61 protein-coding genes and 1 tRNA gene (2 of these 62 cut by a window edge) are annotated in these 53,996 nt (G+C 71.9%); 33 read left to right on the top strand and 29 right to left on the bottom strand.

Annotated elements, in window-relative coordinates; all coding sequences use genetic code 11:
• The 17 genes from BJP60_RS10010 to BJP60_RS09930 all read right to left on the bottom strand — a co-directional run.
• A protein-coding gene (locus tag BJP60_RS10010) for a flagellar hook protein FlgE (RefSeq protein ID WP_203135624.1) crosses the window boundary here: on the bottom strand, positions 1-41 show its beginning. It extends 1,120 nt beyond the left edge of the window; only the first 41 of its 1,161 coding nucleotides appear in the window; its start codon is at positions 39-41; the stop codon falls past the left edge of the window.
• Positions 42-81: 40 nt separating this feature from the next.
• Positions 82-510 carry a flagellar hook capping FlgD N-terminal domain-containing protein gene (locus tag BJP60_RS10005; protein WP_203135623.1) on the bottom strand — a complete coding sequence of 143 codons (429 nt, stop codon included), beginning with the start codon at positions 508-510 and terminating at the stop codon, positions 82-84.
• 14 nt (positions 511-524) lie between these two features.
• The gene (locus BJP60_RS10000) at positions 525-1,910 is read right to left on the bottom strand and encodes a flagellar hook-length control protein FliK (RefSeq protein ID WP_203135622.1); all 1,386 of its coding nucleotides are present in this window, start codon (positions 1,908-1,910) and stop codon (positions 525-527) included.
• The gene (locus BJP60_RS09995; RefSeq protein ID WP_203135621.1) at positions 1,907-2,704 is read right to left on the bottom strand and encodes a C40 family peptidase; all 798 of its coding nucleotides are present in this window, start codon (positions 2,702-2,704) and stop codon (positions 1,907-1,909) included. The genes BJP60_RS10000 and BJP60_RS09995 overlap by 4 nt, the downstream gene beginning before the upstream one ends.
• Positions 2,701-3,210, bottom strand: a complete 510-nt coding sequence (locus BJP60_RS09990) for a hypothetical protein (RefSeq protein ID WP_203135620.1) — start codon at positions 3,208-3,210, stop codon at positions 2,701-2,703. The genes BJP60_RS09995 and BJP60_RS09990 overlap by 4 nt, the downstream gene beginning before the upstream one ends.
• Positions 3,207-4,499, bottom strand: coding sequence for a FliI/YscN family ATPase (locus BJP60_RS09985; RefSeq protein WP_203135619.1), 1,293 nt, complete (start codon positions 4,497-4,499; stop codon positions 3,207-3,209). The genes BJP60_RS09990 and BJP60_RS09985 overlap by 4 nt, the downstream gene beginning before the upstream one ends.
• On the bottom strand, positions 4,496-5,077 hold the full coding sequence (locus BJP60_RS09980; RefSeq protein ID WP_238439379.1) for a FliH/SctL family protein: 582 nt from the start codon (positions 5,075-5,077) through the stop codon (positions 4,496-4,498). The genes BJP60_RS09985 and BJP60_RS09980 overlap by 4 nt, the downstream gene beginning before the upstream one ends.
• A 64-nt stretch (positions 5,078-5,141) precedes the next feature.
• The gene (gene fliG / locus BJP60_RS09975) at positions 5,142-6,146 is read right to left on the bottom strand and encodes a flagellar motor switch protein FliG (RefSeq protein WP_203135617.1); all 1,005 of its coding nucleotides are present in this window, start codon (positions 6,144-6,146) and stop codon (positions 5,142-5,144) included.
• The gene (gene fliF / locus BJP60_RS09970) at positions 6,143-7,759 is read right to left on the bottom strand and encodes a flagellar basal-body MS-ring/collar protein FliF (protein ID WP_203135616.1); all 1,617 of its coding nucleotides are present in this window, start codon (positions 7,757-7,759) and stop codon (positions 6,143-6,145) included. The genes fliG and fliF overlap by 4 nt, the downstream gene beginning before the upstream one ends.
• A complete protein-coding gene (gene fliE / locus BJP60_RS09965) occupies positions 7,759-8,064 on the bottom strand; it encodes a flagellar hook-basal body complex protein FliE (RefSeq protein WP_203135615.1) in 306 nt (101 codons plus the stop codon). The genes fliF and fliE overlap by 1 nt, the downstream gene beginning before the upstream one ends.
• Complete coding sequence (locus BJP60_RS09960) at positions 8,064-8,456, bottom strand: flagellar basal body rod protein FlgC (protein WP_203135614.1); 393 nt, start codon at positions 8,454-8,456, stop codon at positions 8,064-8,066. The genes fliE and BJP60_RS09960 overlap by 1 nt, the downstream gene beginning before the upstream one ends.
• Positions 8,456-8,797 carry a flagellar basal body rod protein FlgB gene (locus BJP60_RS09955; RefSeq protein WP_203135613.1) on the bottom strand — a complete coding sequence of 114 codons (342 nt, stop codon included), beginning with the start codon at positions 8,795-8,797 and terminating at the stop codon, positions 8,456-8,458. The genes BJP60_RS09960 and BJP60_RS09955 overlap by 1 nt, the downstream gene beginning before the upstream one ends.
• Before the next feature lie 206 nt (positions 8,798-9,003).
• Positions 9,004-9,330, bottom strand: a complete 327-nt coding sequence (locus tag BJP60_RS09950; RefSeq protein ID WP_203135612.1) for a hypothetical protein — start codon at positions 9,328-9,330, stop codon at positions 9,004-9,006.
• Complete coding sequence (gene fliS, locus BJP60_RS09945; protein ID WP_203135611.1) at positions 9,323-9,826, bottom strand: flagellar export chaperone FliS; 504 nt, start codon at positions 9,824-9,826, stop codon at positions 9,323-9,325. The genes BJP60_RS09950 and fliS overlap by 8 nt, the downstream gene beginning before the upstream one ends.
• Positions 9,826-11,205 carry a flagellar filament capping protein FliD gene (gene fliD, locus BJP60_RS09940; RefSeq protein WP_203135610.1) on the bottom strand — a complete coding sequence of 460 codons (1,380 nt, stop codon included), beginning with the start codon at positions 11,203-11,205 and terminating at the stop codon, positions 9,826-9,828. Before fliD ends, fliS begins: the two co-directional genes overlap by 1 nt.
• Before the next feature lie 136 nt (positions 11,206-11,341).
• Positions 11,342-12,211: a flagellin N-terminal helical domain-containing protein gene (locus tag BJP60_RS09935; protein WP_203135609.1), complete on the bottom strand. Its 870-nt coding sequence runs from the start codon at positions 12,209-12,211 to the stop codon at positions 11,342-11,344.
• A gap of 151 nt (positions 12,212-12,362) precedes the next feature.
• Entirely contained in the window at positions 12,363-13,169 is an 807-nt protein-coding gene (locus BJP60_RS09930) for a sigma-70 family RNA polymerase sigma factor (protein WP_203135608.1), read from the bottom strand.
• 279 nt (positions 13,170-13,448) lie between these two features.
• Between BJP60_RS09930 and BJP60_RS09925 the strand changes: the two genes are divergently transcribed.
• The 8 genes from BJP60_RS09925 to BJP60_RS09890 all read left to right on the top strand — a co-directional run bounded on the left by BJP60_RS09925 (position 13,449) and on the right by BJP60_RS09890 (position 19,351).
• On the top strand, positions 13,449-13,934 hold the full coding sequence (locus BJP60_RS09925) for a flagellar protein FlgN (RefSeq protein ID WP_203135607.1): 486 nt from the start codon (positions 13,449-13,451) through the stop codon (positions 13,932-13,934).
• A 53-nt stretch (positions 13,935-13,987) separates the two neighbouring features.
• Positions 13,988-15,397 (top strand): flagellar hook-associated protein FlgK, encoded by a 1,410-nt coding sequence (flgK, locus tag BJP60_RS09920; RefSeq protein WP_203135606.1) that lies wholly within the window; start codon positions 13,988-13,990, stop codon positions 15,395-15,397.
• A gap of 43 nt (positions 15,398-15,440) precedes the next feature.
• Complete coding sequence (gene flgL / locus BJP60_RS09915) at positions 15,441-16,337, top strand: flagellar hook-associated protein FlgL (RefSeq protein ID WP_203135605.1); 897 nt, start codon at positions 15,441-15,443, stop codon at positions 16,335-16,337.
• Positions 16,334-16,705 carry a flagellar assembly protein FliW gene (locus BJP60_RS09910; RefSeq protein WP_203135604.1) on the top strand — a complete coding sequence of 124 codons (372 nt, stop codon included), beginning with the start codon at positions 16,334-16,336 and terminating at the stop codon, positions 16,703-16,705. Before flgL ends, BJP60_RS09910 begins: the two co-directional genes overlap by 4 nt.
• A gap of 179 nt (positions 16,706-16,884) precedes the next feature.
• The gene (locus BJP60_RS09905) at positions 16,885-17,217 is read left to right on the top strand and encodes an STAS domain-containing protein (RefSeq protein ID WP_203135603.1); all 333 of its coding nucleotides are present in this window, start codon (positions 16,885-16,887) and stop codon (positions 17,215-17,217) included.
• Entirely contained in the window at positions 17,207-17,632 is a 426-nt protein-coding gene (locus BJP60_RS09900; protein WP_203135602.1) for an ATP-binding protein, read from the top strand. Before BJP60_RS09905 ends, BJP60_RS09900 begins: the two co-directional genes overlap by 11 nt.
• A gap of 102 nt (positions 17,633-17,734) precedes the next feature.
• A complete protein-coding gene (locus BJP60_RS09895) occupies positions 17,735-18,082 on the top strand; it encodes a hypothetical protein (protein ID WP_203135601.1) in 348 nt (115 codons plus the stop codon).
• Positions 18,083-18,256: 174 nt separating this feature from the next.
• A complete protein-coding gene (locus BJP60_RS09890) occupies positions 18,257-19,351 on the top strand; it encodes a fatty acid desaturase family protein (protein ID WP_442923423.1) in 1,095 nt (364 codons plus the stop codon).
• Positions 19,352-19,407: 56 nt separating this feature from the next.
• Here BJP60_RS09890 and BJP60_RS09885 read toward each other — a convergent pair whose 3' ends face one another.
• Positions 19,408-19,626, bottom strand: a complete 219-nt coding sequence (locus BJP60_RS09885; RefSeq protein WP_203135600.1) for a KTSC domain-containing protein — start codon at positions 19,624-19,626, stop codon at positions 19,408-19,410.
• 130 nt (positions 19,627-19,756) lie between these two features.
• Between BJP60_RS09885 and BJP60_RS09880 the strand changes: the two genes are divergently transcribed.
• The gene (locus BJP60_RS09880) at positions 19,757-20,269 is read left to right on the top strand and encodes a metallophosphoesterase family protein (protein WP_203135599.1); all 513 of its coding nucleotides are present in this window, start codon (positions 19,757-19,759) and stop codon (positions 20,267-20,269) included.
• 13 nt (positions 20,270-20,282) lie between these two features.
• On the opposite strand, the gene BJP60_RS09875 is transcribed toward BJP60_RS09880, so the two are convergent.
• Complete coding sequence (locus BJP60_RS09875) at positions 20,283-20,732, bottom strand: acyl-CoA thioesterase (RefSeq protein ID WP_238439378.1); 450 nt, start codon at positions 20,730-20,732, stop codon at positions 20,283-20,285.
• Positions 20,733-20,864: 132 nt separating this feature from the next.
• Here BJP60_RS09875 and BJP60_RS09870 point away from each other — a divergent pair, with 132 nt between their 5' ends.
• The 6 genes from BJP60_RS09870 (at position 20,865) to BJP60_RS09845 (ending at position 28,201) form a co-directional block, all read left to right on the top strand.
• Positions 20,865-21,443 (top strand): YdeI/OmpD-associated family protein, encoded by a 579-nt coding sequence (locus BJP60_RS09870; RefSeq protein ID WP_203135597.1) that lies wholly within the window; start codon positions 20,865-20,867, stop codon positions 21,441-21,443.
• A 116-nt stretch (positions 21,444-21,559) separates the two neighbouring features.
• On the top strand, positions 21,560-22,585 hold the full coding sequence (locus tag BJP60_RS09865; RefSeq protein ID WP_238439377.1) for a LacI family DNA-binding transcriptional regulator: 1,026 nt from the start codon (positions 21,560-21,562) through the stop codon (positions 22,583-22,585).
• Positions 22,586-22,710: 125 nt separating this feature from the next.
• Positions 22,711-24,333 (top strand): FGGY-family carbohydrate kinase, encoded by a 1,623-nt coding sequence (locus BJP60_RS09860; RefSeq protein ID WP_203135596.1) that lies wholly within the window; start codon positions 22,711-22,713, stop codon positions 24,331-24,333.
• A gap of 104 nt (positions 24,334-24,437) precedes the next feature.
• Positions 24,438-25,109, top strand: a complete 672-nt coding sequence (locus tag BJP60_RS09855; RefSeq protein WP_203139206.1) for an L-ribulose-5-phosphate 4-epimerase — start codon at positions 24,438-24,440, stop codon at positions 25,107-25,109.
• Positions 25,110-25,136: 27 nt separating this feature from the next.
• Positions 25,137-26,648 (top strand): L-arabinose isomerase, encoded by a 1,512-nt coding sequence (araA, locus tag BJP60_RS09850; protein WP_203135595.1) that lies wholly within the window; start codon positions 25,137-25,139, stop codon positions 26,646-26,648.
• A gap of 368 nt (positions 26,649-27,016) precedes the next feature.
• Positions 27,017-28,201: an acetyl-CoA C-acetyltransferase gene (locus tag BJP60_RS09845; RefSeq protein WP_203135594.1), complete on the top strand. Its 1,185-nt coding sequence runs from the start codon at positions 27,017-27,019 to the stop codon at positions 28,199-28,201.
• A 77-nt stretch (positions 28,202-28,278) separates the two neighbouring features.
• Here BJP60_RS09845 and BJP60_RS09840 read toward each other — a convergent pair whose 3' ends face one another.
• Positions 28,279-29,298 (bottom strand): LacI family DNA-binding transcriptional regulator, encoded by a 1,020-nt coding sequence (locus BJP60_RS09840; protein WP_203135593.1) that lies wholly within the window; start codon positions 29,296-29,298, stop codon positions 28,279-28,281.
• A gap of 362 nt (positions 29,299-29,660) precedes the next feature.
• Between BJP60_RS09840 and BJP60_RS09835 the strand changes: the two genes are divergently transcribed.
• On the top strand, positions 29,661-30,755 hold the full coding sequence (locus BJP60_RS09835) for an ABC transporter substrate-binding protein (RefSeq protein ID WP_238439376.1): 1,095 nt from the start codon (positions 29,661-29,663) through the stop codon (positions 30,753-30,755).
• A 243-nt stretch (positions 30,756-30,998) separates the two neighbouring features.
• Here BJP60_RS09835 and BJP60_RS15410 read toward each other — a convergent pair whose 3' ends face one another.
• On the bottom strand, positions 30,999-31,127 hold the full coding sequence (locus BJP60_RS15410) for a hypothetical protein (RefSeq protein ID WP_257793726.1): 129 nt from the start codon (positions 31,125-31,127) through the stop codon (positions 30,999-31,001).
• A gap of 150 nt (positions 31,128-31,277) precedes the next feature.
• Here BJP60_RS15410 and BJP60_RS15285 point away from each other — a divergent pair, with 150 nt between their 5' ends.
• From BJP60_RS15285 to mmsB, 6 genes are all read left to right on the top strand, one after another.
• Positions 31,278-31,682, top strand: a complete 405-nt coding sequence (locus tag BJP60_RS15285; RefSeq protein WP_238439375.1) for a carbohydrate ABC transporter permease — start codon at positions 31,278-31,280, stop codon at positions 31,680-31,682.
• Positions 31,682-32,572 (top strand): carbohydrate ABC transporter permease, encoded by an 891-nt coding sequence (locus tag BJP60_RS09825; protein ID WP_203135592.1) that lies wholly within the window; start codon positions 31,682-31,684, stop codon positions 32,570-32,572. The genes BJP60_RS15285 and BJP60_RS09825 overlap by 1 nt, the downstream gene beginning before the upstream one ends.
• Positions 32,573-32,574: 2 nt before the next feature.
• Positions 32,575-34,482 carry a glycoside hydrolase family 127 protein gene (locus tag BJP60_RS09820; protein ID WP_203135591.1) on the top strand — a complete coding sequence of 636 codons (1,908 nt, stop codon included), beginning with the start codon at positions 32,575-32,577 and terminating at the stop codon, positions 34,480-34,482.
• A 146-nt stretch (positions 34,483-34,628) separates the two neighbouring features.
• A complete protein-coding gene (gene chvE / locus BJP60_RS09815) occupies positions 34,629-35,783 on the top strand; it encodes a multiple monosaccharide ABC transporter substrate-binding protein (RefSeq protein ID WP_203135590.1) in 1,155 nt (384 codons plus the stop codon).
• A gap of 92 nt (positions 35,784-35,875) precedes the next feature.
• Positions 35,876-37,426, top strand: a complete 1,551-nt coding sequence (gene mmsA / locus BJP60_RS09810) for a multiple monosaccharide ABC transporter ATP-binding protein (protein ID WP_203135589.1) — start codon at positions 35,876-35,878, stop codon at positions 37,424-37,426.
• Positions 37,423-38,646 (top strand): multiple monosaccharide ABC transporter permease, encoded by a 1,224-nt coding sequence (mmsB, locus tag BJP60_RS09805; protein ID WP_203135588.1) that lies wholly within the window; start codon positions 37,423-37,425, stop codon positions 38,644-38,646. The genes mmsA and mmsB overlap by 4 nt, the downstream gene beginning before the upstream one ends.
• Before the next feature lie 401 nt (positions 38,647-39,047).
• Here the strand turns inward: mmsB and BJP60_RS09800 are convergent, their stop codons facing one another.
• From BJP60_RS09800 to BJP60_RS09790, 3 genes are all read right to left on the bottom strand, one after another.
• The gene (locus tag BJP60_RS09800; protein WP_203135587.1) at positions 39,048-39,842 is read right to left on the bottom strand and encodes an SDR family NAD(P)-dependent oxidoreductase; all 795 of its coding nucleotides are present in this window, start codon (positions 39,840-39,842) and stop codon (positions 39,048-39,050) included.
• Between the two features lie 129 nt (positions 39,843-39,971).
• Positions 39,972-41,615: an ABC-F family ATP-binding cassette domain-containing protein gene (locus BJP60_RS09795; protein ID WP_203135586.1), complete on the bottom strand. Its 1,644-nt coding sequence runs from the start codon at positions 41,613-41,615 to the stop codon at positions 39,972-39,974.
• A gap of 113 nt (positions 41,616-41,728) precedes the next feature.
• Complete coding sequence (locus BJP60_RS09790) at positions 41,729-42,190, bottom strand: DUF2000 domain-containing protein (protein ID WP_203135585.1); 462 nt, start codon at positions 42,188-42,190, stop codon at positions 41,729-41,731.
• Between the two features lie 102 nt (positions 42,191-42,292).
• Between BJP60_RS09790 and BJP60_RS09785 the strand changes: the two genes are divergently transcribed.
• A complete protein-coding gene (locus tag BJP60_RS09785; RefSeq protein ID WP_238439374.1) occupies positions 42,293-42,763 on the top strand; it encodes an Lrp/AsnC family transcriptional regulator in 471 nt (156 codons plus the stop codon).
• Between the two features lie 80 nt (positions 42,764-42,843).
• A tRNA-Met gene (locus BJP60_RS09780) sits at positions 42,844-42,916 on the top strand.
• 105 nt (positions 42,917-43,021) lie between these two features.
• Here the strand turns inward: BJP60_RS09780 and phnF are convergent.
• Entirely contained in the window at positions 43,022-43,762 is a 741-nt protein-coding gene (phnF, locus tag BJP60_RS09775) for a phosphonate metabolism transcriptional regulator PhnF (RefSeq protein WP_203135584.1), read from the bottom strand.
• Positions 43,763-43,884: 122 nt separating this feature from the next.
• On the opposite strand from phnF, the gene phnG reads away from it, so the two are divergent.
• Genes phnG through phnN form a run of 9 tightly spaced genes read left to right on the top strand, consistent with a single transcriptional unit; the run spans position 43,885 to position 50,946 of the window.
• Positions 43,885-44,379 carry a phosphonate C-P lyase system protein PhnG gene (gene phnG / locus BJP60_RS09770; RefSeq protein ID WP_203135583.1) on the top strand — a complete coding sequence of 165 codons (495 nt, stop codon included), beginning with the start codon at positions 43,885-43,887 and terminating at the stop codon, positions 44,377-44,379.
• Positions 44,376-45,005, top strand: a complete 630-nt coding sequence (phnH, locus tag BJP60_RS09765) for a phosphonate C-P lyase system protein PhnH (protein ID WP_203135582.1) — start codon at positions 44,376-44,378, stop codon at positions 45,003-45,005. The genes phnG and phnH overlap by 4 nt, the downstream gene beginning before the upstream one ends.
• Positions 45,005-46,117, top strand: coding sequence for a carbon-phosphorus lyase complex subunit PhnI (locus tag BJP60_RS09760; RefSeq protein ID WP_203135581.1), 1,113 nt, complete (start codon positions 45,005-45,007; stop codon positions 46,115-46,117). The genes phnH and BJP60_RS09760 overlap by 1 nt, the downstream gene beginning before the upstream one ends.
• On the top strand, positions 46,110-46,973 hold the full coding sequence (locus BJP60_RS09755) for an alpha-D-ribose 1-methylphosphonate 5-phosphate C-P-lyase PhnJ (RefSeq protein WP_203135580.1): 864 nt from the start codon (positions 46,110-46,112) through the stop codon (positions 46,971-46,973). The genes BJP60_RS09760 and BJP60_RS09755 overlap by 8 nt, the downstream gene beginning before the upstream one ends.
• Positions 46,970-47,746 carry a phosphonate C-P lyase system protein PhnK gene (phnK, locus tag BJP60_RS09750; RefSeq protein WP_203135579.1) on the top strand — a complete coding sequence of 259 codons (777 nt, stop codon included), beginning with the start codon at positions 46,970-46,972 and terminating at the stop codon, positions 47,744-47,746. The genes BJP60_RS09755 and phnK overlap by 4 nt, the downstream gene beginning before the upstream one ends.
• 3 nt (positions 47,747-47,749) lie before the next feature.
• Positions 47,750-48,481 carry a phosphonate C-P lyase system protein PhnL gene (gene phnL, locus BJP60_RS09745; protein WP_238439373.1) on the top strand — a complete coding sequence of 244 codons (732 nt, stop codon included), beginning with the start codon at positions 47,750-47,752 and terminating at the stop codon, positions 48,479-48,481.
• Positions 48,478-49,221 (top strand): DUF1045 domain-containing protein, encoded by a 744-nt coding sequence (locus BJP60_RS09740; RefSeq protein ID WP_203135578.1) that lies wholly within the window; start codon positions 48,478-48,480, stop codon positions 49,219-49,221. The genes phnL and BJP60_RS09740 overlap by 4 nt, the downstream gene beginning before the upstream one ends.
• Positions 49,218-50,390 carry an alpha-D-ribose 1-methylphosphonate 5-triphosphate diphosphatase gene (locus tag BJP60_RS09735; protein ID WP_203135577.1) on the top strand — a complete coding sequence of 391 codons (1,173 nt, stop codon included), beginning with the start codon at positions 49,218-49,220 and terminating at the stop codon, positions 50,388-50,390. The genes BJP60_RS09740 and BJP60_RS09735 overlap by 4 nt, the downstream gene beginning before the upstream one ends.
• Positions 50,380-50,946, top strand: coding sequence for a phosphonate metabolism protein/1,5-bisphosphokinase (PRPP-forming) PhnN (gene phnN / locus BJP60_RS09730; RefSeq protein WP_203135576.1), 567 nt, complete (start codon positions 50,380-50,382; stop codon positions 50,944-50,946). The genes BJP60_RS09735 and phnN overlap by 11 nt, the downstream gene beginning before the upstream one ends.
• Before the next feature lie 116 nt (positions 50,947-51,062).
• Here phnN and BJP60_RS09725 read toward each other — a convergent pair whose 3' ends face one another.
• The 4 genes in view from BJP60_RS09725 to BJP60_RS09710 are tightly spaced (at most 44 nt apart) and all read right to left on the bottom strand, a layout consistent with a single transcriptional unit that may run on beyond the window.
• Positions 51,063-52,184 (bottom strand): NAD(P)-binding domain-containing protein, encoded by a 1,122-nt coding sequence (locus BJP60_RS09725; RefSeq protein WP_203135575.1) that lies wholly within the window; start codon positions 52,182-52,184, stop codon positions 51,063-51,065.
• Between the two features lie 44 nt (positions 52,185-52,228).
• Positions 52,229-52,798: a ribonuclease H family protein gene (locus BJP60_RS09720; protein ID WP_238439372.1), complete on the bottom strand. Its 570-nt coding sequence runs from the start codon at positions 52,796-52,798 to the stop codon at positions 52,229-52,231.
• A 24-nt stretch (positions 52,799-52,822) separates the two neighbouring features.
• On the bottom strand, positions 52,823-53,686 hold the full coding sequence (locus BJP60_RS09715; RefSeq protein WP_203135574.1) for a DUF72 domain-containing protein: 864 nt from the start codon (positions 53,684-53,686) through the stop codon (positions 52,823-52,825).
• Positions 53,683-53,996: the 3' end of a baeRF2 domain-containing protein gene (locus tag BJP60_RS09710; RefSeq protein ID WP_203135573.1), read on the bottom strand. Its footprint extends 826 nt past the window's final position; the window shows 314 of its 1,140 coding nt (coding positions 827-1,140); the start codon falls outside the window, past its right edge — the gene reads right to left on this strand; the stop codon is at positions 53,683-53,685. Before BJP60_RS09710 ends, BJP60_RS09715 begins: the two co-directional genes overlap by 4 nt.

Genomic DNA, 53,996 nt, shown 5'->3' with positions numbered 1-53,996 from the left:
GAGCGGAGACCCGAGATGCCGGAGTAGAGGGCGCGGAGCATGCTGGCTTCTTTCGTGTGAGGCGGAAGGGAAGAGAAGGGGTCAGGCGTTCTTCGTGGCGGCGACGACGCCGGAGATGGCGTCGAGCGGTACGGACACGTCGCCGAAGAGCACCTGCGGCGTGGCGGAGGCGAAGGAGACGGATGTGACGGTGCCCGTGTGCGACTTGCCGTCGGCGTCGAGATAGGTGGCCTGGCGGCCCACGAGGTCGGAGGCGGTCTGCCGCATCGTGAGCGCGAACGTCTCGGTCGACGTCGAGGCCAGGGCCGTGAGCTGCTCCATCGACGCGAGCTGCGTGGTCTGCGAGATCATCTCGTTGGTGTTCATCGGCGAGCTGGGGTCCTGGTTCTTCAGCTGCGCGACGAGCAGCTGGAGGAACACCTCGGAGTCGAGCGTCTGCTTGCGCTCGGGGACGACGACCTCGGTCATCGTGGACGCGCCGATGGTGGCGACGGGTTCGACGGCGGGCATGGGGATCCTTCCGATCAGGCGAGAACGTCGAAGGACGCGGAGGTGAGGGGGAGGGGACCGGGCGCGGCCGGTCCGTGATGCGGCTCGTTCGCGTCGACCCCGAAGGCGCCGCGGTCGCCCGCACCCTTTCGCGCCTGCTCGCGGGCGGGATCGCGCGGTCCGGGCTGTCCGGCGTCCCCCGAGGCGGCGCCGGTCTGCTGGCCGTTCGGCTGCCCGGGCTGGCCGCTCTGCGGCGCGGGGGCGTCGGGCGAGGTGTCGCCGGCGGCGAGGGCCAGGGTGGCGTGCGGCGCGGCGGCGGCCAGATCGCGGCGCAGGTCGGCCAGGATGTGCCGCAGCGCATCGCGCCCGGCGTCGGACGGCGCGGCCATCTCGATGCGCAGGATGTCGCCGGAGATGTGCGCGCGCACGGTGACCGGGCCGAGGTCGTCGGGCGAGACCGTCACCGTGATGTGGTGCTCGCCGTCGCCCGCCTGCGAGAGCGAGAGGATCGGAGCGGTGAGCTGCGGCGCGAGCGGGAGACGCGCCGCCGGCGCGACCGGAGCGGAAGCCGTCGCGACGGGCGCGGCCGAACGCGGCTCGGCGGTCGTGACGGGGACGGGCCCGTCGAGCGCCGCCGGCGCGGCTCGCGGTGCGTCGGCCGGAGCCACCGCGGTCTCGGTGCGCGCGACGCGTACGGACGCCGGCGTGTCGTCGCCCTGCGCGCCGGACTGCGGGTCGTCCTGAGCGGCGGCCGGGGCGGCGTTCGGCGCGGCGGCGCTGCGCGGGGCAGCCTCCGCGGGGACGTCCCCCGCCGCGGGCACTCGGTGACCGGCCGGGGCCGGTGCGACGGGATCGGCGTCTGCAGCCGGCCCGGTGACCTCGGCGGCTGCGGCGGCGCTCGCGTCCGCCCCGCGCAGGGGCGTGACGGTTTGCTGCGGAGCGGGGGAGCGGACGGCGGAGGCGTCGACGATTCCCGCGGAGTCTGCGACGGCGGGCGCGGCGGCCGTGGGCGTCGGCGGGGTGCGGGAAGGGGCGCTCGTCGCGGCGGCTCCGGATGCCGCGCCGATGCCGGCTGTCGCCGGAACGGGGGCGTCGGCGCTCGCCGGGACGATCGCGGGGGCGGGGGTGGAGGAGGCCGCCGAGAGGAACAGCACGGCGTCCATCCCGGTCCCGGGCGACGTGCCGTCGGCCGGGTTCACCGCGGCGTCGGTGTCGGAAGACGCAGCGCCCTCGGACCCGGGCGACGCGGCGCCGTCGGCGCCGGCGTCGCCGCGGCCGGGCATCGTGCCCTCGCCCTGGCCTGACGGCGCAGCGGCGAGCAGCGCTGCGAACGCCGCGGCGGTGTCGGGTGATGAGGCGTCGGCCGCGCCCGCGGAGGCGGGAGGGCTGCCCGTGCCGGTGAACAGCCCGATGAGCGTCACGACAGCACCGCCGAGGACAGTCCTGTCGTCTGCGTGGCGAACAGGCTCTGCATGACCGACAGCAGCTGTGCCGCCTCCGCGCCGCCGCCGACGCCGGGTGCGGATGGGGCGCCGAGAGCCCCGAGCGCGCTCACGGGAAGCGTGATCGTGACGGACGGCTCCGCGCTCGCGGCGGCGGGCACGGTGCCGGCAGGGGCGGTGCCCGCGACGGGCGCCGTGACGGGAGTCGCCTCCGCGGGGACGATGCGTCGGATCGTGGAGATCTCGGACGGCGACAGGTAGTTGTCGACGAGCTGGACGTCCTTGCCGGGACGCGGGGCGTGGATGATCTTGCCGTCGCCGGCGTAGATGACGATGTGTCCCTCGCCCTTGGTCACGAGGAGATCGCCCGGCTGGGCCTGGTCGAGCGACGGCACCTCGGTGCCGACGTCGGCCTGGTCCTGCACGACGCGCGGCACGTCGATGCCGAGATCCGCGAAGACGCGCTGCACCAGGCCCGAGCAGTCCATGCCCGAGGCGTCCTCACCGCCGAAGACGTAGGGCACGCCGAGGTACTTCTCGGCCTGCGCGACCACATCGGCTCCCGTCGCGCCGCCCTCGGCGCCCGCGCTGCGCAGCACGCCGTTCAGCACGGACTGGAAGTCCGCCGCGCTCGCCGCCGCGGTCGGAGTGACGGCGGCGGTGGCGCTCGTCGCGGCGGTGGCGGTGACCGCGGTCGTCGGGGCAGGCGTGCGCAGATCCTGGATCGCGGTCTGGATGGCGCCGATCCGGTCGGCGGCGGTGGCGAAGCTCATGCGGCTCCCTCCTTCGGGGACTCGGATGCGATCCACCGGGCGGTGCCGGGGCGCGCGCGGTCTGACACCGCCGTGCCGGCACGCGCGCCGGGACGGTCCGGCATCGCGCGGGTCTGCGCGATCTCGTCGAGTACGGCCTGCTCGGCCTGCAGCAGGCGGGTGCGCTCGCGCGCCACGTGGGCGGCCTCGAGCTTCTCCAGGCCGCGCGCACGGCGCTTGGCCTCGGCGTGCTCCCGCTGAGCCTCCTCGACGGCTCCCCGCTGCGCCTCGGTCAGCGCTGACAGGTCGGCGAGCCGGCTGCGCGCCGCGGCACGGGCGGCCGCGATCGCGGCGAGGGTGCGCACGTCCACCGCGTCATCGCCCGTGCCGGCGAGCGCCGCGCGCGTGTGGCGCTCGCGCGCCTCGCTCTGCCGCGCGGCGACCTGCGCGCGCGAGAGGCGCTCGGCCGCGGCGCGCTCCTGCACGCCGCGCAGGCGCAGCAGTCCTGCCAGGGAGAAGCTGCTCATGAGATGTCTCCGAACGAGGTGACGAGCTGGGCGAGCCGGCGCCACGCCTCGGGGGCGGGGCATGACTCGTGCAGCGACTGGGTGAGGAAGCCGAAGATCTCCCGCTCGTGGGCGACCGCGGCGTCCACCCGCTGATTCGCGCCGGGCTGGTACGCCCCGATGTCGAGCAGGTCGCTCGCCGCGCGGCGTGCCGCCAGTACGCTCCGCAGCGCGGTGGCAAGGCGGCGCTGATCGTCGGTCGTGATCTTGCCGGCCACGCGCGAGACCGATCCGAGCACGTCGATCGCGGGATGGTGCCCGGTGAGGGCGAGGGCCCGGTCGAGCACGAGGTGGCCGTCGAGGATCGAGCGGGCGGCGTCGGCGATCGGCTCGTTGTGGTCGTCGCCGTCCACCAGCACCGTGTACAGCCCCGTCACCGAGCCGGATGCGCCCGTGCCCGCGCGCTCGAGCAGGCGCGCGAGCACCGAGAACGTCGAGGGCGGGTAGCCGCGGGTCGCGGGCGGCTCGCCGGCCGACAGGCCGATCTCACGCTGCGCCATGGCCACGCGCGTGAGCGAGTCCATCATCAGGATCGCGTGCGCGCCCTCGTCGCGGAACGACTCGGCGATGCGGGTGGCGGTGAAGGCGGCACGCAGGCGCGTCATGGCGGGCTGGTCGGACGTCGAGACCACCACGACGGAGCGGGCGAGGCCCTCCGCGCCGAGGTCGTCCTCGAGGAACTCGCGCACCTCGCGGCCGCGCTCGCCGACCAGGGCGATGACGTTGACCTCGGCGTCCGTGCCTCGGGCGATCATCGACATGAGCGACGACTTGCCCACTCCCGAGCCGGCGAACAGGCCCATGCGCTGGCCGCGGCCCACGGTGTTGAGCGCGTCGATCGCGCGGACGCCGAGCGACAGCGGCACGTCGATGCGGGCGCGCGACATGGCCGACGGCGGCTCGTTGTCCAGCCCGACGCGCGGCCCGAGGACCGGCCCCCTGCCGTCGATGGGGCGGCCGAGCCCGTCGAGCACCCGGCCGAGCAGCCCCCGTCCGGTCGGCACGCGCAGCGGTCCTCCCGCCTCGCGCGCCGGCGCTCCGGCCGTGAGCCCGGCGACGGCGCCGAGGGGCATGCAGCGCAGCCCGTCCGGCGCAGTGGCCACGACCTCGGCGGGCAGCCCGTCGCCGAGGGTCAGCACGTCGCCGACGGCCGCCTCGAGGCCGCGCACCTCCACGCCCAGCCCCAGCACCTGCGTCACGGTGCCGACCCGCTCGGGCCGCGCGGCCTCGAGCACCGCCGCCCACGTCATGACGGATCCTCCAGCGCGGCCCTCGCCCGCGCGAACGCGGCCGCGACGCGCGCGTCGACCGATCCGTCCGGAAGCACCGCGATCGCGTCGCCGGGCGCGAGCTGCGGGTCAGCCGCGAGCAACACGCCGTCGGGGGTCGCGCCGAGCGCGCGCAGCGTCTCGAGGTCGCCGGCGCTGAGCCTCAGCTCGCGCACCTCGGCGGGATCGACGTGCGCGAGCACCCTCCGCACGGTGGCGCGGGCCGAAGCCTCGTCCGAGGCCAGCTCCCGCGCGACGATCGCCTCCGCCAGCTCGATCGCGAGGCGCTCCAGGGAGCGCTGTCCGGCCGCGGCGAGCTCCCGCTCGCGGTCGGCGAGCGACAGCGCCGCGGCCTCCACCGCCACCAGGGCCTGGGCGACACGACGCTCGGCCGCGATGCGCGCGTCCTCGCGCGCCCGCTCGCTCTCCTCGCGCAGCAGTGCGGCGGCCTCGGCGGCGGCGCGCATGCCCTCGGCGTGCCCCGCCGCGTAGCCGCGCACGCGAGCCGCCTCGAACTCGCGCTCGAGCTCGCTGCTGCGCCCCGCGATGCGGGGGAACACGGCCCGCGTGAAGCGCGAGGACGCCCGCTGCCGGGCTGCGGTCCCCGCTGGGAAGGCGGGAGGCTCAGTAGACATACTCGTCCTCGTCGGTGCGGTGCACCGTGATCTCGCCCTCGCTCGCCAGCGCGCGGATCGTGCGCACGATCTCGGCGCGCGCCTCCTCGATCTGGGACATGCGGACGGGCCCCATGATCCGGATCTCGTCGTCCAGCACCTCGCGGTTGCGCTCGGAGACGTTCTTGCGGATGACCTCGGCGATCGCCTGGTTCACGCCCTTGAGGGCCATCGCCAGCGTGCGGATGTCGACGCCGCGCAGCACCCGCTGGGCGTCGCGGTCCTCGAGCTTGACGATGTCGGCGAACGTCACCATGCGAGAGCGGATGTCCTCGGCCAGGGCGGTGTCCCGATCCTCCAGGCTCGCGAGCAGGGCCTTCTCGATGGCGGCATCCGAGCGGTTGATGATCTCGACCAGCGGCTGCACGCCGCCCACCGCCTCGGACGACTCGCGCAGCGCGAACACGCCCGTGCGCGTGCGCAGCGTCTCGGCGACCACGGCGATCGCCTCCTGCGTGGCCGTGCCCATCGTGGCGATCGACTGCGCCACGTCCGTGCGGAGCGGGTCGGGAAGGGCCGCGAGCACCTCGGCGGCGTTGTTCGTGCGCAGGTGCGCGAGCACGAGCGCGATCGTCTGGGGCAGCTCGCCGTCGAGCAGGGTGGCGAGCTGGGCGGGGTCGGCGGCGTTGAGGAAGTCGAGCGACGTGCCGGCCATGGTCGAGCTCACGCGCGTGAGCACGCCCGCGGCCCGCTCGGCCCCGAACGACGCCTCGAGCAGGCCGGCGGCGACATCGCGACCGCCGCGTCCCGGCGCGATGCGTCCGGAGGCGATGCGGTGGAAGTCGCGCAGTGCGCGCGCCGTCGTGGCGGTGTCGAGCCGGCGCATCCGGATGATCTCCGCCGCGATCTCCTCGGCCTCGCCCTCCGTCAGATGCTTCATCACCTCGACCGCACGGGACCGGTCGAGGTTCATGATCACGACGGCCGCCGTCTGCGACCCGCTCAGCGTGCTCACGCGTCGACCCTGTCGGCCATGAGGCTGCGCAGCACCTCGGCGGTCTTCTGCGGATCGCGGCGAGCGAGCGATTCCAGCTCGGCGCGCTGACGCTCGAGCACCAGCTGATCCGGCTCGGGCTCGGGGTCCGGCTCGACCTCGAGCGGCACGGTGGGCGTCGAGTCGATCGGGGTCGGAGCGGGCGCGGCCGGCAGCGGCTCGGGCGGCTGCGGCGTGAGCAGCAGCGTCTCGGCCGTGAGCTCGAGCGGTGCGACCTCGTTCTCGCGGCGCCGGCGGCTGCGGACGGTGAAGATGATCACGGCGGCGAGCAGCGGCACCGCGATCGCGGCGGCGATGAGCGAGGTGCGCAGGATGTCGTTCATGCGCTCGGCCTCCTCCGCCTGCCGCGCGGCCTCGAGCGCCTCCTGCGCCGTCTGGGCGTCGGCGTCGCTGAACGCCATCAGCTCGACCGTCACCTCGTCGCCGCGTGCCGCCTCGACGCCCGCCGCGGTCGCGACCAGGTCCTGCAGCGCGTTCACGTCCATGCCGGCCGCGGCATCCGCGTCGACCGCGACGGACACGGTCTGCCGGCGCACCGCGCCGGGCGGCGTCACGACCGTCTCGGTCGACTTGTTGACGACGTTGTTGCGCGTGGTCTCGGTGGACTCGTAGGTGCCGCCCGCATCGCCGTTCGGCACCGCGATGTTGTCGGGGCCCAGCACGCCCGTGCCGCCGGCGCCTCCCGTGTACGACTCGGTCTTCGTCTGCTCGTTGCTCGGCAGCGCTTCGTCCGGGGTCGTGTAGGTCTCGTCGACGCGCTCGCTGGTCTCGTTCGTCATCTCTGCCGCCACCGTGACGGTGGCGTTGCCCGCGCCCACGACCCGGTCGAGCATCTCCTGGATGCTGCCCGCGACACGCGTCTCGTACTCGCCGGCCTGCTGATCCGTGCTGCCGGTGGCCCCCACGCCGACGGCGGAGAGGGTCTCGCCGGCCTGGTCGATCACGGCCACGTTCTCCGGCTTCATGCCGCTGATCGCCGCGGACGTGAGGTGCACGATCGCCTCGACCTGCTGGGGGGCGAGCGTCGAGGTGCCCTGCGTCTCGACGAACACCGAGGCGGTCGGATCCACGGTCTCCGAGACGAACACGCTCTCCTCGGGGATGGCCAGCTGCACGGACGCGGCCCCCACTCCCTCGAGCGACTCGATCGTGCGGGCGAGCTCGCCCTCGATCGCGCGCTTGTAGGTCACGGACTGCTGGAACTCGCTCGTCGTCACGCCCATGTCGTCGAGCAGCGTGTACCCGTCGCTCGTGTCGCTCGGCAGCCCGGCGGAGGCCGCCGCCAGGCGCTGGTCGTACACGTCCTGCTGGGGCACCATCACGGTCGCGCCGCCGTCGGCGAGCTCGTACGTCACACCGGAGGAGCGCAGCTGCTCGACGACGGCGTTCGCGTCCGCCGGCGTGAGGCCGGTGAACAGGGGAGCGAGCTGGGGGCGGCCGAGCCAGGTGCCGAGCGCGATGGCGCCGAGTGCCAGCACCGCCACGCCGATGATCGCGATGGTGCGCTGGGCCAGCGTGAAGCCGCCCGCCGCCTGGCGCAGGCGCTGGAAGACGTTCGTGACCGCCTGGGGCATCAGGCCTGCATCCTCATGATCTCGTTGAACGCGTCGACGCCCTTGTTGCGCACGGCGGCCACGAGCTCGAGCGTGACGGACGCCCGGCTCGAGGCGATCATCGCGGAGTGGATGTCGGTGAGGTCACCGGTCACCGCGGCGACGGACAGCTCGTTGGACGTCGACTGCAGGCGCTGCAGCTCGTCGACCGCGCCCGTGACGGCGGACGCGAACTCGGTGTCGCCGGTCGGTCGTGTCGGAGCCGTGGGCGCCACCGGTGCGATGCCGGAGCCTGCACCGATCGCGTCGAGGGAGGGGATGGGCATCAGCTGCGTCCGATCTGCAGGGCGGCCTCGTAGGTCGTCTTGGCGCGGTCGACGACGGCGGCGTTCGCCTCGTAACCGCGCTGGGCGAGGATGAGCTGGCTCATCTGATCACCCAGGTCGATGTCGGGGTAGCGCACGTAGCCGTCCTCGTCCGCGAGCGGGTGATCCGGCTCGTGCACCATGCGTCCCTCCGCGTCCCCCAGCTCGATGCCCGCCACATACACGCCGGGGGAGTCGGGTGAGTTCTGCACCGTGACGTAGCGCTCCTGGAAGGCGGCGCCCTCGGTGGGCGTGGCGGTGTTGATGTTGGCGATGTTGTCGCTCAGGGCGTCGAGCCACTTGCGATGCACGGTCAGGCCCGTGCCGGCGATGCCGATCGCGTCGAAGGTCATCAGCTGGTCCTCAGGGCCGTGCGCACCGAGGTGAAGGAGCCGCCGATCGCCTGCGAGGCGAACTGGAAACGCAGCACCGTGTCGATGCTCGAGAGGGTCTCGGTGTCGAGATTGACGTTGTTGCCGTCCAGCCGTGTCGGCTCGAGCGACTCGGCGCTCGTCGCCGTCACGCGGCCCGATCCCTCGGCGACCGACGCCGCGAGGGCATCCTCGAACTGCACGCGCTTGGCGCGGTAGTTCGGCGTGTTGACGTTCGCGATGTTGTCGGCGATCGCCCGCTGACGCAGGGAGAGTCCGTCCAGGGCGCTCGTGAGCGCACTGATGCTGACTGAATCGAACATGGAATCCGTGGCTTCCGATGGTGCGATCCGGCCGATCCGTGGCCTGGGGGGAGAGCGATCCGTGCTCACATGGCTCTATCGGCCGGCGCGCTCCATGCGTTAGCCGTGGTGTCCCGCTGAGTGGTTCGCGCGTGTCGCGCGGGCGTCTCATCCACCCGTTCAGGCGCCCCTCACCGCGTGTGATCGCGTGGGCGGCTGTGCGGCGGTCAGCCGTCGAGATCGATGTACGCGGCGGCGGTCGCGGGCGTCGAGGGGACGCGGCGCACGGCGCTCAGCTGGCCGAGGACCTCGTCCCGCTCGCGAGAGAGGCGCGCGGTCGCCGCGCGCTGAGCCGCGAGAACGGTCTCGGCGCGTCCCGCGAGCTCGACCGGCAGGGGAGCGGACGCCGTCCGCCAGGCGTCGGCCGACGGGTCGTGGATGTCGCGCTCGAAGCGGTCGAGCAGCGCGGTCCACTCCGCGATGGCCGCCTCGTCGGATGCGGGAGACGGCGTCGCGATCATCGCCTGAGGCGTTGCCGCCGCGTCGTCACGCATGCGCCTGCGCCGGGAAGGCCGTCGCGACGGCGGGGGCGGATGCGCTTCCGACCTGCTGCGCCGCCTGGTGCCAGGCGTCGCGCAGCGGCGCGACGAGGTCGAGGCACGCGCGCGTGCGCTGCGGGTCGCGGGAGACGTTCGCGTCGATCAGGGTCGAGGTCAGGAACGCATAGACGCCCCGCAGGCCCGCACTGCCCTCCCACGTGTCGGCGAGCGAGGCGTTGAGCTCGGCGACGATGGCCTGCGCGTGCTGCAGCTGTGTGCGCGCCTCGGCCCAGTCGGCCGCCTGCTGGGCGGCCTCGCCGCGCTCGAGGTCGAGGACGAGGCGGTCGTACAGCATCGTCAGCAGCCGCTCGGGAGAGGCGGACATGACGGCGTCCGCCTGATAGCGGGCCTGCGCCGCGCGGAGCTGTGCGACGTTCTGGCCGCTGCGCACGGCACCGGTTGCAGCCGGGGCGGCGGGGAACGGCGAGGGAGGGAAGGCGTATCCGGTCATCAGCTGTCCTCTCGGCCGGGCAGCGCTGCGAGCTGGGATGTGAGATATGCGGACTGTGACTGCATCTGGGAGAGCATGGTCTCGAGACGTGCGTAGGTGCGCTCCAGCGTGGCGCGGCGCTGGTCGAGACGCACGTCCCACCGCTCCATCTGGTCCTCGAGGGAGCCCACCTCGTCCTGCTGACCCGTGATGCGTGCCGTGAGCAGGCCGTCGTAGCGGTCGGAGTACTGCTTCGTCGTGGCCTCGACGCGGGCCGCGACGCCCGTGAAGACGGCCTCGACGGCCGCAGGATCGTCGGCGAGAGCCTCGGCGAACTTCTCCTTGTCGAGGGTCAGCACGCCGTAGCGGTCGACCGAGATGCCGACCGACGAGGGCGAGACGCCGTCGATCGGATGCTGCACCGCCTCCTGGAGTCCGCGACGCAGCGCGCGCACCGTGCTGTCGCCCGTGAAGACGCCGAGGGTCGTCTGCTCGCCGGCGCCGTCCGCGATCGTCGCCTTGCTGCCCTTGTCGATGCCGCTCAGGATGGCGGCGATGCGGTCGACGAAGTCGCCCGCGATCTTCGTGCGCGCTTCCGTGTCCGCGGCGACCGTGACGGTCACGGGCTGCGTGGACGCCTTCGTCACCGTGACGTCGACGCCGGGCAGCAGGCCCGTGAAGGTGTTGGACGAGGAGGTCACGACCTGCTCGGCGCCGGTCCCGGCCCACAGGCGCACCTGGGCGTCGGCGGCCGCCGTCACGGTCGCGGCGCCCGGCTCGCTCGCCAGGTCGATCGCCGTGCCGGCGTCGACGGCGTCCGCATCGCCGCGGTACACCGTGAAGGCCCCCGCCGTGCCGGTCTCGGCGGCGGTGAGCTGCAGGCGATACAGGGTCTTGCCCTCGGCGTCCTTGCCGGCGGCCACGGCACTGGCGGAGACCCCGGCGCCGGCGTTCCCGATCGCACGGGCGATGTCGGCCATGGACCCGGACGCGGCGGTGACTTCGACGCGCTCGCCCTCCGCGTTCACGATGGTCAGGACGGGTGGCGTGTCGGGCCAGGAGGCGTATGCGGCCGTCACGGTCGTCTGCGCGGTCGCGACGCGGTCGACGACGACGTCGGTCACGGACGGCTGTGCGGTCGGTCCGGCGCTCACGCGCACGGCGTCGCTGGAGGCGGTGGCCGTGAAGGCGCTCAGCGAGCCGGCGGCCTTGGCCTTGCCCGCCTCGGTGAACAGGCCCTGCAACGCCGTGTTGAGGCTCTGCAGCTGCGTGATGACGACGCCCTTGTCGTCGATCTTCGCCTTGAGGAGCGTGCGCGGGATCGCCTGGACCTCCATGAGCGCGTCGATGATCTCGGCCGTCTTCAGGCCGGACGCGAGGCCGTCGAAGGTGATCGCCATGGTGGCCTTCCGGGTCGAGCGGGTGATGCGGGACGGGCGCCCGGGCGGGGAGTGCGAAGCTCCCCGCCCGGGCGACGACGACCGATCCGAGGATCAGCCGATGCCGATCGGCGGGCGCCGATCAGCGGTGCGTCGATCAGCGCAGGAGCTGGAGCACGCCCTGCGTCGACTGGTTCGCCTGCGCGAGCATGGCGGTGCCGGCCTGCGACAGGATGTTCGCCGCCGTGTACTTGACCATCTCCGCCGCCATGTCGGTGTCGCGGATGCGGCTCTCGGCCGCAGCCAGGTTCTCCGACGAGATCTGCAGCGAGTTGATCGTCGACTCGAGGCGGTTCTGCGACGCACCGAGCTCCGAGCGTCCCTCGGACACGGCGGTGATGGCCGTGTCGAGCGCCTCGATCGTCGCCTGCGCGGTGTCGCTGTCGGTGACGTCGAATCCGTCGGCCGCCGTCGCCAGAGTGCCGTCGGCCAGCGTGACGACGCCGGTCAGCGCCGCGCCGAGGTCGATCATGTTCACCGAGACCGCCGAGGCGGCGTCTCCGTCCGCGCCGACCTGGAAGGTCAGTGCGGCGGGGGCGTCGGCAGCGGCCTGGAACAGGTTGATCCCGTTGAAGTTGGTCGACTCCGAGATGCGCGACAGCTCGGCGCCCAGCTGGTCCGCCTCCGCCTTGATGGCGGCGCGCGAGTCCGCGTTGTTCGAGTCGTTCGAGCCCTGCACCGCCAGGTCGCGCATGCGCTGCAGGATGGAGTGCACCTCGGTCAGGGCGCCTTCCGCGGTCTGGATGACCGAGATGCCGTCCTGGGCGTTGCGAGCGGCCACGTTCAGGCCGTTGACCTGCGCGCGCAGGCCCTCGGAGATCGCGAGGCCGGCCGCGTCGTCGGCGGCGCGGTTGATGCGGAGACCGCTTGAGAGCTTCTCGAGCGACTTCGACAGGTCGTTCTGCGTCGACGACAGGTTGCGGTAGGCGTTGAGCGCCGACACGTTGGTGTTGATCTGCATACCCATGGTTTTCCTCCGTGACTGGGTGGTGTTGCGGAGCCCGTCCGTGAGCTCCGAACAGACCTATCGGCAGCACCTCGCCGCAGGTAAGAGACGGGCGCAAGAAAGGGGCCGGATCTCGACGAGCGAGATCCGGCCCCTGGGCGTGGCGGGGCGGCTACAGCGCGGCGGCGTTCTTGAGCAGCGCGTTCGCCAGACGGCGCCCGCCGCCCGCGGCGATCCGCGTGAAGTACGCCTCGCGCGCCGACTCGGACACCCGCGAGGTGGGTGCCGGCGTCTGGCCCGGCTCCTCGGCGAAGTAGCGGTCGAGCGCGTCGCGCAGCAGCCGCAGCCCCTCGGCCCGCTGCTGCGACACCGCGGAGTGCGAGACGCCGAGCTCCTCGGCGATGTCCTTCACGGCGCGGTCCTCGAAGTAGACGGCCGTGACGATCAGGCGCATCCGGTCGGGCAGCGCCTCCAGGGCCCGGTGCAGCACCTCTCGCCGCTCCGTCAGGGTCGCGGCCTCGTCGGGCAGCGGGAGGTCGGAGGAGACGAGGTGCACGGCAGGGTCCTCGAGCGTGAGGACCGTCCGGTCGGCGTCGGCGAGCGACTCCGCGACCGAGGCGGCGTCGACTCCCATGGTGGCCGCGATCTCGCCGACCGTCGGCGTGCGGCCGAGACCGGCGGCCAGCGTGTCCCGTACGGCTAGCGTCTCCTTGATGCGCCGCCGGATGCCGCGCGACGCCCAGTCCATCGCCCGCATCTCGTCGGCGAAGGCGCCGAGGATCCGCCGGCGCGCGTACGCACCGAACGGCACGCCGAGCTCAGGATCGAAGGCGTCGGCGGCGGTGACGAGCGCGAGCGCCCCGGCGGCCGCGAGCTCCTCCCGGGGGATGTGGGTTGCTCGCGCGCTGAGCTCTGCCGCCAGGAAGCCGACCAGGGGCAGGTTCTCCACAATGAGACGATTACGCTCAGCACGTGTCATGTTCTGCGGCCGCTCTCTAGGGGGTCGGGCGGGGTCGTGCGTGCCTCCGGGGGAAGGCGTGCGGATCGAGATCCGCGATCAGGGACGGTGCCCTGATTGGAAAGATATTTGATTGCTCGGCGAGCCACAATCAAAACTTCCCATTGTCGTCGGATTCGTCCTGTGGGACATATGGGGAGCACTCCCCGTGAACGCTCGTTACGGTACCGCCATAGCCGCCGATAGTGGCTCGTGACGCGACGAGGGCGTGTCGCTGATGGGGGAGATAGGGCCGAGGATATGGGAGCCAATGAGCTTTCGCTGCACCTGTGGCGGGAGCGCGAACTGCTGGAGATGCTGCTGTTCAAGCTGGAGGAGCAGCAGCTGCTGCTCGCGGCGGGCAAGTCGCGCTGGATCCACTTCGCCACGCGCGAGGTCGAACAGGTGCTCGACCGGATGCGGCAGACCGGGCTGGGCCGCGCGGTCGAGGTCACGGCGGTGGCCGACGAGTGGGGCGCACCCGAGGACGCCACGCTGCGCGAGCTGCTCGAGCACGCACCGACAGATGCGTGGCGCGAGGTCTTCAGCGAGCACCTGCGGGCCATGACCGAGCTGACCGCGGAGATCGAGCAGCTGCGCGACGCGAACGAGCTGCAGCTGCGCGCCGCGGTCCGCGCGACGCAGGAGGCCGTCGCCGGACTCGGTGTGCGCACGGGCGAGTACGACGCCGGCGGCGCCGTCGCGAGCGGCGAGACGGCCCCCCGCCTCCTCGACACCGACCTCTGACCCTGCCCCGCCGAGCCGTCCGACCCGCACCCCGCTGAACCCCACGGAGAGACATGTCGACTTTCACTGGACTGAACACCGCGGCCTCCGCGCTCGCCGCGGCCCGCCGCGGCATCGACGTGACGGGGCAGAACATCGCCAACCAGACCACGGCCGGCTACACCCGGCAGCGTCTCGAGACCTCCGCCGTCGCGGCCGTGGCCCAGGCGGGCCGATTCAGCATGGGCGTCGTGCCGGGCCAGGGCGTCAGCGTCGACGGCATCACGAGGCTCGGCGACGCGGTGCTCGACGCCCGCGTGCGAGACGCGCTCGGCGCATCCGGCTTCTGGACAGTCCGGGCCGAAGCGGCGCGCACGGCGGAGGCCGCGATGGCCGAGCCCACCAAGGCCGGCCTCGCGCACGCGATGTCGCAGTTCTGGGCGGGGTGGCAGGACCTGTCCAACACCCCCGATGAGGAGGCCGCCGCCGCGGTCGTGCTCAACAGCGCCGAGGTGCTCGCGGGCCGGCTGGCGGCCGGCTATCAGGCGGCGAGCGGTCAATGGAGCGATCTGCGGACGGGCGTCGACCGCACGGTGACCGAGATCAACACCGCCGCCGACCAGGTCGCCGCGCTGAACCGCGAGATCCGCGACGCCCTGGCGTCGGGACGCTCCGCCAACGAGCTGATCGACCGGCGCGGGGTGCTCGTCGAGCGGCTCGCGCGGAGCGCGGGCGCGCAGGCGACCGTGGAGACCGACGGCACGATGACCGTGCGCGTGGACGGGAACGCCCTGGTCTCGGGCACCGAGGCGCGCCACCTCGTCGCAAGCGGTCCGACGGACATCGCCGAAGGGCGGCCGGTCACCGTCGCGTGGGCGCACCGTCCCGACGTGCCGCTCACCTCGCCCGGCGGTGAACTGGGCGGCACGCTGTCGGTGCTCGCCCCGGCGGACGAGGGCGGGACGCTCGCGCGGCTCGCCGAGACCTACAACAGCGTCGCGACCGAGCTGGCGGAGCGCGTCAACGCGCAGCACCGTGCCGGCGTCACCGCCGACGGACAGCCGGGCGGCGACTTCTTCTCGCTCGCGCCCGACGGCCCGGCCGCGCTCGGCCTGGGGGTCGTGCCGACCAACGGGCGGGAGCTCGCGCTCGCCGCCCTGGGAGCGGGCGCGTACGACGCATCGAACGCCGATGCGATCTCGCAGATCGGCGAGGGGGCCGGATCGCCCGACACGGTCTGGGCCGATTTCGTCACGTCCTTCGGCGTCGCAGCCTCGGGCGACACGCAGCGCGCGAACGTCGCGGAGGTCGCCGCTGTGACCAGCGTCGCCGCCCAGCAGTCGGTCGCCGGCGTGGACGGCGACGAGGAGACGATCAACCTCCTCACGTACCAGACCGCGTACCAGGCCGCCGCGCGCGTCCTGACCGCCGTGGACGAGGCGCTGGACGTCCTCATCAACCGCACCGGGGTCGTGGGCCGCTGATGCCCCACCCGGAACCGTCCGCCTCTCGAAAGAAGGGATCCGCATGATCTCCCGCGTCACCGCGCAGACAATGACGCAGGCGTCGCTGCGTCATCTCCAGACCAACCTCACCGAGCTCGCGCGCCTGCAGGAGCAGGCGACGTCGCAGCGCGCGTTCCTCGCACCGTCGGACAACCCGTCGGCGGCGGCGCAGACCCTCGGCCTGCATGCCGAGCAGACGCGCAACGCGCAGTACGCGCGCAACATCGACGACGGCCTCGCCTGGGTCAGCACCGTCGACGCTGCGATCGGCGACAGCACGTCGCTGCTGCAGCGCGTGCGTGCGCTCACGCTGCAGGGCGCGAACGACGGAGCCCTCGACGCCACGGCGAAGGAGGCGATCGCGGTCGAGCTGGAGGGCATCCGCGAGGAGCTGCTCAGCAAGGCCAACACGAGTCTGCTGGGGCGATCGGTGTTCGCCGCCACCTCCGACGCCGGCTACGCGTTCCGTCCCGACGGGGCGGGCGGCTACGAGTTCAGCGGCACGCCCGGCTCATCGGTCGAGCGGCGGCTGTCCGACGGCGTGACGGTGCGCGTCGACGCGGATGGCGCCGCGGTGTTCGGAGAGGGTGACGAGTCGGTCTTCGCCCTGATCGACGACATCGTCGCCGACCTGCGCGCGGGCACGAACGTGGGCTCGCACGTGGAGGGGATCGACGAGCGCCTCAGCGCTATGCTCAGTGCCCAGGGCGCGGTCGGCGCCCGTCAGGCGCAGATCGAGCGCGCGAAGGAGGTCGCCGTGGACACGTCCGTCTCGCTCGAGACCCGTCGTGCGGCGGTCGAGGACGTCGACTCCGTCGAGGTGCTCGTGCAGCTGCAGGCTCAGGAGCTCGTGTACCGCTCCGCCCTGCAGGTGACGAGCCGCGTGCTGCAGCCGACCCTCATGGACTTCCTGTCGTGAGCGCGGCCCTCGCCTTCGTCGCCCCGCCGCCCGGTCTCGCCCCGCACACCGACTTCGAGTTGTCGCCCGTCGACGGCGCCGAGGGGCTGTTCGCCCTCGCCGCACGCGAGGACGCCGGCCTGCGGCTGTTCCTCGTCGACCCGCGCACGGTGCTCGCGGACTATGCGCCCGAGCTCACGGACGAGCAGGCCGCGCAGCTTGCGCTCGCCGAGCCGGATGACGCCCTGCTGCTGGTCGTCGCCAATCCCGGCACAGACGGCGTCCACGTCAACCTGCTCGCACCCGTCGTCATCAACACCGCCACGGGCGCGGCCGCGCAGGTGATCCTCGATGGCCAGGACTACCCGGTCCGCGCGCCGCTCGGCTGAGGCACCCGGCCTGTCGACCCGCCGGCGAGGCAGGACGGGTGCACCTCGCTATGGTGGCAACGTCCGGGTCGTCCAGGAGCCCACGTGTCGATCGTGATCTCCGCGGCGCCGCGAGAGGTCGGCGCACGTGATGTCGACGCATCACGAGACGCGCACGACCGCAACGAGCAGGAGATCTGATGGAGTTCGAGGAGACGACCGCGGACAGCTACACGGTGCTGTCACCCCAGGGGAAGCTCAACCTCGTCGCCGCCCCGCCGCTCAAGGCGCGCATCGACGAGCTGGTGCGCCAGGGGCGTTCACGGATCGTCGTGGACCTCGCCGAGGTCGGCTTCGTCGACTCGTCGGGTCTCGGCGCGCTGATCGGCGGGCTCAAGGCCGCGCGCCAGGCCGGGGGCGACGTGCGGATCGCCGGCCCGGGCGAACAGGTGAAGGCGGTCCTGAAGCTGACGAACCTCGACCGCATCCTGTCCCCGTTCGGCACGGTCGAGGAGGCCTCGCGTGGGTGGTGAGGGCAAGACCTATTCGCTCGCCGGCTTCGCGGTGCCGGGCGAGCTCGACCACGTGCACCAGCTGCTGGAGCGCGTGGGGGCCGACCACGATGGTCTCGATCCCATGGACCTCATGCTCTTCGAGACGGCCGTGATCGAGATCGCCAACAACGTGGTCGAGCACGGCAGGCCGGCCGGCGAGGTGCGCTGGCAGTTCGAGGTGCGCGTGACGGACGACGCGATCGTCGCCGAGCTCGTCGACTCGGGGCACGAGTTCGAGCCGCACCTGCAGGGCGAGATGCCCAGCGAGGACGCCGAGGGCGGGCGCGGCCTTCTGCTCGCCCAGGCGGCGCTCGACGAGCTCGAGTGGTCGCGCACGCCCGCGGGGAACCGCTGGCGCATGGTGCGCAACCTGGGGCACCTCACGGAGGCTTGAGCGCGGCGCGGAGGATGCTCAAATCCCGCTCGTCCGTCAAGGCCGCTGCGGGCGGACGTCCGTTCGCGTAGACCGGTCGGCGACACGACACGAGGAGGACTCATGACGGTGAAGCTGAACGACAAGGCGCTGCGCCACGCGAAGAAGCTCGTGAAGGACGGCCGGGTCGTGCGCGACGAGCGCGACGACTGGAGCGAGCACGCCCTCGCGGCCAAGAAGGAGACCGCCTGGCGGGAGGAGCACGGCTGGGACGAGTACGCCGACTGGCACCTCGGCATCGACACCGACGCCAACGAGGAGACGAAGGCGCGGTACGAGTTCCCGTTCGGCGACTACGACAAGGTGCACCGCTGCGCGGTGATCTCCATGGAGTCCCGCGCGGCCCAGTACGACCACGACGAGATCGCCAAGGCGGCGAAGGAGCTGCTGGAGCTGATCGACGCCGAGTGAGGCCGCAACTGACCGCCGCCTGAGTCTCCCTGGTGGATCCGCTCCGTATACCCGCCGCCGCATGAGGCCCCGTGTAGCGTTGCGCACAGCGATCGGCGACCCGCCTTTGGCTTCCCCAGGCCATCGGCCGCTCGACCGACTGAGGTACCCGACATCTCCTCCACGCGCACGGACATCCGTCCCGCACAGCTCGGCCCCATCCGCCAGACCTATTCCGGCACGGCGGAGTTCCCGCCCCTCGCGAAGGCGTACACGCAGGTGTCGCAGGTCGTGAAGGAGACCGGCCTGCTGCGCCGCACGGGCTGGTTCTACGCCCTCGTCGGCACCGTCCTGGCCCTCGCGCTGGGCGGCATCGTGACCGGCTTCATCCTGCTCGGCGACAGCTGGTCCCAGCTGCTCATGGCGGGCGCACTCGGCATCGTGATGACCCAGGTCGCCTTCCTCGCCCACGAGGCGGCGCACCGGCAGATCCTCTCCAGCGGTCCGGCGAACGCGCGCCTCGCGCGGATCCTCGCCTCGGGCGTCGTCGGCATCAGCTACGCCTGGTGGGACAGCAAGCACACGCGTCATCACGGCAATCCGAACCGCGTGGGCAAGGACCCGGACATCGAGGTCGACACGATCTCCTTCCTCGACGCCGACGCCGCGCAGGCGCGCGGGCTGCGCCGACTGATCACGCGCAAGCAGGGCTGGCTGTTCTTCCCGCTGCTCACGCTCGAGGGCCTCAACCTGCACTGGCAGGGCATCCGGCACCTGCTGCAGCGCGGACCGGTCAAGGGCCGGTGGCTGGAGCTCGGACTCGTCACGCTGCGCCTCGCCGTCGTGATCGTGCCCGTGTTCCTGCTGCTGCCGCTCGGCATGGCGTTCGCGTTCATGGGCGTGCAGCTCGCGGTGTTCGGCGTGTACATGGGCGCGTCGTTCGCGCCGAACCACAAGGGCATGCCCGTGATCGCGCCCGACGCCAAGCTCGACTTCTTCTCCAAGCAGGTGCGCACGTCCCGCAACATCTCGGGCGGCTGGTGGGCGACGTGGCTGATGGGAGGCCTGAACTACCAGGTCGAGCACCACCTGTTCCCGAACATGCCGCGCCCGCACCTCGCCCAGGCCCGCGAGATCGTGCGCGACTTCTGCCGCAGCCACGGCGTGCCGTACACCGAGACCACGCTGTGGCGCTCCTACGGCATCGTGATCGAATACCTCAACCGCGTCGGCCTCGCGGCGCGCGATCCGTTCGACTGCCCGGCCGCCACGCAGCTGCGCCGCGCCTGACGCTCCGCGGCGGAGCCGTCGGACCCGCGAGGAGGGGATCGCGCTCCGACGCGCGGTCAGGCCGGCCCGACGTGCTCGAACGGGTACACGTCGCGGATCCGCCGGCTGAAGAACTCGCCCGCGCTGCGCGCCCCGACGAGCGCGCGATGCACCGACGGCGGCACGGCGAAGTAGCGGTAGAGCTCGCCGGTCGTGAACACGATCTCCAGGACGGCGATCTTCGCGTCGTAGCCGACCTCCGCGATCACGCTCGACTCGAGAGTCACCCGCTTCACGCCGGCTCCCTTCGTCGACCGGATGGTGTCTCTGCCACGCTAGGCGGAGTCCCGGGCGCGGGCGCAAGCCCCTTTCGAGCGGGTCGCCCGGTGCCGGGGGCACGGGCGGCGGATGCGCGAGGATGTCCGCATGACGACGCGTCTGCTGCTCATCTCCGACACGCACGTGCCGCTGCGGGCGCGGCGCCTGTCCGACGCCGTCTGGCGCGCGGTGGACGCCGCCGACGTCGTGGTGCATGCGGGCGACTGGGTGGACGAGGCCACACTCGACGCGCTCGAGGCGCGGGCGACCCGGCTCATCGGGGTCTACGGCAACAACGACGGAGCCGCGCTGCGTGCGCGGCTGCCGGAGGTCGCGACCGCAGCGATCGAGGACCTGCGCGTCGCGGTGGTGCACGAGACGGGCGCCGCGACGGGGCGGGAGCGCCGCATGGATGCCGCGTTCGCGGGGGAGGGCCGACCGGATGTGCTGGTGTTCGGGCACAGCCACATCCCGTGGGACACCGTGTCGCCGAGCGGCATGCGGCTGCTCAATCCCGGCTCGCCCACGGATCGGCGCCGTCAGCCGGTCTGCACGATGATGACCGCGACGGTCGAGGGCGCCGCGCTGCGCGACGTCGCGCTCGTCGACGTGCCCCGCTGATCCGGCCCCGCGCTCAGTCGATCCGGATCGTCCCGGTCTGCGGGTGCTCGGTGGGCATCCGGTCGCGGTGGTAGGTGATCGTCGAGTAGCCGTGCGGGGTCGGGCGGCCGTCCTCGTCGAGGTTGACGAACACGAGCTTGTCGATCGTCAGGATCGTGCGACGCGTGATCATGTTGCGCACCGCGGCGCGCATGGTGAGCGACGTGCGACCGAAGTGCGTCGCCTTGAGGCCCATCTCGATCAGGTCTCCCTGCTGGGCGGACGCCTCGAAGTTGATCTCGGAGATGAACTTGGTGACGACGCGGTAGTTGCCGAGCTGGATGATCGCGTAGATGGCCGCCTCCTCGTCGATCCAGCGCAGCAGGCTGCCGCCGAACAGCGTGCCGTTCGCGTTGAGGTCCTCCGGCTTGACCCACTTGCGGGTGTGGAAGTTGATGTCGATGTCGCTCTCACGGCTGCTCACGGTGCGGCTCCTCTCGCGTCGGCTGCGGTCATCCGAACCTACGGCCGCCGGCGGGCGACGGGCATCCGATTGACCCGTCGCCGGCGCGTGGGCTAACTCGAGCATGTCGGTGCCCGTCCCTACCATGGCGGCATGGCGGATCCCGAGGAGCTGGTCGTCGCCGATGTCACCGCGTGGCGCGCGTGGCTCGACGCACACGAGAGCGACTCGGACGGCGTCTGGCTCGTGCTGGCGAAGAAGGGCACGACCGTGCCGACATCGCTGACGTACGCCGAGGCGCTCGAGGAGGCGCTGTGCAGCGGCTGGATCGACGGACGCCGGCAGGGTGTCGACGCCGTCGTGTTCCGGCAGCACTTCACGCCCCGGCGGAAGACGTCGCTGTGGTCGGAGCGCAACATCGGCCTCGTGGAGCGGCTGATCGAGGAGGGCCGGATGCGCCCGCGCGGTCAGCAGGAGATCGACCGCGCGAAGGCCGACGGACGCTGGCAGCGCGCGTACGGGCCGGCCGCGTTCGCGGAGCTGCCCGAGGATCTCGCGGCGGCGCTCGCCGCGTCTCGCGCGGCGTCCGAGCTGTTCGCGCAGCTCAACGCGCAGAACCGGTACGCCGTGCTGCACCGGGTGCACACCGCCCCCAGCCCCACCAGCCGGGCGAACCGCATCGCCAAGCTGATGGGGATGCTCGCCCAGGGGGAGACGCCCTACCCGCAGTGACGCTCGGGGCGTCGTCTTCGGGTGCCCCGATACTCTGGGGGTCCGCCGCGCACGCACTTCCCGCGTCGCGGCGCCACCCGACGGCCGTCCCCCGGCCGACTCCGACGAGGAGCGCCATGCCCGGTTCCCGCCCGCCCTCCATGGCGGACGTCGCCGCGCGCGCCGGCGTGTCGCACCAGACGGTCTCCCGCGTGCTCAACGGGCACGCGTACGTGCGCCCGGACACGCGTGAGCGGGTGCTCGCCGCGATCGAGGATCTGGGCTATCGACCGAACCGCGCGGCGCGCGCGCTCGTGACCTCGCGCACACGCACGATCGGGATCCTCGTCACGAACGCGACGTTCTTCGGTCCCGCCAGCACGGTGTTCGCCATCGAGGCCGCGGCGCGCGCCGAGGGGTACTTCGTCTCCATCGGCTCGCTGCTCGCGCTGGATCCGTCGACCGTGCGAGCGGCGCTGGATCAGCTCATCGATCAGGGCGTCGACGGCATCGTGACCGTGGTGCCGCAGGCGCAGGCCATGCGCCTCGTCGACGACGTCGCCCCGCCCGTGCCGATCGTCGCCGTCGCGGCGCGCGCGGACATCCCGGGCGACTCGCCCATCCGCTACGTGCACGTCGATCAGGCCCTGGGCGGCGCCCTCGCGACACAGCACCTGATCGACCTCGGTCATCGCCGCATCGTCCACGTCGCGGGCCCGGAGGGCTGGTACGACGCGGATCAGCGCGCCCACGCCTATGTCGTTGCCATGCGCGCGCAGGGCGCCGAGCCGCGCATCGTGCCGGCTCACGGCTGGTCGGCGCGGGAGGGCCACGAGGTGGGGAACCGTGTCGCGGCGGACATCGTCCGCGGCGACGGCCCGACCGCTGTCATCGCGGCGAACGACACGCTCGCGATGGGCCTGCTGCGTGCGTTCTGGGAGGCGGGCGTGCGCGTGCCCGATGACGTCTCGCTCGTGGGCTTCGACGACATCGACGGCAGCGAGTTCCTGGTGCCGGCGCTCACGACCGTGCGCCAGCCCTTCGCCGCCGTGGGTGAGGCGGCAACGCATGCGCTGCTGGCAGCGGGGGAGGATGCCTCGCCGATCGCGGCGGTCATTCCGCCCGAGCTCGTCGTCCGCGACAGCACGGCCCCTCGTGCATGACCGACCCGCACCGCGAGCCGAGGCATATGTGAGCGCTAACATATACTCGTAAGCGGGCCGGATCGGCCCGTGACCTGATCGAGGAGAGCCCGGGCGAGGACGCCCGGCGGAACGGGAGCAGTGCGATGGCGCATGCGGACGCGACCGAGTCGGCGGCGATCGAGCAGGGGCGCACGGCGCTCGGCATCGAGCTCGGTTCGACGCGCATCAAGGCGTGCCTGATCGGCGTCGACGGACCGCTCGCCGGGAAGGTGCTCGCCACCGGTTCGCACGCGTGGGAGAACGAACTCGCGGACGGTCTGTGGACCTACTCGCTCGACGCCGTGCGCGCCGGGCTGCAGGCCGCCTACGCCGAGCTCGCCGCCGGGGTCGAGGCCCGCCACGGCGCGCGCCCGCCGACCTTCGGCGCGGTCGGCGTCTCGGCCATGATGCACGGCTACCTCGCGCTGGACGAGTCGGGCGGGCTGCTCGTTCCCTTCCGCACGTGGCGCAACGTCAACACGGAGGAAGCAGCGGCCGAGCTGTCCGAGGCGCTGGGCGTCAACATCCCGCTGCGCTGGTCGGTCGCGCACCTGCAGCAGGCGGTCCGCGATCGCGAGCCGCACGTGCAGCGCCTGGCTCACATCACCACGCTCGCCGGCTACGTGCACGAGCAGCTGACGGGCGAGCGGGTGCTCGGCGTCGGCGACGCCTCCGGCATGTTCCCGATCGATCCGGCGACCGGCGGTTACGACGAGACCCTGCTCCGGACAGCGGACGAGCGGATGGCCGCCGCCGGCGGCTCCCATCTGCACCTCGCGGAGCTCCTGCCCGTCGTGCTGCCCGCCGGCGCGGACGCCGGCTCGCTGACGGCCGAGGGCGCGGCACTGCTCGACCCCAGCGGCGCGCTGCGCGCAGGGGCGCCGTTCTGCCCGCCGGAGGGCGACGCGGGCACGGGCATGGTCGCCACCAACGCGGTCACGCCGCGCACGGGCAACGTCAGCGCCGGCACCAGCATCTTCGCGATGGTCGTGCTCGAGCGCGCGCTGAGCCGCGCGCACGCCGACATCGACGTGGTCACCACTCCCGCCGGCGACCCGGTCGCGATGGTGCACTGCAACAACGGCGCGAGCGAGCTCGGCGCGTGGGCCGACCTGTTCGGCGAGTTCGCGGGTGCGCTCGGCGCGACCGCGTCGAGCGACGAGGTGTTTGCGGCGCTGCTCGCCGGCGCGCTCGAGCAGGGCGCCGACGACGGCCTCCTCGCCTACAACCACCTGTCCGGCGAGCCGATCGCCGAGCTCCGGGAGGGACGGCCGCTGTTCGTCCGCACGCCAGGGTCGCGCCTGACGCTCGGCGGCTTCATGCGCGCGCAGCTGCGGGCCGTGTTCGCCACGCTCGCGCTCGGGATGCGCACGCTCGCGGAGGAGGACGTCGCGATCGACGCGATGTTCGCGCACGGCGGCCTGTTCCGGACGGCGGGCGTCGCGCAGCGTCTGCTCGCGGCCGCGCTCGGCGCACCCGTCGTGGTGGGTGACACGGCGGGCGAGGGCGGCGCATGGGGCATGGCGCTGCTCGCGGCCTATCGTCACGCGGTCGCCGCGGGAGACGCGCGCGGCCTCGCGGCCTGGCTCGCGGCCGAGGTCTTCGCCGGCGCCGAGACCACGACCGCCGAGCCCACCGCGGCCGAGGTCGACGACCACGTCCGGTACCTCGAGCGCTGGAGCGCGGGCCTCGTCGCCGAGCGCGCCGCGATCGACGCCATCCGCTGATCCGAGCGATGCGTTCGAAGTCCTGATCCTGCGAAGAAGATCCGAAGCGTCGCGCTGAGCGACCGAAGGGAGTCGAAGTGACCGAGCCCGCCGTCCCCGCCGCGATGCGGGAAGCCGTCGAAGCCGCCCGCGAGCGGGTCGCCGCGCTGCATGCGGAGCTGCCGCGCTGGGAGCTCGTCGTCTGGACCGCCGGCAACGTGTCCGAGCGCGTCCCGGGCGCGGACGGGCACCCCGACCTGTTCGTGATCAAGCCGTCGGGCGTCTCGTACGACGAGCTGGATGCCGCCGCGATCGTCGTGTGCGATCTGGACGGCAACCTCGTCGAGGGCACCCGCAATCCGTCGTCCGATACGGCAGCGCACGCGTACGTGTACCGCCACATGGCGCACGTCGGGGGAGTGGTGCACACCCACTCGACGTACGCGACCGCCTGGGCGGCGCGCGGCGAGGAGATCCCGTGCGTGCTGACGATGATGGCCGACGAGTTCGGCGGGCCGATCCCCGTGGGGCCGTTCGCGATCATCGGCGACGACTCGATCGGACGCGGCATCGTCGAGACGCTGCGCGATCACCGCAGCGCCGCGGTGCTGATGCGGAACCACGGCCCGTTCACGATCGGCCGCGACGCGAAGTCGGCCGTCAAGGCGGCCGTGCTGCTCGAGGAGGTCGCCCGCACCGTGCACATCTCGCGCCAACTCGGCGAGCCGCTGCCCATCCCGCAGCAGGCGATCGACTCCCTCTACGACCGCTACCAGAACGTCTACGGCCAGCGCTGATGCGGGCCGCCTGAAAGGAACACAGCGATGACGAAGCCCTACGCAGATCGCGAGATCTGGTTCTTCACCGGCAGCCAGGACCTCTACGGCGAGGAGACCCTCCGCCAGGTCGCCGAGCAGTCGCAGGAGGTCGCCCGCGCGCTGGACGCGTCGTCCGACGTGCCCGCGCGCATCGTGTGGAAGCCGGTCCTGAAGGATGCCGCGTCGATCCGCCGCGCGATGCTCGACGCCAACGCGGACGACAGCGTGCTCGGCGTGATCACGTGGATGCACACCTTCAGCCCGGCCAAGATGTGGATCGGCGGGCTCGACGCCCTCCGCAAGCCGCTGCTGCACCTGCACACGCAGGCGAACGTCGAGCTGCCGTGGGACAGCATCGACTTCGACTTCATGAACCTGAATCAGGCCGCTCACGGCGACCGCGAGTACGCCTACATCGCCGCTCGGCTGGGCGTCGCCCGCACGACGGTCGTCGGCCACGTGTCGAACCCCGCCGTGCAGCGTCGCGTCGGCACCTGGATCCGCGGCGCCGCCGGCTGGGCCGCGACCCACGAGCTGAAGCTCGTGCGCTTCGGCGACAACATGCGCAACGTCGCCGTCACGGAGGGCGACAAGACCGAGGCCGAGCTGCGCTTCGGCGTCTCGGTCAACACGTGGGGCGTGAATGAGCTCGTCGCGGCGATCGAGCAGGTCGACGAGGCCGACATCGACGCGCTCGTCGCCGAGTACGAGGAGCTGTACGACGTCGTCCCCGAGCTGCGCAAGGGCGGCGAGCGGCACGAGTCCCTGCGGTACGCCGCGAGCCAGGAGCTCGCGCTCGAGGCGTTCCTCACCGAGGTCGGCGCCAAGGCGTTCACGACCAACTTCGAGGACCTCGGGGCTCTTCGCCAGCTGCCCGGCATCGCCGTGCAGCGCCTGATGGGCAAGGGCTACGGCTTCGGCGCCGAGGGCGACTGGAAGACGGCCGTGCTCGTGCGCGCCGCGAAGGTCATGGGCGAGGGCCTGCCCGGCGGCGCGTCGCTCATGGAGGACTACACGTACGACCTCACGCCCGGCTCCGAGCTGATCCTCGGCGCCCACATGCTCGAGGTCTGCCCGTCGCTCACGACGTCGAAGCCGCGCGTGGAGATCCACCCGCTCGGGATCGGCGGCAAGGAGGACCCGGTGCGCATGGTGTTCGACGCCGACGCGACCGAGGGCGCCGTCGTGGTGTCGCTCGCCGACATGCACGACCGCTTCCGCCTCACCGCGAACGTCGTCGACGTCGTGGCCCCGCCCGCGCCGCTGCCGCACCTGCCGGTCGCGCGCGCGGTGTGGCAGCCCCGTCCGTCGTTCGAGGTGTCGGCCGAGGCCTGGCTGACCGCCGGAGGCGCCCACCACACCGTGCTGTCGACGGCCGCAGGGGTCGAGGCGTTCGAGGTGTTCGCCGACATCGCGCGCTGCGAGCTGCTCGTGATCGACGAGGCCACCACGCGCCGCGGCTTCGCCGACCAGGTTCGCTGGAACGCCGCCTACCACCGCCTGGCTCAGGGCCTCTGAGCCACCAGCTCTCGAAGGGCGGGCGCCGGTTCACCGGGCCCGCCCTGCGGTCGTGTGGGGCTGGTGCTGCGCGCGGGCGGGCGGCGTCCGGATACAGGCTCGATGTGGCGGGAGTGGCTCGGACGGGCGGGTGAGCCTGTGTGCGCGCGCCAGCCTGTAGCCGCGCGATCCGTCACCGTGCTCCGCGGTGCGCAGCCCGTGGGAACGGTCGTCCCGATACAGGCGCCACGGGGCGGGAGCGATCCAGTCGGACGGATGAGCCTGTGTACGGGCGCACCAGCCTGTGCGCAGCGATAACCCGACGGCGTCCGTGAGTTTCCCCGGCAGGGCAAGATGGAACAGGAACCTGCACCGGAGGAGGTAGCCGCATGAATGATGCGGATGTCGTCATCGTCGCCGCCGCACGCACGCCCCAGGGGCGGCTGCGCGGTCAGCTCGCGTCGTTCTCGGCACCCCAGCTCGGGGCGCTCGCGATCCGCGGAGCGCTCGAGCGCGGCGGCGTGGCTCCCGAGCACGTGGACGCCGTGATCATGGGCCAGGTGCTTCCCGCGGGGTCGGGGCAGAACCCCGCACGTCAGGCCGCGATCGGCGCCGGGATCGGCTGGGACGTGCCGGCGCAGGGCGTGAACAAGGTCTGTCTGTCGGGTCTCACGGCCGTGATCGAGGCGAGCCGGATGATCCGTCTCGGCGACGCGACGACCGTCGTGGCGGGAGGCATGGAGTCGATGACCCAGGCGCCGCACCTGCTGCCGGCTTCGCGGGCGGGATACGGGTACGGCTCGATCGAGGTGCTCGACCACATGGCCCATGACGGCCTCGTCGACGCGTACGACCGCGTCAGCATGGGCGAGTCCACTGAACGCCACAACGGCCGGTTCGGGCTCGACCGCCGGACGCAGGACGAGGTCGCCGCGCTGTCGCACCAGCGCGCGGCGGCCGCGCAGGCGTCCGGGGTGTTCGACGACGAGATCGTGCCCGTCGAGGTGCCGCAGCGCAAGGGCGACCCCCTGACGGTGGCGCAGGATGAGGGAGTGCGGCCGGACACGACGGTCGAGACGCTCGCGGGGCTGCGGCCCGCATTCACGAAGGACGGCACGATCACCGCCGGGAACGCGTCGCAGATCTCCGACGGCGCGTCCGCCACGGTCCTGACCACGCGCGCGCACGCGTCGGAGCGCGGCTGGACCGTGCTCGCCACCGTCGGCGCGTCGGGTCAGACCGCGGGCCCGGACAACTCCCTGCAGGCGCAGCCCGCGCAGGCGATCCGCCGCGCGTGCGAGAAGGCGGGGATCGCCCCGGGCGACCTGGATCTGGTCGAGATCAACGAGGCGTTCGGCGCGGTGGTCGCGCAGTCGCAGGCCGAGCTGGGCCTGTCGAGCGACGTCGTGAACCTCCACGGCGGCGGCATCGCCCTCGGCCACCCGATCGGTGCCTCCGGCGCGCGGCTCGTCGTGCACATGGCGCACGAGCTCGCGCGTCGCGGCTCCGGCACGGGCGTGGTCGCGCTGTGCGGCGGCGGGGGACAGGGCGACGCGCTCATCCTGACTCGCTGAGCCGGCCCTCGCTTCGCGGAGGGCCGCCGCGGAGCGCGGGACCTGTGGATCGATGGGATCAGCGCCGCGCGAGGGGATCAGCGCCGCGCGATCGTCGAGCCGCGGATGACGAGTCGCACGGGCAGATGGTGCGTCCCGGCGCCGATGTCCACGCCGTCGATCGCGTCGAACACGCGCAGCGCGGCCTGCCGGCCGAGGTCCTGCAGGCCGGCGTCGATGCTCGTGATCTCCGGGGTGGAACCCGTCGCCAGCGTCTCCCAGTTGTCGTAGCCGATGATCGCGACGTCGTCCGGCACGCGCCGCCCGGTGTCCTGGACGGCGTCGAGGACACCCCTGGCGATCTGGTCGCTGCCCGCGAACACGGCGTCGATGTCGGGGTGGCGCTCCAGCAGAGCCCGCGTCGCGTCGCGCCCCCAGTGCTCGGACCACTCGGAGAACATCGGCTCGCCCACGAACTCGAGCCCTGCGGCCGAAAGCGCGTCGCGCGCACCGGTCACGCGATCCTGCGCCGCGGCATATGCCGGGTCTCCCGTGACATGCGCGATCCGGGTGCGGCCGAGCGAGAGCAGGTGCTCGATCGCGAGGCGTCCGCCCGCCCCGTTGTCCGGGGTGAGCGACAGGTCCCGCGGATCGTCGGAGGGGGCGTACGCGTAGACGACCGGCACCGGCAGCTCCTGGCCGAGCGAGGGGCGCGGATCGGTCTGGCGGCCCACGACGATGATGCCGTCGACGCGGCGGCTCAGCAGTGCCTGGAGGTGGTGCTGCTCGCGGATCGCGTCGCCGCGCGCGTCGCACAGGAAGACGTTGATGCGCCCGGCGCCGAAGGCGTCCTCCGCTCCCATCAGGATCGGGATCATGAAGCGGCCCTCGAGATCACTCGTGAGCAGGCCCACGGTGCCGCTGCGTCCGGCGATCAGCCCGCGTGCGACGACGTTCGGCGTGAAGGCGAGCTGGGTCGCGGCCGCCCGCACGCGCTCACGCGTGGCGTACGCCACGTCGCCGCGGTCGTTGAGTGCCTTGGACGCCGTCGCGAGAGAGACGCCGGCCCGCTGCGCGACGTCGCGCAACGTGGCCGCGCGGGCGTTCTGATCCGACATCCGGCCCTCCTCCTCGAACCTCAAACGATATCGATCTTCGCCGTTGACGGGCTCGTGTGACCAGGCTACCGTGACCGAAAGGGCTTTCGGAGATTTCGAAACTCCTGTTCCCACCACGCAGCGGTGCCCCGACCGCGCGCGGCTCAACGACGAGCTGAGGAGAAGCACATGAGATCCAACACCGTGCGCCGGATGGCGCTCACCGCCGTGGCGCTCGCCGCCGTCACCGCCCTCTCGGCCTGCGCGGGCGGGGAGGGCAGGCGGCCTCCGCGCCGGAGGACATCCCGGCCGAGGGAATCGACGACGGCTCCAAGCTCACGCTCTGGACGCGCGCCCCGCTCGAACTGCAGGCGAATCTGCTCGTGGACGCCTACAACGCGACGCACGAGAACCAGGTCGAGCTGACGGTCGTCCCGAACGACGACTACGTGGCGAAGGTGGGCGCGGCCGCCGGGTCGGGAGGTCTGCCGGATCTGTTCGCCGCCGACATCGTGTACGTCCCGAACTGGGTGCAGTCCGGCCTGTTCGCCGACATCTCGAGCCAGATCGACGGGCTCGACTACAAGGACGAGATCAACCAGGGCCACTTGGGCGCCGGCACGTACGACGGCAAGGAGCACGTCCTGCCCTTCGTGCTCGACCTGTCCATGATGATGTGGAACAAGGACCTCTTCGAGCAGGCCGGCCTCGACCCCGACCAGGCGCCCGAGACCTACGACGACTTCGTCGAGGCCGCGAAGGCCGTGCAGGATCTCGAGCTCGACGGCGTGTACGGCACCGCGAGCGGGTTCAACTGCGGCGGCTGCCTGGTCTTCACCTGGTTCCCGAGCATCTGGGCCTCCGGCGAGCAGGTCATGAGCGAGGACGGCACCGAGTCGCTCCTCGACGGCGCGGCCGCCACCGAAATCTACGACGCCTGGAAGGAGCTCTACGACTACGGCGCCGTGCTGCCGAGCACCGTCGACGAAGCCGGAGCGACGTGGGTCGCGGCCTTCCAGGAAGGCAAGGTCGGCGTGATGCCGTTCCCCGCCACGCTCGCGGCGGGTCTCGAATTCGACGCGGGGCTCTCGGGTCTGCCCGGCATCGACGGCGGCGTCTCGACGTTCGTCGGCGGCGACGGCATCGGCATCTCGAAGGACTCCGACCTCGCGCCGCAGGCGTGGAACTTCCTGTCCTGGATGATGTCCGAGGAGGCGCAGGTCGAGGTGCTGGCCAAGAACGGCAACGCGGTGTCCCGGGGCGACCTCGGAGACAACGAGTACGCGTCGGCGGACCCGTTCATGCCGACCGTGAACGAGGTCGCGGCCCAGGGTGACACGCCGGTCGCGATGAACTTCCAGCAGGCGTTCAACGCCGTCGGAAGCCCGTGGGTGACCATGATCCGCAACCGGATCCTCCAGGGCACCGACTCGCTCCAGGCCGACAACGCCGAGATCACCGCGATCCTCGGCGGATGACGCCCTCATCCGGTGGGGCGCTCGCGTCCGAGCGCCCCACCGCTCCCGGAGACACCATGTCCAGAACCTCACGCGCGCGTCTGCACGGGTGGCTGTACGCGTCACCCACCGCGGTCTTCGTGCTCGCCCTCTTCGTCGTCCCGCTCGTGCTCGTGCTGCAGATGTCCGCGAGCGACTGGCCTCTGCTGGGTGGCAACCGGGCCTCAACTTCCCGCAGAACTTCATCGACGCCGTCGGGCACCGTCAGTTCGGGCCCGCGATCGGCTTCACGCTGCTGTACACGCTCGTCACCACGGTCATCCTGCTCACGGCGGCGCTCGGCCTCGCGATGCTCGTGCAGGAGTCGACGCGCTGGAAAGGGCTGCTGCGCACGGCGATCCTCGTGCCCAGCGCTCTCGGGCTCGCGTCCGCGTCGCTGCTGTTCTACGTCCTGTACTCGCCGTTCGCGGGACCGTTCGCCGATCTCATGGGGACTGGGGATTCACCTTCCTGGGCACACCCACCGGAGCCCTGTGGTCCACCGTGTTCCTCATCGTGTGGCGCTTCGCCGGGTTCTACATGCTGCTGATGCTGGTCGGTCTGCAGGGCATCCCCGACGAGGTGTACGAGGCGGCGCGCCTCGACGGCTCGGGCGCCTGGAAGTCCTTCTGGCACATCACGATCCCGCTCCTGCGTCCCACGCTCGCCCTGACCACCGTGCTGTGCGTGACCGGCTCGCTGCTCGCGTTCGACCAGTTCTACATCCTCACCAAGGGCGGACCGGACAACTCGACGGTGACCATCGTCCAGCTCATCTACAGCGCGGCGTTCCAGGGGCAGAACCACCTCGGCGTCGCGTCCGCCCTCTCGGTCATCGTGCTCATCGCCTTGGTCGGCATCAACGCGCTTCAGCTGAGGGCCTTCCGCGGCCCGGACGAGGAGAAGTGATGGCGCTCACCGTCGAGACCGGACCCGTCACCCACCTGCTGCGCACGCAGCCGAGGAAGCGGCGCCGCCCCGTCGGGCGGGTGGTGCTCGGGATGCCGTATGCCGCGTTCACGGGAGCGATCGCGATCGTCTTCCTCTACCCGCTCGTGTGGGCCGGAGTGTCATCGGTCGCGCCGCGACCCGGCACGAGCCAGACGGAGGGTTGGGGGTTCGGCAATTACGCCGCCCTGGCCGAGTTCCAGGCCGGCATCTGGGTGTACCTGGGCAACTCGCTGTTCGTCTCCCTGCTCACGGTGCTGCTGACGCTCGTGATCTCGTTCCTCGGCGGCTACGCGTTCGCGCGCTTCGACTTCCCGGGCAAGGATCTGCTCTTCCTGAGCGTGCTCGCGATCCTGATGGTCCCGTACGGCACGATGCTGATCCCGCTCTATGTGATCCTCAACGCCGTCGGCCTCGGCAACTCGCTGGTCGGTGTCGCACTGGTCCTGACGATGTTCCAGCTGCCCTTCTCGATGTTCATGATGCGGATCTCCTTCGAGTCCGTCCCGCGCGAGCTCGACGAGGTCGCGATGCTCGACGGCTGCGGCACGTTCGGCGTGCTCTGGCGCGTGCTGCTGCCCATGGTGAAGCCGGGGCTGATCACGGTGGGACTGTTCGCCTTCCTCACCGCCTGGAACGACTTCATCGGACCGCTGATCCTCATCACCGACACCAACCGGATGACCGTGCCCCTGGTGGTCGCCAACATGCGGGGCCAGGTGATGGGCGTCGTCGACTACGGCGCGACGACGGCCGGCGTGGTCGTGCTCGCCCTGCCGTGCATCGTCCTGTTCCTGCTCCTTCAACGTCACTACGTGCGCGGATTCATGTCCGGCGCCTTCAAAGGATGATCATGATCGACACCACAACCCCCGTCGCCACCGTCGTTCCGAGCCACGGCGCGCTCGCCCCGCTCGGACTCGACGAATTCCGGATCGACGGGGGGCTCTGGGCGCAGCGCCAGGCCGTGAACGGCTCGGCGACGATCGCCCATGTCGGCGACCGTCTCGAGAGCGAGGGGTGGCTGCCCAACTTCGATCTCGCTGCGGGCGGTCGCCTGCCGGAAGGGCGCCGCGGGCGCGAGTTCGCCGACTCCGAGGTCTACAAGTACCTCGAGGCGCTCGCCTGGGAGATCGGCAGGACCGGGTCGGAGGCACTCGAGCGGACCTTCCGCGCCGCCGTCGCCCGGGTCGGGGCCGCGCAGGAGGCGGACGGCTACCTCGACACGGCGTTCGGGCGTCCGGGTCAGGGGGAGCGCTGGAGCGCGCTGGAATGGGGCCACGAGCTGTACTGCCTCGGGCACCTCATGCAGGCGGCCGTCGCGCGGGCGCGCACGCGGCCGGAGGCCGACGACGGACTGCTGCAGATCGCGACGCGCGCGGCCGACCTCGTCGTGCGCGAGTTCGGGCCGGATGCTCGCAACGGCGTGTGCGGGCATCCCGAGATCGAGCTCGGGCTGGTGGAGCTCGGCCGCGTCACCGGCGATCAGCGGTACGTCGACCAGGCCGCGCTGTTCGTGGAGCGCCGGGGGCACGGCACGCTCGGCGAGATCGAGTTCGGCCGCGAGTACTTCCAGGACGCCGTCCCCGTGCGTGAGACGGAGGTGCTGCACGGCCACGCCGTGCGCGCGAACTACCTCGCAGCCGCCGCCGTGGACGTCGCGGTCGAGCGCGAGGACGCCGAGCTGCTCGCCGCGCTGCGCCGGCAGTGGGATCGCACGATCGCACGGCGCACCTACATCACCGGCGGTCAGGGCGCGCATCACCAGGACGAGGCGTTCGGCGCCGACTGGGAGCTGCCGAGCGACCGCGCGTACTCCGAGACGTGCGCGGGCGTCGCGTCCGTGATGTTCGCGTGGCGCCTGCTGCTCGCAACGGGTGAGGCGCGATACGCGGATCTCATCGAGCGGACGCTGTTCAACGTCGTGGCGACCGCGGTCGCGGACGACGGACGCGCGTTCTTCTACTCGAACCCCCTCCATCAGCGCGTGGAGGGCGCGCCCGCGGATCCGGGCGCGACCGTGGGGCGCGCGTCCACGTCGCTCCGCGCGCCGTGGTTCAGCGTGTCGTGCTGCCCCACGAACATCGCGCGCACGATCGCGACGCTCGGCGCGTACGCCGCGACGCGCTCGGAGGACGGCGTGCAGCTTCACCAGTACGCCGCGGGGCGGCTGACGTGCACGCTCGCATCCGGTGCGCGCGTCGCGCTGACGGTCTCGGCGGACTATCCGACGTCGGGGGAGGTCCGCGTGCGCATCGATGAGGGCGGCGAGTTCGAGCTCGCGCTGCGCGTGCCGGCGTGGGCCCACGAGGCGACGCTCGACGGCGAGCCCGCGGGGCCCGGATACGCCCGCATCCGGCGCAGGTGGCGGCCGGGGGACGAGGTCGTGCTGTCGCTTCCGGTCGCACCGCGCGTCGTGCGTCCCGATCCGCGCATCGACGCCGTGCGCGGCTGCGTCGCGGTGGAGCGCGGCCCCGAGGTGCTTGCCCTCGAGTCGATCGACCTCGGCGCGCCGGTCGACGGCGCGGCGCTCGTCCCCGGCTCGCTGCGTGCGGAGGGCGATGCCGTGTTCGCGGACTTCGCCGTGCTCGACGACGCGCGAGGCGACGCGGACGCCGACCCGTGGCCGTACGCCGAGACAGCGGAGCATTCGGTGATCGTGCGCAGCGCGCGCCTCGTGCCGTACCGGACGTGGGGCAACCGCGGCCCCGCGACCATGCGCGTCTGGCTGCCGCTCGGGGAGGCGCCCGACTCGAACTGACCGACTCCTCCCGCCTCTCGTCCGGCCCCTCGGAGCGTCGCTCTGCGGGGTTGTCCGTGTGAACGTGCACATTCGGTATGTGAGCGCTAACATGTTCACACGCCGGGTGCGCTCACCCGGTTCTCGAGGAAGAGAGAGGCACAGCAATGAAGCGGACTGCTCTGCGGTTCATCACCACCACGGGCGCAATCGCCCTCGCCATCGGTCTCGCGGGCTGCGCGAGCGGATCGGCCGGTTCCGGGGACGGCGGCAGCGCCGCTCCCGCCGAGGACCTCACGGTCGGCGTCGCCATGCCGACCGAGACGTCGGAGCGCTGGATCAACGACGGCGACGCCGTCAAGTCGCAGCTCGAGGAGGCCGGCTACGAGGTCGACCTGCAGTTCGCGAACGACGACATCCCGACCCAGCAGCAGCAGATCGAGCAGATGGTCACGAAGGGTGCCGACATCCTGATCGTCGCGTCGATCGACGGCACCGCGCTTGCCAGCCAGCTCGAGGCCGCCGCCGAGAAGGGCATCCCGGTCATCGCGTACGACCGCCTGATCAACGGCACCGAGAACGTCGACTTCTACGTCACGTTCGACAACTACGAGGTCGGCGTCCAGCAGGCCACGTCGCTGCTGCAGGGCCTCGGCTACCTCGACGCCGAGGGCAACGAGACCGACCTGACCGACAAGAAGATCATCGAGCTGTTCGCGGGCTCGCCCGACGACAACAACACGGGCTTCTTCTTCGACGGCGCCATGGACACCCTGAAGCCGTTCATCGACGACGGCCGCCTGACGGTCGGCTCCGGCCAGACGTCGATGGACCAGGTCGCCACGCTTCGCTGGGACGGCGCCACCGCCCAGAAGCGCATGGAGGACCTGCTGACCTCGACCTACGGTGGCGGCTCGAAGCCGCTGCACGGCGTGCTCTCGCCGTACGACGGCATCTCGCGCGGCATCATCACCGCGCTGCAGAACGCCGGCTACGGCGACACGATCGAGGACGGCCTGCCCGTGGTCTCGGGTCAGGACGCCGAGATCGCCTCGGTCAAGCTGATCAACGACGGCGTGCAGTTCGCGACGATCTTCAAGGACACGCGCAAGCTCGCCACGGAGGCGGTCAAGGCCGCCGAGGCGTACGCCGAGGGTGGCGAGCCCGAGGCCAACGACGAGGAGACCTACGACAACGGCGTGAAGGTCGTGCCGTCGTACCTCCTGGAGTCGGACATCGTCGTGAAGGACAACATCACGCCGCTGCTCGTCGACTCCGACTACTGGACGGCCGACGAGGTCGCCTCGGGCGTCGCGGAGTAATCCGACCCCATCCCTCCGGCGGTGCCCGCCGGGTCGTGACGTCTGTCGCGCCCGGCGGGCATCGCCTCCGAACCCACCCGAAGGGACGGACGATGACTGACGCGATCCTCGAGATGCGTGGCATCACCAAGGACTTCCCGGGCGTCAAGGTGCTCAAGGGAGTGAACCTGAGCGTCGCGCGCGGCGAGATCCACGCGATCTGCGGCGAGAACGGCGCCGGCAAGTCGACGCTCATGAAGGTGCTGTCCGGCGTGTACCCGCACGGCACCTACGGCGGCGAGATCCTGTTCGACGGCTCGGCCGTGTCGTTCTCCGGCATCCGCGACTCCGAGCACCGGGGCATCGTGATCATCCACCAGGAGCTCGCGCTCGTGCCCTACCTGTCGGTGGCCGAGAACATCTTCCTGGGCAACGAGCGCGTGCGCGGCGGGCTGATCGACTGGAACCAGGCCAACCACGAGGCCGCCGACTACATGGCGCGCGTCGGACTGGACGAGAACCCGACGACCCCCGTCGGCGAGCTCGGCGTCGGCAAGCAGCAGCTGATCGAGATCGCCAAGGCGATGACCAAGGACGTCAAGCTGCTGATCCTGGACGAGCCGACCGCCGCGCTGAACGACACCGACTCCGAGCACCTGCTGGGCCTGCTGCGCGAGCTGCGCGACCAGGGCATCACGTGCATCATCATCAGTCACAAGCTCGGCGAGATCGAGGCGATCGCCGACTCGACGACGATCATCCGCGACGGCGAGTCGATCGAGACGATCGACATGCACGGTCCGGATGCCACGCAGGATCGGATCATCCGGGGCATGGTCGGGCGCTCGCTCGACTCCCGCTTCCCGGAGCGCACGCCGCAGATCGGCGAGGAGATCTTCCGCGTCGAGAACTGGACCGTCCACCACCCGACGCAGGCGGACCGCGTCGTGGTCGAGGACGCGACGATCTCGGTCCGCGCGGGCGAGATCGTCGGGATCGCCGGCCTCATGGGCGCGGGACGCACCGAGTTCATGATGAGCGTGTTCGGCCAGTCGTACGGCCGTGACATCTCGGGTCGCGTGCTGCTGCACGGCAAGGAGATCCGCACGCGCACGGTGCGCGAGGCGATCGAGAACGGCCTGGCGTACGTGTCGGAGGACCGCAAGCACTACGGGCTGAACCTGATCACCGACATCCGGACGAACATCACGTCCGCGGCCCTGGACAAGCTCACCAACTGGGCGTCGTTCGTCAACGGCAACGAGGAGATCAAGGTCTCCGAGGACTACCGCAACGCGATGAACATCAAGACCCCGACCGTGATGCAGATCGTGGGCAACCTCTCCGGCGGCAACCAGCAGAAGGTCGTCCTGTCGAAGTGGCTGTATTCCGACCCCGAGGTGCTGATCCTCGACGAGCCGACCCGCGGCATCGACGTCGGCGCCAAATACGAGATCTACGAGATCATCAACCAGCTCGCGGCACAGGGCAAGGCGATCATCGTCGTCTCGAGCGAGCTTCCCGAGCTGCTCGGCATGAGCGACCGGATCTACACGCTCGCGTACGGCCGGATCACCGGCCAGCTGCCCATCGCGGAGGCCACGCAGGAGAACCTGATGAGCCTCATGACCATCGAGAAGAACCAGAAGGAGGCCGCGGCATGAGCAATGTCCTGGCTGAGACCAAAGACCTGTTCACGCGCAACCTCCGCACGTCCGGCATCTACATCGCGTTCGTCGCGATCGTGGTGCTGTTCACGATCCTGACCGACGGTCTGCTGCTCAACCCCGAGAACGTCACCAACCTGGTGCTGCAGAACGCGCACATCCTGATCATGGCGCTCGGCATGATCATGATCATCGTCGCCGGTCACATCGACCTGTCGGTCGGCTCGGTGCTCGCGTTCGCGTCGGCTGTTTCGGCCGTGCTCGTGATCCGGCAGGGGATGCCCTGGTGGGTCGGCCTGCTCGCGGCCGTGCTCGTCGGCGTGCTCGTCGGCGCCTGGCACGGCTTCTGGGTCGCGTACGTCGGCATCCCCGCGTTCATCGTGACGCTCGCGGGCATGCTCCTGTTCCGCGGTCTGACGCTCGTCGTGCTGCAGAACGTCTCGCTGTCGCCGTTCCCCGCCGACTACAAGACGATCGCGACCGACTTCTCGCGCGGACTGTTCGGCGAGATCGTCGTCGGCCAGGGCGAGGGCCTCAAGGCCGTGCCCGTCACGGTCGACCTCTTCACGCTGCTGATCGGCGTGCTCGCGGTCGGGGGCTTCATCTACTCGCAGGTCCGCAGCCGCCGCGCCCGCATCGGCTACAACCAGAAGGTCGAGTCGATGCCGCTGTTCGTGCTGAAGCTCGTCGCGGTCGCCGCCGTCGTGATGGCGTTCGCGTGGGCCCTGGCGTACAACCGCGGCTTCCCGTACATCCTGATCGTGCTCGGCGTGCTCGTGCTGGTGTACCAGCTGATCACCAACCGCACAGTGTTCGGTCGCCACGTGTACGCGGTCGGCGGCAACCTCGCCGCCGCGAAGCTCAGCGGCGTGAACGTCGCCCGCGTGAACTTCTGGCTGTTCGTGCACATGGGTCTGCTCACGGGTATCGCCGCCGCGATGTTCTCGGCGCGCTCGAACGGCGCGCAGCCGAACATGGGCAACAGCTTCGAGCTCGACGTGATCGCGGCCTGCTTCATCGGCGGCGCCTCGACCACGGGCGGCATCGGCCGCGTGACCGGCGCCCTCGTCGGCGGTCTCGTGATGGCCGTGATGTCGAACGGCATGTCGCTCATGGGCGTGCCGCAGTCGCTGCAGCCGATCGTCAAGGGCCTCGTGCTCCTGATCGCGGTCGCGTTCGACATCTACAACAAGCGTCGCGCGGGCGCCACGCGCTGAGTCCCGCTCGGTTTGCGGCGGGTCGCTCCTTCGGGAGCGGCCCGCCGCTTCGCTGTGCGAGGGAGGAACCAGCGGGTCGAGACGGGGTGACTTCTCCTCCCGCCTGGCGTGCGCGGGAGCTGCTCTGATGCCCGGTTGCTGTGGTGTCTGCACGGATCCGGAAATCCGCACGGATCCGGACCGGATGCGGCGCGAGCGTCCGGAACGGTGCAGATCTCCGCAGGCGTGACGCGCCGTCCGCCCCGCCGGGGCGCGATCGCCACGACGCGATCCGGACGTGACCACATGCCGTGACCGTGGCAGGTCCGGTCACGGATCCGGAGATCCGCACGGATCCGGATCTGATGCGGCGTAGACGTCCGGAACGGTGCAGATCTCCGCAGGCGTGCCGCCGCCGGGCGTCAGGGCACGATCGCGTCGACGTACCCGCCGTCGACGCGCACGGCCGCGCCCGTGGTGGCCGAGGCCAGGGGAGAGCTGAGGTAGGCGACCATGTTCGCGATCTCCTCGGGCTCGATGAGCCGCTGCAGCAGCGACTGCGGGCGGTGGGTGCGCATGAACTCGCGCTGCGCCTCGTCCCACGGCAGGCGCTCGTCGACGAGCTCGTAGACGAACTTCTCCACGCCGCCCGTGTGGGTGGGGCCGGCGATCACGGAGTTGACCGTGACACCGGTGCCGGCCGCCTCCTTCGCGAAGCCGCGCGACACGGCGAGCAGGGCGGTCTTCGACATGCCGTAGTGAATCATCTCGGCCGGGATGACGATCGCCGAGTCGCTCGCGATGTTCAGGATGCGACCCCAGCCGCGTCCGGTCATGCCCGGCAGCGTCTCGCGGATGAGTCGCACCGCGGCGAGCACGTTGACCTCGAAGTAGCGGCGCCACTCGTCGTCGTCGATGTCGAGCGCGGGCGCGGAGCCGAAGATCCCGAGGTTGTTGATCAGGATGTCCACGTCCCCGGTGGCGGCCAGCACCGCGGTGGCGCCCTCCGCGTCGGTCACGTCGCCCGGCGCCGCGACGAGGTCGCGCTCGCCGTTCTCGCCGCGCAGCTCGGCGATCGTCGCCTCCACGCCGTCGGCCGAGCGGCCGTTGATCGCCACGCGGGCCCCCGCGTCCGCGAGCGTCGCGGCGATCGCCCGCCCGATGCCCTGCGTCGAGCCCGTCACCAGTGCCGTCTTGTCCGTCAGATCGATGCGCATACCGGGGGAGAACCGTTCCCGGCGCGGGAGCATTCCGCGAGGTGCGCGGATCCGAACCGATCCGCGCATCCGAAGAGATCTGGGTCCGGTGCGGACTCCGGATGCGCGGATCCCTTCGGATGTGCCCTGCTAGGCGTCGAGTTCGGCGCGCTCGTCGAGCACACCGCCCGGTTCGATGCCGATCACCACGTCGATCCCGAGCCGGCGCAGGAACGCGTGGTCGTGGCTCACGATCAGCAGCGCGCCGCGATACGCCTCGAGCGCCTCCGCGAGCTGCTCGACGCTCGCGATGTCGAGATTGTTGGTCGGCTCGTCCAGGATGAGCAGCTGCGCCGGCGGATCCGCGAACAGCAGCTTGGCGAGGGCGACGCGGAACCGCTCGCCGCCCGAGAGCGTGCCCACCGGCCGGTCGAGTGCGCTGCCGCGCAGCAGCAGCCGGGCGAGCTGGTTGCGCAGCTCGCCCGGCGCCGCCCCCGGCGCGGTGTCGCGCACGTTGTCGACCGCGGAGCGTGCATCGTCGAGGTCGTCGATGCGCTGGCGCAGGTAGCCGACGCGGTCCGTGAGGAGCGTGCCCCGCACCGCGCCGGCACCCGCGGCCGCCTTCGCGCCCGCGACGAGCGATTCGAGCAGCGTGGTCTTGCCCGCGCCGTTCGGCCCGACGAGCGCGACGCGCTCGGGACCCTGGATCGTGATGGTGCGGGATCCGTCGGTCAGCTCGGCGATCCGCTTGCCGCGCGGGACAGCCGGATCGGGAAGCGTGAGATGGATGTGCTCGTCCTCCCGCACGCGGGCGTCGGCGGCGTCGAGCGCATCCTGCGCCGTCTGCACGCGCTCGTCGAGCAGGCTGCGGTGCGATCCCGCCGTCTCCTGCGCCTTGCGCTTGCGCGCGTTCGCGAGGATCTTCGGCATGTTCTCGGCCGACTTCTTCCCGGCGCGGGCGCGCGCGGCGAGCTTCGCCTCCGCCTCCACGCGCTGGCGCTTCTCGACCTTCAGGTGCTGCTGCGCGGTGCGGGCCGCCTGCGCGGCCGCCGTCTGCTCCTGGTCGACGAAGGCGCGGAAGGCGCTGTACGGTCCGCCGAACACCTCGAGCACCGCGCCGCGCCCGCGGCCGGCCTGGCCGAGCCCCGTCGTGCGCAGTTCGGCGGTGTGGCTCATGCGCTCGAGCAGCTCGAGGTCGTGGCTGACCACCACGAGGGTTCCCGGCCAGCTGTCGATCAGCTCGCCGAGGCGCACCCGGGTGGGGCGGTCCAGGTTGTTGGTCGGCTCATCGAGCAGCGTGATGGCGGTGCGGCGAAGGCGCAGGCCGGTGATGGCGACGAGCATCGCCTCGCCACCGGAGAGCTCGCCGACCCGGCGATCGAGATCCGCGGCGCGGAAGCCGATGTCTGCGAGCGCCTCGTCGCCGCGGGCCTCGATGTCCCAGTCATCGCCCACGGCGTCGAAGTGCCGCACGTCGACGTCGCCCGTCTCGATCGCCCGGAGGGCGCGCAGGGTCGGCGCGATGCCGAGCAGGTCGGCGATCGTCGTGTCACGTCCGAGCGTGAGGGTCTGGGGCAGGTAGCCGACGTCGCCGGCGGCGTCGATGCGGCCCAGCGTGGGCGTGAGAATGCCGGCGATGAGCTTCAGGAGCGTCGATTTGCCGACGCCGTTGCGTCCGACGAGACCGGTGCGGCCGACGGGGAGCGTGCCGTTCAGGCCGTCGAGGGCGATGGATCCGTCGGGCCACTCGAACGAGACGTCCGACAGTGAGATGGCAGAAGGGGACAGGGGCATGAGGAGACCTTTCGGGGCGACGATGAGGAGCGCGCACCCGAGTGCTCCGGGTGCCGGTTAGTTCCTGTCGACCTCGATCTCCATGCCCTCACCGTAGCACCGGGGACCGACGCTCACGCCAGCAGCGGCAGCCGGCCCACGATGCGGTCGACGCGGTTGCGCGGTCCGACGAGGCCGACCGCGAGGTAGCCGAGGTCCTCGGAGGCGCGCCCCGAGACCTCGGCGAGGTACTCGTCGTACACGCGCGTGAGCTGCGCGTGCGCAGGCATGTCGGCGACGAACACGCCATCCGACGCGGCGGCCTTCGCGCGGATCGCGGCGAGCTGCGCGGCGTCGGCGGAGAGCACCGAGCAGCCGATCCAGGGCAGCCCCGCGTGGGCCGACCCGTGGCCGTCGACGGCGCCCGGGCCGAGCAGCCCCGCCACGGCCTCACCCGTCGCGGCGCCGACGCACGCGGTCGCGTTGGCGATGCGCCCGGCCGGCAGCGAGCCGTCGACGACGACCACCCACTTCAGTCGTGCGGCGCGCGTCGGCGCGGTCGTGTCGATCTCGTCCGGTGCGAAGCCGATGTCCATGTGCTCTCCTCGTGTTCGGATGCGCGGGTGATCCTCCAGAATGTAGCCAGGGATCCGCTGGTGCGGATCCAGCGGCGTATGACGTACGGATGAGGGTGGCGAATGACGGATCTGGACGGACTTGATGCGGCGATCCTGGCTGCGCTCCAGACGAATGCACGGATGACGAACCGCGAGGTGGCGGCACGCGTCGGCGTCTCGCCGACCACGGCGCTCGATCGCACGCGCGCGTTGCGGCGGCGTGGCGTCATCCGCGGGGCGACGCTGGACGTCGATCTGCCGAGTGTCGGCCGCGGCGTGCAGGCGCTCATCTCGGTGCGCGTGCGGCCGCCGTCGCGCGAGGTGATCGAGGCGTTCCGCGACTGGGCATCCGACCTGCCCGAGACCCTCGGCGTCTTCGTCGTGAGCGGCGACGTCGATTTCGTCATCCACGTCGCGGTGGCCGACAACGACGCGCTCTACGCGTTCGTGATCGACCGTCTCACCGAGCGCGAGGAGATCGCGGACGTTCGCACGACCGTGGTGTACGAGCACCTGCGCGGCCCAGGGATCGGGATCACGCCGACACGGTGACCTCGGTGTGACGCGGCGTGACGTCACGCACCGTCACAGCCGCCCGCGCCGCCCGGCGGCGGTCATAGCGTGGTGGGCATCGCGGCGATCCGGGTGGTCCCGGGGCCCGGCTCATATCCGGTGCTGCAGCGGGTTCGACTCCCGCCGTCGCGTCTACGCTGGCAGCGCCGCGGGACCGCGAAACATCCGCGGGGTGACGAGACATCACCGCACGTCGAGGTTTCGCCGCGCGATTGAGGTCTCGCGGCCGTGGCCGCATCAGTTCGTGGGTGCGACGTGCTCGATGTCCAGCCGCACCCGCTGAGCAGCGAAGCGCGTGATCTGGTGCTGCAGGGGAGTGCCGTCGACCAGCGTGTCGAGCGACTCGGTCACGAGCACGATCGCGCCGGGGTCGAGCGCCAGCAACGCGGCCTCCGATGCCGTGGCGTGGCGCGCCGCCACGACGGTCGAGGCGCGGACGTAGTCGTCGATGCCGCTCGCCCGTAGCGCAGCCGTGACCGACGACGTGCGGCGCAGCGCCGCGGCACCGTCCGGCAGCAGCGCCGGGTCGAACCAGCGCGTCGCGAGCGCGAGCGGCTCGCCGTCGACGGTCCGCAGGGCCTCGACGCGCACGGCGGGAGCGCCGGCTGCGATACCGAGCCGGGCGGCCACATCGGCGGGGGCCGGCTCCGTCGCGCTCTCGAGCACGCGGCCGGCGGACGAGTGGCGGTCGCCCAGGCTGGTCGACAGCCGCGTGCGCATGCCGATCCGGTGCACGTGGACGGATCCGCCCGTGACGAACGTGCCGCTTCCGCGGCGCGACTCGACAAGGCCGTCGGCCGCGAGGGATGCGAGCGCCTGGCGCGCCGTGTGGCGGTTGACGCCGAACCGCTCGGCGAGCGCGCTCTCGGACGGCAGGCGATCGCCCACCGCCAGACGGCCCTCGGCGATGTCGGCGCGCAGCTCCTCGGCGATCAGGCGCCACGCCGAGTAGCCGGTCGCACGGGCGGGTTCGGACACACGTCTCCTCGAGGGGTTCACCGGATGTTCATGCGCGCGTGGACGGATCCGGCTTCTGCTCCTCACATCGTGCCACTAATCTCAAAGTTGTCTAGTGAAGTAGACAAGTTGCGAGGAGACGGATGGATCAGCACGAAGACGTCGAGGCGCGTCGCCGCACCGCGCGAGTGCTCGCGAACGCCGCCGAGGCAGAGCTCGCCGCGCTCTGGGAGGCGTGGCCGGATCGCCCGCAGGTGCAGTACCTGCGCGGCCCCGAGGCCGGCCTCGTCATGGTGCAGGGCCGCACCGGGGGCACCGGCGACCGCTTCCACCTCGGAGAGGCGACGGTGACCCGCGCGACCGTGGTCGTGCGATCCGACCAGCCTGACGCCGACGAGGGCGTCGGCACCGCCTACGTGCTCGGCAGCCACCCCGAGCACGCCGGGCTCGCGGCGATCTTCGACGCGATGCTCGCCTCCGGCCGGCGCGAGCGTGTGCTCGCCGACGTGATCGAGCCGCTCGAGCGGGCGCAGGCCGAGCGCGACGCGCTCGCCCGCGCCGAGGCCCGAAGCACGGTCGTCGACTTCTTCACCGTCGCTCGGGAGAACTCCGGCCCGGACGAGGAGGATGACGAGTGAGCACCGTGAACGCCCAGAACCACCTGCCGGGCTTCGCCGATCCGGTCCACGACGCGCAGCGCGTGTTCCGCGCGGTGCTCGAGGCCATGGCGCGGCCGACGCTGGCGCAGCCGATCCTCGGGCTCGCCCCGCTGCAGACGCCCGCGCCGCTCGGCCGCGTGGCGGGGGCGGTCGTCCTCGCCCTGTGCGACGAGCAGACGCCGGTCTGGCTCGACAAGCGCCTCGGCCGCGGGTCGGACGTGTGCGCGTGGATCCGGTTCCACACCGGGGCGCGCCTCGTCGAGCGGCCGGAGGACGCGCTGTTCGCCGTCGCGTCCTCGCCGTCCGTCGCGCCGCCCCTGGCCGACCTCGCGCAGGGCACGGATGAGGAGCCCCACCTGTCCGCCACGCTCCTGATCGACGCGGTCGGCGCGCGACCGATCGGCGCGTTCACCGCGACCGGCCCCGGCGTGAACGGCACGGCGCACTGGGACGGTGCGGGCCTTCCCGGCGGGTTCCTCACGCAGTGGGAAGCGAACCGCGCCGGCTTCCCGCGCGGCGTCGACGTCATCCTGGCCGGCGCGAACGAGGTGCGCGCGCTGCCGCGCACGACGAAGCTCACCGGCCACGAGAACAGGAGCGCCTGATGTACGTCGCCGTCAAGGGAGGCGAGAAGGCCATCGCCAACGCGCACGCGCTGCTCGCCAAGCGCGGCGCGGGCGAGTCCGCGCGCATCGACTACGCCCAGGTGCGCGAGCAGCTCGGCGTGCTGGTCTCCCGCGTCATGGCCGAGGGGTCGCTCTACGATCCCGACCTCGCCGCCAAGGCGCTGCTGCAGGCGCAGGGCGATGTGCTCGAGGCCGTCACGCTGCTGCGCTCGTACCGCACCACACTGCCGCGCTTCGGCACCACGGCTCCGATCGACACCGCGGGCCTGCCGGCCGAGCGCCGCATCTCGGCGACGTTCAAGGACCTGCCCGGCGGCCAGCGGCTCGGCGCGACGTTCGACTACACGCACCGCCTGCTCGCCGACGAGCTCGAGACGCCGGATGTCGCGACGGACGAGACCCGACAGGACGACGCCCCGATGCCGCGCATCACCGACCTGCTCGGCGTCGACGCGCTGATCGAAGCGGATCGCCCGGAGGACTGGACGGATCCGGATCCGGCCGACCTCACGCGGGAGCCGACCGTCTTCCCGATGTCGCGCGCCGAGCGGCTGCAGGCCCTCGCGCGCGGCGACGAGGGCTTCCTGCTCTCGCTCGGCTACTCGACCCAGCGCGGCTTCGGCCGCACCCACCCGTTCGCGGGCGAGGTGCGCGTCGGCGAGGTCGAGGTGCTGTTCGATGCGCCCGAGCTCGGCTTCGAGGTGCCCATCGGCCGCATCGAGGTCACGGAGTGCCAGATGGTCAACCAGTTCGTCGGCGGGCGCGACGCGCAGGGCGCCGAGCGTCCGCCGCAGTTCACGCGCGGCTACGGCCTTGTCTTCGGCCGCGCCGAGCGGAAGGCCATGTCGATGTCGCTCGTGGATCGCGCGCTGCGCCACGAGGAGTTCGCCGAGCGCGCCGTCTCTCCCGCGCAGGACGAGGAGTTCGTGATCAGCCACGCCGACAACGTCCAGGCGACCGGCTTCGTCGAGCACCTGAAGCTGCCGCACTACGTCGACTTCCAGGGCGAGCTCGTGCTCATCCGGCAGCTGCACCGCGAGTTCCAGGAGCGCGCGGCCGCGGCGGCAGCCGAGGAGGACGCCCATGTCTGAGCCCCGCATCGTCTACAACGAGGGCTACCTCGACGAGCAGACCAAGCGCGTCGTCCGCCGCGCCCTCCTGAAGGGCGTCGCGATCCCCGGCTTCCAGGTGCCGTTCGCCTCGCGCGAGGTGCCGATGCCACGCGGCTGGGGGACCGGCGGCGTGCAGGTGACCGCCGCGGTGATCGGCGCATCCGACACGCTCAAGGTGATCGACCAGGGCGCGGACGACACGACCAATGCGGTCTCGATCCGGCAGTTCTTCGAGAAGGTGGCGGGATCCCGCAGCACGACGCGGACGGATCTCGCGACCGTCATCCAGACGCGGCACCGGATCCCCGAGACGCCGCTCGTGGAGGGCCAGATCCTCGTGTACCAGGTGCCGATCCCCGAGCCGCTGCGCTTCCTCGAGCCGCGCGAGACCGAGACCCGGCGCCTGCACGCGCTGGAGGAGTACGGCCTGATGTACGTCAAGCTCTACGAGGACATCGCCCGGTACGGGCACTTCGCCACGACGTACGACTACCCGGTTCTGGTCGACGGACGCTACGTCATGGCGCCGTCGCCCATCCCGAGCTTCGACAACCCGAAGATGCACCAGAGCCCCGCGCTGCAGCTGTTCGGCGCCGGCCGCGAGAAGCGCATCTACGCCGTGCCCCCGTACACCGATGTGGAGAGCCTCGGGTTCGACGACTTCCCGTTCGAGCCGCAGCGCTTCGACACCCCGTGCCAGATCTGCGGATCGGGCGGCGTCTACCTGGACGAGGTCGTGATGGACGACAAGGGTGGAGTGATGTACGTCTGCTCCGACACGGATCACTGTGAGCGGACCGCCGCCAGGAACGCACGAGAGGAGGCGGTGTCGTGACGGACGAGACCCCGCTGCTGAGCGTCACGGGCGCCGGTCACCGCTACCGCGACCGGTTCGGCTGCCGCGACGTGAGCTTCGACCTGTGGCCCGGCGAGGTGCTCGCGGTCGTCGGCGAGTCCGGATCCGGCAAGTCCACGCTGCTCGGGATGCTGTCGCAGCGCCTGTCGGTGGATGAGGGATCCCTCCGTTACCGGATGGGCGATCAGCTCGCCGACCTGTCCTCGCTCACGGAGCGCGACGTGCGCCGGCTATGGCGCACCGAGTGGGGCTTCGTGCACCAGAACCCGGCCGATGGCCTGCGCATGCATGTCAGCGCGGGAGGCAACATCGGCGAGCCGCTCATGGCCAACGGCCTGCGCCACTTCGGCACCATCCGCGCGCAGGCGCAGGAATGGCTCGCTCGGGTGGAGATCCCCGCGAACCGGATCGACGATGCCCCCGCGACGTTCTCGGGCGGCATGCGCCAGCGCCTGCAGATCGCCCGCAACCTCGTGTTCGGGCCGAAGCTCGTCTTCATGGACGAGCCGACGAGCGGCCTGGACGTGTCGGTGCAGGCGCGCCTGCTCGACCTGATCCGCTCGCTCGTCGCCGACCTGGGTCTGTCGGTCGTGATCGTCACGCACGACCTCGCGGTCGCGCGCCTCATCTCGCACCGCACGCTCGTCATGAAGGACGGCGCGGTGATCGAGTCGGGCCTGACGGATCGGGTGCTCGACGATCCCCAGGCCGCGTACACCCAGCTGCTCGTCTCCTCGATCCTGCAAGGCTGATCCGTGACCCTCACCATGAATCCGAACCTCGTCCTGTCGGTCGAGGACGTCGACAAGACCTTCACGCTGCACCTGCAGGGCGCGCAGCGGCTGCCGGTGCTGCGCGGGCTGAGCTTCGAGGTGCCGCGCGGGCACTGCGTCGTCCTCGGCGGCGAGTCGGGCTCCGGCAAGAGCACCGTCATGAAGATGGTGTTCGGCAGCTACGGCGCCGACGCGGGCCGCATCCTGCTCTCGCACGCGGGCGGCGTGCTCGACCTCGCGACTGCGCAGCCGCGCGAGGTGCTCGCCGCGCGACGCGAGACCATGGGCTACGTGAGCCAGTTCCTGCGCGCCGTGCCCCGCGTGCCGGCGCTCGACGTGGTGGCAGAGCCGCTCGTCGAGCGCGGCGTCGCCCGAGGGGCCGCGCGCGAGCGCGCTGGCGAGCTGCTGGCGCGGCTCAGCATCCCCGAGCGGCTGTGGACGCTGCCGCCCGCGACGTTCTCGGGCGGCGAGCAGCAGCGCGTCAACATCGCCCGCGGCTTCATCGCCGAGCGGCCCCTGCTGCTGCTCGACGAGCCGACCGCCTCGCTCGACGCGCGCAACCGCGAGGTCGTGATCGGGCTGATCCGCGAGCGCCTGGCCCGCGGGGTCGGGATGCTGGCGATCTTCCATGACGCCGACGTGCGCGACGCGGTCGGCGACGCCGTCGTCGACGTGCGCGCCTTCACGCCCCAGCCGGCGGGAGCTCCGTCATGACCCGGTACGCGGTGTACGCGCTGCCGGGCGCGCTCGGCGGCGGGACTTTCCCCGAAGTGCCGCTTTCCGGGGCCGTATTGCGGCAGTTCGAGGCAGATGGCGCCCGGGAGGACGCTCCGGAGGCCCTGCGACTGCGGGAGGCGGTGGAGGCCTGGTACGCGCGGGAGGAGTTCCGCGACCTCACGGTCGACGCCCGCCGGTACGGCTTCCACGCGACGCTGAAGGCGCCGTTCCGGCTCGCCGAGGGCCGCACGGAGGCCGAGCTGCGCGCCGCGGCCGACACGTTCGCGGCCGCCCGGCGCCCCGTGACGATCGCCGCACCGCGTCCGGCGACGGTCGGGCACTTCCGGGCGCTGCTGCCGCACGGCGACCACGCGGGCCTCGACGCGCTCGCCGCGGATGCCGTGCGCGCGTTCGACGACTTCCGCGCGCAGCCGAACGAGGACGAGATCCGTCGCCGCCGGCCCGAGCGGCTCAGTCCGCGGGAGCGCGAGCTGTTCGAGCGGTGGGGCTATCCGTACGTGTTCGACCGGTTCCGCTTCCACCTGACGCTGACCGATCCGATCCCCGAAGAGCGGATCGCCGAGGTCGACGCCGCGCTCGCATCCCACTTCGCCGACACGGCGGGGATCGACGTCCCGCTGCTGTCGATCGCGCTGTTCGTCGAGCCCGAGCCGGGCGATCCGTTCGACGTCCTTTCCGTCCACCCGTTCGCCGCCGCGCAGGAGAGCACCCGATGAGCAACGAGACCGTCTTCACCAACGCGCGCGTGGTGCTGGACGACCAGGTGATCCACGGATCCGTCCGCGTCGCCGACGGGGCGATCGTGGACGTGTCCGACACGGTCGCGACTGCAGGCGAGGATCTCGGCGGCGACTTCCTGATGCCGGGCGTCGTCGAGCTGCACACCGACCAGGTCGAGGCGCACTTCCAGCCCCGGCCGAAGCGGTACTGGGACCCGATCCCGGCCGTGATCGCGCACGACGCGCAGATGGCAGCGTCGGGCATGACGACCGTGCTCGACGCGCTGCGGATCGGCACCGGGCCGACCGACGGCAACAACATGGCCAAGAACGCCCGCACGCTGATCGACGCCGTGGTGCACGCGGCCGAGTCGGGCCTGCTGCGGGCCGACCACTTCGTGCACCTGCGCTGCGAGGTGTCGACGCCCGACGTCGTCGAGGTGTTCGACGAGGTCGGCGCGCACGATCGCGTCCGCATGATCTCGCTCATGGATCACACGCCGGGGCAGCGGCAGTACGCCGACGTGGAGGCGTTCCGCACCTACATGGTCGGCAAGGGGCGCCTGACGAACGAGGAGTTCGACGGGCACGTCGCCGAGCTGCACCGCCTGTCGGCGCAGTACGCGGATCCGCACCGACGGCTGATGGCCGAGCGCGCCACCTCCCGCGGCATCACGATGGCGGCGCACGACGATGCCACCCAGGCGCACGTGGACGAGGGCGTCGCGCTGGGGGTCGGGATCTCCGAGTTCCCGACCACGGTGGACGCCGCGCGCGCCGCCCGCGAGGCGGGGCAGCTCGTGGTGATGGGCGCGCCGAACATCGTGCGCGGCGGCTCGCACTCCGGCAACGTCGCGGCGTCGGATCTGCTCTCCCTCGGGCTGCTGGACATCCTCTCGAGCGACTACGTGCCCGCGAGCCCCCTGCAGGCCGCGTTCCTGCTGTTCGCGCGCGGCGGCGTGTCGCTTCCCGAGGCGTCGAAGCTCATCAGCGCGAATCCCGCGCGGGCGGTCGGACTGGACGACCGAGGCGCGATCGAGCCGGGCAAGCGAGCCGACGTCATCCGCGTCCACGCGTACGACGAGGCGCCCACCGAGCAGCACCCGCTCGGCGCCCCGGTGCCGATCGTGCGCGGCGTGTGGCGCGAGGGCACGCGTGTCGCCTGACCTGCAGCAGCGGACGGGCGCCTTCGTCGCGGTCGTCGGGCCGAGCGGAGCCGGCAAGGACGCGGTCATCGCGTACGCCCGCGAGCGTCTCGAGCCTCACGGCGTCGTGTTCGCGCGCCGGGTGATCACCCGGCCCGCCGGGCCCGCGGAGGAGTGCGCCTCGGCGACCGAGGAGCAGTTCGCGCAGCTGCAGGACGGCGGATCCTTCGCGCTCGCGTGGCGCGCGCACGGTCTCGCATACGGGATCCCGGCCGAGTACGCGCGGCGCGCGGAGAACGGCGAGGTCGTGGTCGCGAACGTGTCGCGGTCGGTGCTCTCGGAGCTGCCGGATCGCTTCCCGCGCGCGTTCGCCGTGCGGATCACCGTGCCCGAGGACGTGCGGCGGGCGCGGATCGCGGCGCGCGGCAGGGAGGACGACGCCGGCGTCGCCGCGCGCGTGTCACGCCCCGACCCGGCACCGGATCATCCGGTCGACCTCGAGATCGTCAACGACGGCACGCTGGAGCAGGCGGGGGAGCGGCTCGTCACCTTCCTGCGCGGCGTGGTCGACAGCTGACCGGGCGGGTATGACCGCTTCGACTCCTCGCTGAACGCGCAGGGCAGTGGCACCCGCCTGCTCGTCGAGGGAGAGGAGCGAGTCGAAACGGGCCGAACCGCCCGCGGCCGCAGCCTTCAGACGGCGATGTCGGCCTCGTCCTGCGCGAAGTCGTCGTCGAGGGCGCGCACGAGCGTCGCGACGGCTTCGCGGCCCGCGCGGTTCGCGCCCACGGTCGACTGCGACGGGCCGAAGCCGATCAGGTGCACGCGCGGTTCGCCGTGCACCTGCGTGCCGCGCATCGTGATGCCGCCGAGCCGGTTGCGCAGGTACAGCGGATCGAGGTGCCGCAGGTCGGCCTTGAACCCCGTCGCCCACAGGATCGCGTCGAGCGGGGTGAACGACCCGTCGGCCTCGCGCACGCCGTCCGGCTCGATGCGCGTGAACATCGGATGCCGCACGAGCGCGCCGCGGTCGCGCGCCGCCCGGGCGTACGGCGTCCAGATCAGGCCCGTGTACCCGACGACGCTCCCGGTCGGGCGGCCCGCCTCGACGTCGGCCGTGACCTTCTCGATCGTCGCCCGGCCCTCGATCTCGGGGGAGAAGCCGGCGTCGTTGAACACCGGCTCGCGGCGCGTGTACCAGCGCGTCTGCGCGACCCGGGAGATCTCCTCGAGCTGCTGCACGGCCGAGATCCCGCCGCCCACGATGCCCACGCGCAGCCCCGCGAAGTCCTCGAGCCGCACGTAGTCGCGGGTGTGCAGCTGGCGGCCGCGGAAGGTCTCCTGTCCGGGATAGGTCGGCAGCACCGGGTTGTTCCACGTGCCGGTCGCGTTGATGATGGCGCGGGCGAGCCACACGCCGTGGTCCGTGCGCACGACGAGGTCGCCGTCCTCGTCGTCGTCCGCGTAGTCCACCGATTCCACGCGCACGGGGCGCAGGATCGGCGGGGCGAAGCGTTCCTCGAACGCCGCGAAGTAGCGGGGGACGGCGCTCCGACTCGGCTCCGCCGGATCGAGCTCCGGCTGCGCGAGGCCCGGCAGGTCGAAGATGCGGTTCAGCTTGTCGACGTGCAGCGACTCCCACCGGTGCTGCCACGCGCCGCCCGGCACCGGGTTGGCATCCAGCACCACGTAGGTGCGCGCCGCGTCGGGGGCGTCGAGCGCGCTGGCGAAGCCGTGCCGCCGCAGATGGAAGGCGGCCGACAGACCCGCCTGCCCGGCGCCGATCACGATCACGGTGGCGGCCCGGCCTGTCATGCGTGATGCAACCGCACGCCCGATCCGCGCATTCCGGGCCGGTGCTACTTCCGGCGCACGCGGTCCTGGGCGCCGGTGGGAGGCGCGACTCCGACGTCCACCGCGGGGTGGCCGGCGCGCGACTCCCACGAGCCCTCGAGACCCTTGGCGGCATGGCGCGCGGCGCGCACGGCGCGCTCATCCGCCCAGCTGTTCAGGCGGTGGCCGGCATGCCCCTTGACGTGCTCGAGCACGACGTCGGGCAGACCCGCGGCACGGCGGGCGTCACGCGCCGCGATCAGCGCCTCGAGGATGTCGACGTTCTTCACGGGCTGCTTCGCCGACGTGCGCCAGCCGCGTCGCTTGTGGCCGTCCATCCACGACCGGTACGTGTTGATGGCGTACATCGAATCGGCCTGCACGACGAGGTCGCGCACGTGCGCGTTGTCGCGGATGCCGCGCAGCAGCGCCGTCAGCTCGCCGATGTTGTTCGTACCCTGCGGAATCGCGCCGGCCGCCCACTGGCCATCCTCGCCGACCCACGCCCATCCGGTCGGCCCGGGGTTGCCCTGGCAGGCGCCGTCGGTCGCGATCACGTACCGGTCGGAAGCGGGGACGTCGATGAGGTCGGGCACGGATCCACCGTAACCGCGCCGCACTCAGCTCCCGGGCGCGTCGGCCAGGCGTGCCTCCAGCGCGACCGCGTCGTGCGGGGCGCGACCGCGGGCGTCGTTGTCGAAGTACACGTACACGTCGCGCGGGCGCCCGTCGGGACATCCGGATCCGTCCGTCCACGCCCGGATCCGCGTCGCCCAGTCGTCGAGCTCGTCATCCGTGTAGCCGCTCTGGTACAGCTCCTGCGAGCCGTGCAGCCGCACGTACACGTGGTCGCTCGCGGTCACCTCGTCGAACATCGGGAACGTGCCGGCCGTGTCGGCGACCGTGAGCGACACGTCGCGCTCACGCAGCATCTCGGCGAAGGCGGGGTCGGCGAACGTCGCCGACCGCGGCTCGATCGAGTGGCGCAGGGGACGGTCCTCGTCGATCGCGAGGGCGGTGCGGCCCTCCATCCGCCTGTCGTGACCGCGCGCGATGTCGAGCGCCTCGGCGGTCGTGCGCGGCAGCGACTTCAGGAACGCATCGAGCGCCTCCGGCTCGAACGGCTGCCGCGCCGGCAGCTGCCAGAGGATCGGCCCGAGCTTGTCATGCAGGGTCAGCGGCCCCGATGCGAAGAAGTTCGACAGCGCCGTCCCCGCGCTCCGCAGACGCAGCATGTGCGTGATGTAGCGCGGGCCCTTGACCGCGAACACAAAGCCGCTCGGCACGCTGTCGCGCCAGCGGGCGTAGCTCGACGGACGCTGCAGCGAATAGAACGATCCGTTGATCTCGGCGCTCGACATCCGTTCGCCGATGTACTCGAGCTCGCGGCGCTGCACGAGGCCGCGGGGGTAGAAGTCTCCACGCCAGCTCGGGTATCGCCACCCGGAAACTCCCACCCACGCGCGCCCTCGTGGCGGTGTCATCCGCCGTCCGCCCACCTCAGTGCGGCGACGGGCTCGGCGGCGGGACGGTCGTCGCGGGCCTCTCCCTCGGCGAGGTCCTCCTCGGCGATCAGCACGCGCGCGCCGCTCAGCAGCGCGGCGCGGGCGAGGGCTTCGGCCGCGGGCAGGTATCCGAGCGACCCCGCGGGCAGCTCCTCGCGCTCGCTGCGCGCGACCCACGGCTCGGCGTCGAGGGCCGCGAGCGACTCGCCGTCCTCGCCCTCGTCCACCAGGCGCGCGTCGAGCACGAGCGTGTCCACGCGCGCCTGCTGCAGTGCGTCGATGACCTCGC

Origin of the sequence: Microbacterium sp. JZ31, from assembly GCF_016805985.1 — a bacterium.
Classification (GTDB): domain Bacteria; phylum Actinomycetota; class Actinomycetes; order Actinomycetales; family Microbacteriaceae; genus Microbacterium.
The sequence above is the reverse complement of the archived record's forward strand: the minus strand, read 5'-3'. Positions and strand labels throughout refer to the sequence as shown.

What these genes read in the sequence shown, in the direction of transcription:
- BJP60_RS09785 (WP_238439374.1), top strand. Translation starts at nt 42,293, where the DNA reads ATGACGGATCTGGACGGACTTGATGCGGCGATCCTGGCTGCGCTCCAG.
- BJP60_RS09740 (WP_203135578.1), top strand. Translation starts at nt 48,478, where the DNA reads ATGACCCGGTACGCGGTGTACGCGCTGCCGGGCGCGCTCGGCGGCGGG.
- BJP60_RS10005 (WP_203135623.1), bottom strand. Translation starts at nt 510, where the DNA reads ATGCCCGCCGTCGAACCCGTCGCCACCATCGGCGCGTCCACGATGACC.
- chvE (WP_203135590.1), top strand. Translation starts at nt 34,629, where the DNA reads ATGAAGCGGACTGCTCTGCGGTTCATCACCACCACGGGCGCAATCGCC.
- fliE (WP_203135615.1), bottom strand. Translation starts at nt 8,064, where the DNA reads ATGCCCATCCCCTCCCTCGACGCGATCGGTGCAGGCTCCGGCATCGCA.
- BJP60_RS09880 (WP_203135599.1), top strand. Translation starts at nt 19,757, where the DNA reads ATGACGACGCGTCTGCTGCTCATCTCCGACACGCACGTGCCGCTGCGG.
- flgK (WP_203135606.1), top strand. Translation starts at nt 13,988, where the DNA reads ATGTCGACTTTCACTGGACTGAACACCGCGGCCTCCGCGCTCGCCGCG.
- mmsA (WP_203135589.1), top strand. Translation starts at nt 35,876, where the DNA reads ATGACTGACGCGATCCTCGAGATGCGTGGCATCACCAAGGACTTCCCG.
- mmsB (WP_203135588.1), top strand. Translation starts at nt 37,423, where the DNA reads ATGAGCAATGTCCTGGCTGAGACCAAAGACCTGTTCACGCGCAACCTC.
- BJP60_RS09935 (WP_203135609.1), bottom strand. Translation starts at nt 12,211, where the DNA reads ATGGGTATGCAGATCAACACCAACGTGTCGGCGCTCAACGCCTACCGC.
- BJP60_RS09755 (WP_203135580.1), top strand. Translation starts at nt 46,110, where the DNA reads ATGTCTGAGCCCCGCATCGTCTACAACGAGGGCTACCTCGACGAGCAG.
- BJP60_RS09995 (WP_203135621.1), bottom strand. Translation starts at nt 2,704, where the DNA reads ATGAGCTTCGCCACCGCCGCCGACCGGATCGGCGCCATCCAGACCGCG.
- fliS (WP_203135611.1), bottom strand. Translation starts at nt 9,826, where the DNA reads ATGACCGGATACGCCTTCCCTCCCTCGCCGTTCCCCGCCGCCCCGGCT.
- BJP60_RS09985 (WP_203135619.1), bottom strand. Translation starts at nt 4,499, where the DNA reads ATGACGTGGGCGGCGGTGCTCGAGGCCGCGCGGCCCGAGCGGGTCGGC.
- BJP60_RS09870 (WP_203135597.1), top strand. Translation starts at nt 20,865, where the DNA reads ATGGCGGATCCCGAGGAGCTGGTCGTCGCCGATGTCACCGCGTGGCGC.
- BJP60_RS09825 (WP_203135592.1), top strand. Translation starts at nt 31,682, where the DNA reads ATGGCGCTCACCGTCGAGACCGGACCCGTCACCCACCTGCTGCGCACG.
- BJP60_RS09905 (WP_203135603.1), top strand. Translation starts at nt 16,885, where the DNA reads ATGGAGTTCGAGGAGACGACCGCGGACAGCTACACGGTGCTGTCACCC.
- BJP60_RS09860 (WP_203135596.1), top strand. Translation starts at nt 22,711, where the DNA reads ATGGCGCATGCGGACGCGACCGAGTCGGCGGCGATCGAGCAGGGGCGC.
- fliD (WP_203135610.1), bottom strand. Translation starts at nt 11,205, where the DNA reads ATGGCGATCACCTTCGACGGCCTCGCGTCCGGCCTGAAGACGGCCGAG.
- BJP60_RS09855 (WP_203139206.1), top strand. Translation starts at nt 24,438, where the DNA reads ATGCGGGAAGCCGTCGAAGCCGCCCGCGAGCGGGTCGCCGCGCTGCAT.
- BJP60_RS09840 (WP_203135593.1), bottom strand. Translation starts at nt 29,298, where the DNA reads ATGTCGGATCAGAACGCCCGCGCGGCCACGTTGCGCGACGTCGCGCAG.
- BJP60_RS09800 (WP_203135587.1), bottom strand. Translation starts at nt 39,842, where the DNA reads ATGCGCATCGATCTGACGGACAAGACGGCACTGGTGACGGGCTCGACG.
- BJP60_RS09790 (WP_203135585.1), bottom strand. Translation starts at nt 42,190, where the DNA reads ATGGACATCGGCTTCGCACCGGACGAGATCGACACGACCGCGCCGACG.
- fliF (WP_203135616.1), bottom strand. Translation starts at nt 7,759, where the DNA reads ATGCCCCAGGCGGTCACGAACGTCTTCCAGCGCCTGCGCCAGGCGGCG.
- BJP60_RS09725 (WP_203135575.1), bottom strand. Translation starts at nt 52,184, where the DNA reads ATGACAGGCCGGGCCGCCACCGTGATCGTGATCGGCGCCGGGCAGGCG.
- BJP60_RS09760 (WP_203135581.1), top strand. Translation starts at nt 45,005, where the DNA reads ATGTACGTCGCCGTCAAGGGAGGCGAGAAGGCCATCGCCAACGCGCAC.
- BJP60_RS09895 (WP_203135601.1), top strand. Translation starts at nt 17,735, where the DNA reads ATGACGGTGAAGCTGAACGACAAGGCGCTGCGCCACGCGAAGAAGCTC.
- BJP60_RS09990 (WP_203135620.1), bottom strand. Translation starts at nt 3,210, where the DNA reads ATGAGCAGCTTCTCCCTGGCAGGACTGCTGCGCCTGCGCGGCGTGCAG.
- BJP60_RS09735 (WP_203135577.1), top strand. Translation starts at nt 49,218, where the DNA reads ATGAGCAACGAGACCGTCTTCACCAACGCGCGCGTGGTGCTGGACGAC.
- BJP60_RS09925 (WP_203135607.1), top strand. Translation starts at nt 13,449, where the DNA reads ATGGGAGCCAATGAGCTTTCGCTGCACCTGTGGCGGGAGCGCGAACTG.
- BJP60_RS09715 (WP_203135574.1), bottom strand. Translation starts at nt 53,686, where the DNA reads ATGACACCGCCACGAGGGCGCGCGTGGGTGGGAGTTTCCGGGTGGCGA.
- BJP60_RS09960 (WP_203135614.1), bottom strand. Translation starts at nt 8,456, where the DNA reads ATGACCTTCGACGCGATCGGCATCGCCGGCACGGGCCTGACCGTGCAT.
- flgL (WP_203135605.1), top strand. Translation starts at nt 15,441, where the DNA reads ATGATCTCCCGCGTCACCGCGCAGACAATGACGCAGGCGTCGCTGCGT.
- phnG (WP_203135583.1), top strand. Translation starts at nt 43,885, where the DNA reads ATGGATCAGCACGAAGACGTCGAGGCGCGTCGCCGCACCGCGCGAGTG.
- araA (WP_203135595.1), top strand. Translation starts at nt 25,137, where the DNA reads ATGACGAAGCCCTACGCAGATCGCGAGATCTGGTTCTTCACCGGCAGC.
- BJP60_RS09795 (WP_203135586.1), bottom strand. Translation starts at nt 41,615, where the DNA reads ATGCCCCTGTCCCCTTCTGCCATCTCACTGTCGGACGTCTCGTTCGAG.
- BJP60_RS09820 (WP_203135591.1), top strand. Translation starts at nt 32,575, where the DNA reads ATGATCGACACCACAACCCCCGTCGCCACCGTCGTTCCGAGCCACGGC.
- BJP60_RS09930 (WP_203135608.1), bottom strand. Translation starts at nt 13,169, where the DNA reads ATGACACGTGCTGAGCGTAATCGTCTCATTGTGGAGAACCTGCCCCTG.
- BJP60_RS09955 (WP_203135613.1), bottom strand. Translation starts at nt 8,797, where the DNA reads ATGTTCGATTCAGTCAGCATCAGTGCGCTCACGAGCGCCCTGGACGGA.
- BJP60_RS09950 (WP_203135612.1), bottom strand. Translation starts at nt 9,330, where the DNA reads ATGCGTGACGACGCGGCGGCAACGCCTCAGGCGATGATCGCGACGCCG.
- BJP60_RS09845 (WP_203135594.1), top strand. Translation starts at nt 27,017, where the DNA reads ATGAATGATGCGGATGTCGTCATCGTCGCCGCCGCACGCACGCCCCAG.
- BJP60_RS09865 (WP_238439377.1), top strand. Translation starts at nt 21,560, where the DNA reads ATGCCCGGTTCCCGCCCGCCCTCCATGGCGGACGTCGCCGCGCGCGCC.